Annotated in this window: 46 protein-coding genes (1 of these 46 cut by a window edge); 14 read left to right on the top strand and 32 right to left on the bottom strand. The window is 43.1% G+C overall.

Going from position 1 to position 57,671, the window contains the following annotated elements:
• The 4 genes from NSQ99_RS22060 to NSQ99_RS22045 form a co-directional block, all read right to left on the bottom strand.
• A protein-coding gene (locus NSQ99_RS22060; protein ID WP_340839123.1) for a Tex family protein crosses the window boundary here: on the bottom strand, positions 1-1,850 show its 5' portion. The gene continues 307 nt to the left of window position 1, outside the view; 1,850 of the gene's 2,157 nt are visible here — the first part of the coding sequence; the start codon lies at positions 1,848-1,850; its stop codon lies off the left edge, out of view.
• Positions 1,851-1,950: 100 nt separating this feature from the next.
• Entirely contained in the window at positions 1,951-2,601 is a 651-nt protein-coding gene (locus tag NSQ99_RS22055) for an MBL fold metallo-hydrolase (protein WP_340839122.1), read from the bottom strand.
• A gap of 2 nt (positions 2,602-2,603) precedes the next feature.
• Positions 2,604-3,170 (bottom strand): thioredoxin family protein, encoded by a 567-nt coding sequence (locus NSQ99_RS22050; protein ID WP_251669916.1) that lies wholly within the window; start codon positions 3,168-3,170, stop codon positions 2,604-2,606.
• A 38-nt stretch (positions 3,171-3,208) separates the two neighbouring features.
• Positions 3,209-3,820, bottom strand: a complete 612-nt coding sequence (locus NSQ99_RS22045; RefSeq protein WP_340839121.1) for a DedA family protein — start codon at positions 3,818-3,820, stop codon at positions 3,209-3,211.
• Positions 3,821-3,971: 151 nt separating this feature from the next.
• Between NSQ99_RS22045 and NSQ99_RS22040 the strand changes: the two genes are divergently transcribed.
• Positions 3,972-4,283, top strand: coding sequence for a dehydrogenase (locus tag NSQ99_RS22040; RefSeq protein WP_251669920.1), 312 nt, complete (start codon positions 3,972-3,974; stop codon positions 4,281-4,283).
• Between the two features lie 126 nt (positions 4,284-4,409).
• Here the strand turns inward: NSQ99_RS22040 and NSQ99_RS22035 are convergent, their stop codons facing one another.
• The gene (locus tag NSQ99_RS22035; RefSeq protein ID WP_340839232.1) at positions 4,410-4,598 is read right to left on the bottom strand and encodes a hypothetical protein; all 189 of its coding nucleotides are present in this window, start codon (positions 4,596-4,598) and stop codon (positions 4,410-4,412) included.
• 266 nt (positions 4,599-4,864) lie between these two features.
• On the opposite strand from NSQ99_RS22035, the gene NSQ99_RS22030 reads away from it, so the two are divergent.
• The 3 genes from NSQ99_RS22030 to NSQ99_RS22020 all read left to right on the top strand — a co-directional run bounded on the left by NSQ99_RS22030 (position 4,865) and on the right by NSQ99_RS22020 (position 7,024).
• On the top strand, positions 4,865-5,899 hold the full coding sequence (locus NSQ99_RS22030) for a M23 family metallopeptidase (protein ID WP_340839120.1): 1,035 nt from the start codon (positions 4,865-4,867) through the stop codon (positions 5,897-5,899).
• Positions 5,892-6,329: a bactofilin family protein gene (locus NSQ99_RS22025; RefSeq protein ID WP_340839119.1), complete on the top strand. Its 438-nt coding sequence runs from the start codon at positions 5,892-5,894 to the stop codon at positions 6,327-6,329. Before NSQ99_RS22030 ends, NSQ99_RS22025 begins: the two co-directional genes overlap by 8 nt.
• 509 nt (positions 6,330-6,838) lie before the next feature.
• Positions 6,839-7,024, top strand: a complete 186-nt coding sequence (locus NSQ99_RS22020; protein WP_340839118.1) for a hypothetical protein — start codon at positions 6,839-6,841, stop codon at positions 7,022-7,024.
• A gap of 185 nt (positions 7,025-7,209) precedes the next feature.
• Here the strand turns inward: NSQ99_RS22020 and gltB are convergent, their stop codons facing one another.
• Complete coding sequence (gene gltB / locus NSQ99_RS22015; protein ID WP_340839117.1) at positions 7,210-11,814, bottom strand: glutamate synthase large subunit; 4,605 nt, start codon at positions 11,812-11,814, stop codon at positions 7,210-7,212.
• A 404-nt stretch (positions 11,815-12,218) separates the two neighbouring features.
• Here gltB and NSQ99_RS22010 point away from each other — a divergent pair, with 404 nt between their 5' ends.
• Complete coding sequence (locus NSQ99_RS22010) at positions 12,219-13,457, top strand: stalk domain-containing protein (protein ID WP_340839116.1); 1,239 nt, start codon at positions 12,219-12,221, stop codon at positions 13,455-13,457.
• Positions 13,458-13,991: 534 nt separating this feature from the next.
• Here NSQ99_RS22010 and kapB read toward each other — a convergent pair.
• On the bottom strand, positions 13,992-14,369 hold the full coding sequence (gene kapB, locus NSQ99_RS22005) for a sporulation phosphorelay system protein KapB (protein WP_340839115.1): 378 nt from the start codon (positions 14,367-14,369) through the stop codon (positions 13,992-13,994).
• A gap of 127 nt (positions 14,370-14,496) precedes the next feature.
• Between kapB and NSQ99_RS22000 the strand changes: the two genes are divergently transcribed.
• Both NSQ99_RS22000 and NSQ99_RS21995 read left to right on the top strand, forming a co-directional pair.
• Positions 14,497-15,609 (top strand): MGDG synthase family glycosyltransferase, encoded by a 1,113-nt coding sequence (locus NSQ99_RS22000; protein WP_340839114.1) that lies wholly within the window; start codon positions 14,497-14,499, stop codon positions 15,607-15,609.
• A gap of 161 nt (positions 15,610-15,770) precedes the next feature.
• Positions 15,771-16,382 carry a YqaA family protein gene (locus NSQ99_RS21995; RefSeq protein ID WP_251669935.1) on the top strand — a complete coding sequence of 204 codons (612 nt, stop codon included), beginning with the start codon at positions 15,771-15,773 and terminating at the stop codon, positions 16,380-16,382.
• A gap of 226 nt (positions 16,383-16,608) precedes the next feature.
• On the opposite strand, the gene NSQ99_RS21990 is transcribed toward NSQ99_RS21995, so the two are convergent.
• The 3 genes from NSQ99_RS21990 to NSQ99_RS21980 all read right to left on the bottom strand — a co-directional run bounded on the left by NSQ99_RS21990 (position 16,609) and on the right by NSQ99_RS21980 (position 20,936).
• A complete protein-coding gene (locus NSQ99_RS21990) occupies positions 16,609-17,727 on the bottom strand; it encodes a C40 family peptidase (RefSeq protein ID WP_340839113.1) in 1,119 nt (372 codons plus the stop codon).
• A 407-nt stretch (positions 17,728-18,134) separates the two neighbouring features.
• Positions 18,135-19,064 (bottom strand): cation diffusion facilitator family transporter, encoded by a 930-nt coding sequence (locus tag NSQ99_RS21985; RefSeq protein WP_340839112.1) that lies wholly within the window; start codon positions 19,062-19,064, stop codon positions 18,135-18,137.
• Between the two features lie 240 nt (positions 19,065-19,304).
• Positions 19,305-20,936, bottom strand: a complete 1,632-nt coding sequence (locus tag NSQ99_RS21980; protein ID WP_251669939.1) for an ABC-F family ATP-binding cassette domain-containing protein — start codon at positions 20,934-20,936, stop codon at positions 19,305-19,307.
• A gap of 212 nt (positions 20,937-21,148) precedes the next feature.
• Here NSQ99_RS21980 and NSQ99_RS21975 point away from each other — a divergent pair, with 212 nt between their 5' ends.
• Entirely contained in the window at positions 21,149-22,294 is a 1,146-nt protein-coding gene (locus tag NSQ99_RS21975) for a conserved virulence factor C family protein (RefSeq protein ID WP_340839111.1), read from the top strand.
• A 181-nt stretch (positions 22,295-22,475) separates the two neighbouring features.
• Here NSQ99_RS21975 and NSQ99_RS21970 read toward each other — a convergent pair whose 3' ends face one another.
• From NSQ99_RS21970 to mutY, 4 genes are all read right to left on the bottom strand, one after another.
• Complete coding sequence (locus tag NSQ99_RS21970) at positions 22,476-22,781, bottom strand: ArsR/SmtB family transcription factor (protein WP_340839231.1); 306 nt, start codon at positions 22,779-22,781, stop codon at positions 22,476-22,478.
• A 110-nt stretch (positions 22,782-22,891) separates the two neighbouring features.
• A complete protein-coding gene (locus tag NSQ99_RS21965; protein ID WP_340839110.1) occupies positions 22,892-24,166 on the bottom strand; it encodes a transglutaminase domain-containing protein in 1,275 nt (424 codons plus the stop codon).
• A gap of 121 nt (positions 24,167-24,287) precedes the next feature.
• Positions 24,288-24,917: a bifunctional 4-hydroxy-2-oxoglutarate aldolase/2-dehydro-3-deoxy-phosphogluconate aldolase gene (locus NSQ99_RS21960; RefSeq protein WP_340839109.1), complete on the bottom strand. Its 630-nt coding sequence runs from the start codon at positions 24,915-24,917 to the stop codon at positions 24,288-24,290.
• A gap of 4 nt (positions 24,918-24,921) precedes the next feature.
• Positions 24,922-26,259: an A/G-specific adenine glycosylase gene (gene mutY / locus NSQ99_RS21955; RefSeq protein ID WP_340839108.1), complete on the bottom strand. Its 1,338-nt coding sequence runs from the start codon at positions 26,257-26,259 to the stop codon at positions 24,922-24,924.
• Between the two features lie 109 nt (positions 26,260-26,368).
• Between mutY and NSQ99_RS21950 the strand changes: the two genes are divergently transcribed.
• Entirely contained in the window at positions 26,369-26,704 is a 336-nt protein-coding gene (locus NSQ99_RS21950; RefSeq protein WP_340839230.1) for a c-type cytochrome, read from the top strand.
• Positions 26,705-26,765: 61 nt separating this feature from the next.
• Here the strand turns inward: NSQ99_RS21950 and NSQ99_RS21945 are convergent, their stop codons facing one another.
• The 5 genes from NSQ99_RS21945 to NSQ99_RS21925 all read right to left on the bottom strand — a co-directional run bounded on the left by NSQ99_RS21945 (position 26,766) and on the right by NSQ99_RS21925 (position 33,443).
• Positions 26,766-27,326 (bottom strand): GNAT family N-acetyltransferase, encoded by a 561-nt coding sequence (locus NSQ99_RS21945; RefSeq protein WP_340839107.1) that lies wholly within the window; start codon positions 27,324-27,326, stop codon positions 26,766-26,768.
• 753 nt (positions 27,327-28,079) lie between these two features.
• A complete protein-coding gene (gene acpS, locus NSQ99_RS21940; protein WP_340839106.1) occupies positions 28,080-28,475 on the bottom strand; it encodes a holo-ACP synthase in 396 nt (131 codons plus the stop codon).
• 27 nt (positions 28,476-28,502) lie between these two features.
• Complete coding sequence (locus NSQ99_RS21935) at positions 28,503-31,535, bottom strand: EAL domain-containing protein (protein ID WP_340839105.1); 3,033 nt, start codon at positions 31,533-31,535, stop codon at positions 28,503-28,505.
• Positions 31,536-31,776: 241 nt separating this feature from the next.
• Positions 31,777-32,211, bottom strand: a complete 435-nt coding sequence (locus NSQ99_RS21930; RefSeq protein WP_251669959.1) for a BrxA/BrxB family bacilliredoxin — start codon at positions 32,209-32,211, stop codon at positions 31,777-31,779.
• A 68-nt stretch (positions 32,212-32,279) separates the two neighbouring features.
• Complete coding sequence (locus NSQ99_RS21925) at positions 32,280-33,443, bottom strand: ATP-binding protein (protein WP_340839104.1); 1,164 nt, start codon at positions 33,441-33,443, stop codon at positions 32,280-32,282.
• A 752-nt stretch (positions 33,444-34,195) separates the two neighbouring features.
• Here NSQ99_RS21925 and NSQ99_RS21920 point away from each other — a divergent pair.
• On the top strand, positions 34,196-35,467 hold the full coding sequence (locus tag NSQ99_RS21920; protein ID WP_340839103.1) for a BaiN/RdsA family NAD(P)/FAD-dependent oxidoreductase: 1,272 nt from the start codon (positions 34,196-34,198) through the stop codon (positions 35,465-35,467).
• 91 nt (positions 35,468-35,558) lie between these two features.
• Here the strand turns inward: NSQ99_RS21920 and NSQ99_RS21915 are convergent, their stop codons facing one another.
• From NSQ99_RS21915 to xylA, 3 genes are all read right to left on the bottom strand, one after another.
• Positions 35,559-35,906, bottom strand: coding sequence for a hypothetical protein (locus NSQ99_RS21915; RefSeq protein ID WP_340839102.1), 348 nt, complete (start codon positions 35,904-35,906; stop codon positions 35,559-35,561).
• Positions 35,907-35,995: 89 nt separating this feature from the next.
• Positions 35,996-37,492: a xylulokinase gene (gene xylB, locus NSQ99_RS21910; RefSeq protein WP_340839101.1), complete on the bottom strand. Its 1,497-nt coding sequence runs from the start codon at positions 37,490-37,492 to the stop codon at positions 35,996-35,998.
• Positions 37,493-37,759: 267 nt separating this feature from the next.
• Entirely contained in the window at positions 37,760-39,073 is a 1,314-nt protein-coding gene (xylA, locus tag NSQ99_RS21905; protein ID WP_340839100.1) for a xylose isomerase, read from the bottom strand.
• 436 nt (positions 39,074-39,509) lie between these two features.
• Between xylA and NSQ99_RS21900 the strand changes: the two genes are divergently transcribed.
• Both NSQ99_RS21900 and NSQ99_RS21895 read left to right on the top strand, forming a co-directional pair.
• Positions 39,510-39,992, top strand: a complete 483-nt coding sequence (locus NSQ99_RS21900) for a hypothetical protein (RefSeq protein WP_340839099.1) — start codon at positions 39,510-39,512, stop codon at positions 39,990-39,992.
• A gap of 91 nt (positions 39,993-40,083) precedes the next feature.
• Entirely contained in the window at positions 40,084-41,247 is a 1,164-nt protein-coding gene (locus NSQ99_RS21895) for an ROK family transcriptional regulator (protein WP_340839098.1), read from the top strand.
• A 220-nt stretch (positions 41,248-41,467) separates the two neighbouring features.
• Here the strand turns inward: NSQ99_RS21895 and NSQ99_RS21890 are convergent, their stop codons facing one another.
• The 4 genes from NSQ99_RS21890 to NSQ99_RS21875 all read right to left on the bottom strand — a co-directional run bounded on the left by NSQ99_RS21890 (position 41,468) and on the right by NSQ99_RS21875 (position 51,274).
• A complete protein-coding gene (locus tag NSQ99_RS21890; RefSeq protein WP_340839097.1) occupies positions 41,468-46,675 on the bottom strand; it encodes a hypothetical protein in 5,208 nt (1,735 codons plus the stop codon).
• Positions 46,676-46,688: 13 nt separating this feature from the next.
• Entirely contained in the window at positions 46,689-48,914 is a 2,226-nt protein-coding gene (locus NSQ99_RS21885; RefSeq protein WP_340839096.1) for a PKD domain-containing protein, read from the bottom strand.
• Entirely contained in the window at positions 48,915-49,874 is a 960-nt protein-coding gene (locus NSQ99_RS21880; protein ID WP_340839095.1) for a copper amine oxidase N-terminal domain-containing protein, read from the bottom strand.
• Positions 49,875-49,993: 119 nt separating this feature from the next.
• Positions 49,994-51,274, bottom strand: a complete 1,281-nt coding sequence (locus NSQ99_RS21875) for a mechanosensitive ion channel family protein (RefSeq protein WP_340839094.1) — start codon at positions 51,272-51,274, stop codon at positions 49,994-49,996.
• Between the two features lie 230 nt (positions 51,275-51,504).
• On the opposite strand from NSQ99_RS21875, the gene NSQ99_RS21870 reads away from it, so the two are divergent.
• Positions 51,505-52,152, top strand: coding sequence for a response regulator (locus tag NSQ99_RS21870; RefSeq protein WP_251669982.1), 648 nt, complete (start codon positions 51,505-51,507; stop codon positions 52,150-52,152).
• Positions 52,153-52,172: 20 nt separating this feature from the next.
• Positions 52,173-52,988: a sensor histidine kinase gene (locus NSQ99_RS21865; RefSeq protein WP_340839093.1), complete on the top strand. Its 816-nt coding sequence runs from the start codon at positions 52,173-52,175 to the stop codon at positions 52,986-52,988.
• Positions 52,989-53,091: 103 nt separating this feature from the next.
• On the opposite strand, the gene NSQ99_RS21860 is transcribed toward NSQ99_RS21865, so the two are convergent.
• The 6 genes from NSQ99_RS21860 to NSQ99_RS21835 all read right to left on the bottom strand — a co-directional run bounded on the left by NSQ99_RS21860 (position 53,092) and on the right by NSQ99_RS21835 (position 57,611).
• On the bottom strand, positions 53,092-53,631 hold the full coding sequence (locus tag NSQ99_RS21860; RefSeq protein ID WP_340839092.1) for a TlpA family protein disulfide reductase: 540 nt from the start codon (positions 53,629-53,631) through the stop codon (positions 53,092-53,094).
• Complete coding sequence (locus NSQ99_RS21855) at positions 53,618-54,361, bottom strand: ABC transporter ATP-binding protein (RefSeq protein ID WP_340839091.1); 744 nt, start codon at positions 54,359-54,361, stop codon at positions 53,618-53,620. Before NSQ99_RS21855 ends, NSQ99_RS21860 begins: the two co-directional genes overlap by 14 nt.
• The gene (locus NSQ99_RS21850) at positions 54,354-55,175 is read right to left on the bottom strand and encodes an ABC transporter permease (protein ID WP_340839090.1); all 822 of its coding nucleotides are present in this window, start codon (positions 55,173-55,175) and stop codon (positions 54,354-54,356) included. The genes NSQ99_RS21855 and NSQ99_RS21850 overlap by 8 nt, the downstream gene beginning before the upstream one ends.
• A gap of 113 nt (positions 55,176-55,288) precedes the next feature.
• A complete protein-coding gene (locus NSQ99_RS21845) occupies positions 55,289-55,888 on the bottom strand; it encodes a nitrous oxide reductase accessory protein NosL (RefSeq protein WP_340839089.1) in 600 nt (199 codons plus the stop codon).
• Positions 55,885-57,282 carry a right-handed parallel beta-helix repeat-containing protein gene (locus tag NSQ99_RS21840; RefSeq protein WP_340839088.1) on the bottom strand — a complete coding sequence of 466 codons (1,398 nt, stop codon included), beginning with the start codon at positions 57,280-57,282 and terminating at the stop codon, positions 55,885-55,887. Before NSQ99_RS21840 ends, NSQ99_RS21845 begins: the two co-directional genes overlap by 4 nt.
• Positions 57,283-57,284: 2 nt before the next feature.
• Positions 57,285-57,611, bottom strand: coding sequence for a hypothetical protein (locus NSQ99_RS21835; protein WP_340839087.1), 327 nt, complete (start codon positions 57,609-57,611; stop codon positions 57,285-57,287).
• Between the last annotated feature and the right edge of the window lie 60 nt (positions 57,612-57,671).

Genomic DNA, 57,671 nt, shown 5'->3' with positions numbered 1-57,671 from the left:
AGACTCTCGACGATATCCGTCAGCGTTGGCACACCGACCTCCAGCTTTTGCGCGAGCTCCTCAAGCTGGATTGATTTCAGCGCCTCGTTCAACACATCGGTTCCTACAGCTGCCTCCGACATACCAAGCTCCTTAAGCAGCGCTTTGACAACATTATAGGACTCAGGGTGAATCGGAGTATTGTCCAGCACCTGCTCGCCATCTACAATGCGCAGGAAGCCGATACATTGCTCGTAGGACTTTGCACCGAGGCGTGGCACCTTCTGAAGCTGATTACGCTTCGTAAAGCGACCATTCTCATCACGGTAACGCACGATGTTTTTGGCGATCGTCCCATTGATGCCAGCAACATAAGAAAGCAAGGAAGGTGAAGCTGTATTTACATCAACACCAACGTGGTTAACTGCCGATTCGACTACAGCTCCCAGCGACTCCTCCAAGCGCTTCTGCGTTACGTCATGCTGATATTGTCCTACTCCAATAGCTTTGGGCTCTATTTTAACGAGCTCTGCTAGCGGGTCCTGCAAACGTCGCGCAATCGAAACTGCACTGCGCTCTGCTACATCCAGATCAGGAAACTCGTCAGCTGCGAGCGGTGAAGCAGAGTACACAGATGCCCCCGCTTCATTGACGATGATGTATTTCAGTTCTCCAGCTCGCGAGTGGCGTTTAATGACATCCGCAATAAATTGCTCTGTTTCTCTTGATGCCGTTCCGTTGCCAATGACAATGAGCTCAATGCTGTATTTATCGATTAACCCGCGGATCAGCTTTTCTGCCTCTGCTGTTTTATGATGCGGTGCAGTCGGGTAGCATACACCAACCTCTAGCATTTTCCCAATATCATCAACGACTGCAAGCTTACAGCCCGTACGGAATGCAGGGTCTACGCCAAGCACAATTTTACCGCGAACCGGTGGTTGCAGCAGCAGATTACGCAGATTGGCAGAGAAGATCGTAATCGCATGTGCTTCGGCCTTATCGGTCAATTCGCCGCGCACCTCACGTTCGATTGACGGTGCAATCAAACGCTTGTAGGCATCCTGAATAACATCGTCAAGCAGCACAACGACCTCGGGCTTTGCATAGCTTTTCACAATCCCCTTATGGATGTACTGCTCAATTTTATTAATATCGAGCTCGAGACTAACCTTTAGCAGCTCCTCACGCTCTCCACGATTAATCGCAAGGATGCGATGCGGTGGCAGCTTAGCAATCGGCTCCTGGTAATCATAATACATCTCATACACACTCTCGGCCTCTGCATCCTTTGCCACCGTACGCATAATTCCCTGACTGAAGGTGAAGGTCCGAATCCAAGTGCGTATTTTCGCATCGTCTGCAAGCTGCTCAGCGATGATATCCTTCGCTCCTGCCAGCGCGTCTTCAGCTGTAGCAACCCCTTTTTCCTCATTGACATAACGTGCAGCCTCACCTAGCAAGTCCGTACCCTTTTGCTCCAGCAGCCATAAGGCAAGTGGCTCAAGCCCCTTCTCCTTAGCCACACTTGCTCTTGTTTTACGCTTCTGACGATAAGGACGATACAAATCCTCTACCTCTTGAAGCTTCGCGCTTGCTGTAATCGCTGCTGCAAGCTCGTCTGTAAGCTTGCCTTGCTCCTCAATTAGACGGAGCACCTCTTCCTTTCGTGCTTGCAGATTACGCAAGTACTGCAGCTTTTCCTCAATCGATCTGAGCTGTACTTCATCCAGCTCGCCGGTCATCTCTTTTCGATAGCGCGCGATAAATGGAATCGTATTCCCTTCATCGAGCAGCTCGACTGCAGACTTAATCTTTTTCACAGGAATTGCGAGCTGTTTTGCAATTTCCTCTACCATATTCAATGCCATGTCTATACCCCATCCTTTTCTCCATGCTTACCGCAGCAACACCGTAGCAGCAGGCAACAGAAGCATCCCTCGACTAGTGCAGGAATGCTTCTGAAATGTTCTATGTCAGTCTTACGTATGGATTGTTAGCTTTTTCATAGCCGATCGAAGTCCGCGGACCATGTCCTGGGTAAACGATCGTATCGTCTGCTAGCTTGTACAATTTATTTTGTATGGAATCAAACAGGTCTGCTTCACGTCCGCCGGGAAGGTCCGTACGGCCTACTGAGGAGCGGAACAGCACATCGCCAGAGAAGATATGACCATCACACACAAAGCTTACACTGCCTGGTGAATGTCCTGGCGTATGCAGTACCTTGAACGTATGCCCGATCAGCTTCAGCTCCATCCCTTCATCCAGTGCGTGCTCAGCTGGATCTGTCGCAAGCGGCGGTGTAACATCCTGCCAGCGCATCGATCCATTTTTGCGAGAATCCGTCAGCCAATCGGCTTCCAGATCATGCACATAGACAGGGCAATTTGCCTCCTTGCGCACCTCGTCAACACCACCCATATGATCAAAATGAGCGTGCGTCAGCAGAATCGCTTCAATCTCTACCTGCTCAATGCGATCAAGCAGTCGCTTCGGATTCATGCCGGGATCGATAATAATTCCTTTACGCTTACCTTCTATTTCTCCTTGCACCGTTAGCAGATAACAATTCGTCTGCAATGGTCCTAATGAAAAGCTCTCTACCGAAAAATTGCTCATCGTTAAATGCTCTCCAATACTTCACGTAATTCAGCTACAACATAATTTTGATAGCCATAGCCTTCGCCATATTGTCTCATAATCTCTTCACGAACTTTAGCCATACGGTCAGCATAGTCTGGAGCATTTGGATCTGGATTAGTCGCTTTGAATTCAGCCATTACTGCTTGTACATGCTTTGGTCTAGGCCCCCATTGTCCTAGAACTGCTCCACCCGTATCTGCAATAAGAACGATTGGAATGGATCGACCGCCGAAAGTTAAAAATTGATCCATCGTGTCGGTATGCTCTTCCATAATTAACACATCAATCGGAATGCCGCTGTTTTCCAATACATTAAATACGACCGGAATATTGCGAACAGCGTCGCCACACCAATCTGCCATCAGAATTAAGCAGCGTAAATCATCACGATTGTTTAGTGACTCAAAAAACTCACGATCATCCTCAGAAGGCCAGCTGAACTGCTCCTTATTGTGGATAAATTGCTCTTGATTTTTCGTCATGCCCGCGATAAATTGCTCAGGTGTAAGTCCTTTTCCAAGCTTGTTTGCAACATTTTTACTCATCGTATGTAGACCTCTTTCTATTTAAATTTTTAAGCGAATTAGTTATTCTTTTTGAATCGACGCAAATACAGCACCAGAACAACGACAATCGCAATTGCAATAAGTGCATAAGCGATATTCGAATATACATCCATAAACTCTACAATGTCTTCCCAACGATCACCAAGCGTTGTACCTAGTAGTACAAGCACTGTGTTCCAAATCAGCGTTCCAATCGTCGTATAGAACAAGAAAGGAGTCAGCTTCATCCCTGACATCCCGGCAGGAACCGATATCAAGCTGCGAATTAATGGAATCATGCGACAAAAAAATACAGCTTTATTTCCGTGCTTATCAAACCAAGCATCTGCACGGTGAATATCCTCTTTCTTCACTCGCAGCAGCTTTCCCCAACGATCAATGATCTTCTCCAGACGTTCAACCTCTAAGATACGCCCGATATAATATAGAATAATTGCTCCAATCAATGATCCTAGCGTTGCAGTGATTATAACTCCAAGCGGAGTCAACTCCGTTCTTGTCGTCATAAAGCCGCCAAAAGTAAGAATGATCTCGGATGGTATCGGCGGGAAAACATTTTCAACCGCAATTAAAATTAAAATCCCAAGATACCCAAATTTTTCCATAATTTCAATAATCCAGCTTTCCATCTCCAACCCCCATCATATGTATTACTAAACGATATTCTACCATATGTAAAGACATGCTTCCAATCGAACATCATATGTCCTTGATGCAAAGGCTTTGGTGACCAGCCCAACTCTAGCTGCATATACATAAGTAGAAGGGAGCTGATTCGTGTTGAAGCAACAGAGAGCTAATCATCAGCCTGACCTGCCAACTGCTCGCAGCATTCGCCGAACCTGTAAATCCGAGTTATATCGTACGATTAAACGGATGAAGGTATGGATACCCGAGCATAAAATAAAAGAAGCCGAAAAGGTGTATTTTCAGAAGGTTGCCGCTAATCTTATATGGATACATGAGCACCGCAGCAATCGAAAGAAGCAAGTGGAGTGGTGGGAAGCAAACGTATGCGACGAGCTCGTTAGCATTCTGGAGGTTGACCGTGATCGTTTCGTAGAGGCTTTCAAGGCTGCCTATGGCTGCTGAGCCTGTCATCGCTAATCATAGGTTGTATCACCGCACTCTTTCACCTACAATTACAGGGCTGAATCCGCTGTTACCTAACAGCTGGCATTCAGCCCTGTATTGTGTTTAATCACTATGCAATAGCAGCTATTCAGCAACGCCGTCAGAAACGCCTGTCGTATCTGTCGTTGTTTCGTCGATTAAGCCGTTATGCAGCGTAACAGTCCCGCCGCCAAGACCTTCATTCACCATACGATCAATGTCCATCTCATATTCTCTTCGTCCATCAAAGTAAAGATCGGGTGAATCTTGATTCTTTTTAGATCGATTTTTCATCATTCGTCACCCCTTTCCTGACAGCCCACCACCGACAACATCTATACTGCTGCCCGTAGCTAGCTGACTTCGCTAGTAAATCGATATTATCGTTCCCATCATTTTTCCCCTCATACATCGCACATTTTCGTGCAATTATGCGCAGCCATTCATCATTCTTTTAGACTACTTTTTCAAATTGAATGCATGTTTTATAGCTTTTCAGAATACATAGTGATAGAACGTTCTATTCGAAAGAGATGCACGAAGACGAAAGGAGTATGTGCGTGAAGCAGAAACAGCGCTCCCATTGGTCGTTTTTGTTGATGCGTGGACCTGATCAGTCCGTGAAGCAATTTAACGTATCTAAGCGATCTGTAATTGCTGCACCTGTAGCACTGATGGCGATTTTTAGTGGTGTCGTTGTCGGACTCCAGATTAAGGCTCATTCGGATCTTCATCGAATTCAACAAGAACATAAAGCCTTGCAGCTTCAATATTCCACTATGATTCATGAGCATAGTGATGAATTATTAACGAAGGAGGCTACAATTAGCAATCTAGCTGCTCAATTGTCAGCTTTACAGCAGGAGCAACTATCCATCTCCAGCAAACTGCAAGAGCTTAAAGCGCTAGAAGCTCAGCTACAGGACTTTATTCAAACCTATGGAGAAGATGTGCCGTTGCACATGAATAGAGAACTTACAAAACAGCCATTATCACAGATCATACCTAACCAGGCTGCAAGCTCTGAATTAGCTCGCAGTCAATATCATATTGCAACTATGGCTTATCAAAACGATGCTCCAATTGTTCAAATGAGCCAAACACTGGAGAATCTTAAAGCATCTATGGAGACTACGTTGACACGAGCACAATATGTAAGAGAGCAGGTTGATAGCTATCCTAATTATTGGCCAACGGAGGAGCACTATATTACGTCTGGCTTCGGTTATCGATCAGATCCTTTTACAGGACGTCTTCGCTTCCATGCAGGGATTGATATTGCAGGTAAAAAAGGCGACGGCGTCTTTAGTGCAGCCGATGGTGTTATCGTCGAATCTGGCTTCGATAGAGCTTACGGCAACTTTGTCATCGTGGAACATCTTCACAACCTTCGCACCGTTTACATGCACTTGGATTCTACTGAAGCGAAGGAAGGAGATGAAGTCGTTAGAGGCGAAAAGATCGGTACGATGGGAAGCAGTGGACGAAGCACAGGCACCCATCTTCACTTTCAGGTTTTGCAGCACGAGCAAGCCGTTTCGCCCCTTCCATTTCTACGTAATGAAAAGATCGTTAAGGAGGATCAACATGTTTAAGGATACGAAGAAACTAATTGGAACCGATACATTAATTGGTCAAGGAACAGTAGTGGAAGGCAATATTTTGACAGAGGCCAATTTACGGATCGAAGGTGAATTTCACGGTGAAATTACTACAAAGGGAGATATTATTGTCGGGGAATTCGGAGTGGCGCAAGCCGATATTAACTGTGTTACACTAACGATTGCCGGTCAAGTGCAAGGAAATGTCACGGTAAGCGGTCGTCTTATTATTACACCTTCTGGCCAGCTTAACGGTAATGCACTCGTTCACTCGATTATCGTACAAGAGGGGGGCGCGTTTAACGGTGAATGTCAGATGAACACTGCTATAAAATCTGAGCTTAGCACGATACCAAAATCACAAGAAGATAAACAGGATAAGCACGACAAACAAGAGAAGGCAAAGGCCCGTCAGGCTGGATAATTCCCTCACTTGGTAACAAGAGTTTTGTCTCATAAAAGTTCGTTTCATAATAGGTGGAGTAATTGGTTAGCCTACAGCTGATACCAAATTACTCCGCCTTTTCGTTGTGGTAGCATTGCTAGCATGACTTAATAGTTGGTATTGTGCATAAAAGCATAATGCCGAAGCTGAAACATTGTAATAAGAAATTGCGTCTGGATATTAGTTCCATTTGTAAGGAGTGAGTTCATATAATAAGTATAAAACGTTTAGTTACTAGCAATGTCATCTCATATGCTGCAGCCATCTTATCTGTGTGTGTAGGGCTTTTGTATACACTAAATTTTCAATCAACATTCTCTTTATTCAAAGCTGTTTCTTCGGTTGCAGATGGGCAAGGGCTCGTTGAGCTTTGAGCTACATACACGATCTATAGTGGAATTAGCATTCTAATTCTTATCTTTCTGACAAGCATATTCAAGCACCACGCTATAGTAAAACGGAGTCTGCAAGGAATAATATTGCTTCCTATGCTGATTACGTCTGCCGCTCAATTGCTCCCTTTGTTTTGGTGGATACTCGTTGGTGGAGCAGACTTCACATGGCAAAGTGCACTCGGCTTCTCTCTACATCTTGTATTATTTCTTCTAGCATTTATTAACATACTCTCTATATCCAACAATCTTGTTCCGACCAATCAGCAATCCATAGCGTAGTCTGATTCGTAGCATAGCGTTGCACGTTTATCTTCTTAATGTATACTTCACCATAAAAAAACTGCACCTACCATTGTTATGGAATGTAACGATTGAGGTGCAGTTTTCAAATGAGGTGATGTTAAAGCTTTGGGACTACAATTATGTAGTCCCAAAGCTTTAGCTTGCGATAATCTCATTATGACTTATTTTGCTGTCGTTAATAACGCTTCTTTTTTACTAGACTCGAATGCGATTAGCAGTGCATCCTGCTGATCGTGTCCAGCTTGCTGCGCAGATTTAATATGCTGCAGCATTTTTTTATAATCCTTCGGAATTACTTTAACAAAATTGTCTAGTTCATCAGCAAAGTGCAACAAAATTCGAGATGCCACCGTGCTTCCTGTGTACTGAACATGGTTTTTCAGCATCATTTGCAGCTCATTGATATCCTCTTGCTCTTCCATATGCTCAAGCAGAATCATTTCAAGATTACTACGCTCGATCAGCTTGCGGTCAGGATCGTATACATAAGCGACGCCACCAGACATCCCTGCACCAAAGTTTCTGCCCGTTTCGCCAAGAATAACAACTCGGCCACCTGTCATATACTCACAGCCATGATCGCCTACTCCTTCAACAACGACACGTACGCCCGAGTTTCTCACGGCAAATCGTTCGCCCGCTATACCGCGGATGTAAGCTTCACCGCTCGTTGCTCCGTAGAGCACCGTATTACCCGTAACGACATTGCTTTCAGCGGCAAATGTTGATTTTTCAGAAGGTGCGACGATTAGCTTACCGCCTGATAGTCCTTTACCGAAATAATCGTTCGTATCACCTTCAACAGATAAGGTTATCCCCTGCGGTACAAACGCCCCAAACGATTGACCCGCTGTTCCAACGAAATGATACCAGATCGTATCTTCAGGAAGGCCTTCCCCGCCATAGCGCTTCGTTACCTCGTAGCCTAATGTTGTGCCGACAACACGGTCCGTATTTTTTATCGGATACGTTCCTCTCACCTGCTGCTTGCTCTCTAGTGCTGCTTTAGCGTTAGGGATCAGCTCACGTGCATCAAGTGACAGCTCAAGGCCATGGTTTTGCAGCTTAGATTGATAGCGTGTTGAGCCTTCTGCTGGCTCTTGATTGTACAGGATTGCAGACAGATCGATTCCTTTCGCTTTCAAATGCTCATTAAGCTCTCTCGTCTGCAAACGATCTACCCGGCCTACCATCTCCTCCACGGTGCGGAAGCCTAGCTCAGCCATCCATTCACGCAGCTCTTCAGCAATAAAGGTTAAATAGTTCACAATATGCTGAGGATCTCCGGTAAAGTTTTTGCGTAGCTCTGGATTTTGTGTCGCTACACCAACAGGACAAGTATCCAGCTGACATACACGCATCATGACACAGCCTAACACGATAAGCGGAGCAGTAGAGAAGCCAAACTCCTCTGCACCAAGCAATGCTGCAATCGCAACATCGCGACCGTTCATCAGCTTACCATCCGTCTCCAGCACTACCCGATCTCTCAATTGGTTAAGCATTAGCGTCTGATGTGTTTCAGACAAACCTAGCTCCCATGGCAAGCCTGCGTGTCGAATTGAGCCAATTGGTGAAGCACCTGTTCCTCCATCATAGCCACTAATCGTAATAACATCCGCTCTTGCTTTTGCCACACCAGCAGCAATCGTTCCGACACCTGAACCAGCGACAAGCTTAACACTAATTCGAGCAGCAGGATTCGCATTTTTCAAGTCATGAATAAGCTCAGCCAAATCCTCGATCGAATAAATATCATGATGTGGAGGAGGTGAGATTAGTCCAACGCCTGGCGTTGAGCCACGAACCTCAGCAACCCATGGGTACACCTTCTGACCTGGAAGCTGACCACCTTCACCCGGTTTTGCTCCCTGTGCCATCTTGATTTGGATTTCATCGGCGTTTGTCAAATACTGACTAGTAACACCAAAGCGGCCGGATGCAACCTGCTTAATGGAGCTGCGACGAAGATCGCCATTCTCATCTGGTTGGAAGCGTGATGGATGCTCGCCGCCTTCACCGGTATTGGAACGTCCACCTAGACGATTCATTGCAATCGCTAAGCTTTCATGAGCCTCTTGGCTAATAGAGCCGAAGGACATTGCTCCGGTTTTGAAGCGTTTTACGATAGAGGACACACTCTCAACCTCTTCTAACGGTACAGATGGAGCATCCTTCTTAAAATCAAGCAACGAACGAAGCATTAGATGTTTTTTGTTTTCTCCTTGAATAAGCGTAGAGAATTTTTTGTACAGCTTATAATCATTTTTACGCGCTGCCTGCTGCAACGTATGGATCGTTTGCGGAGTTAGCAAATGCTCCTCGCCTTCACGTCTCCATTGATATTCTCCACCTGAGTCAAGTACTCGATCAGCACCTTCATTGGCAGAGAAGCCGAGATCATGTGCAGCCTGTGCATCCTTCGCGATTTGCGTCAGATGTATACCGCCAATACGAGATGGCGTCCAAGTAAAGTACTTCTCAATTAAGCTTTCCTCAAGTCCTACTGCCTCGAAGATTTGAGCGCCTCGGTACGACTGAATGGTCGATATGCCCATTTTAGATAGAACCTTAACGACACCTTTTGTAGCAGCTTTAATATAGTTATTAACCGCCTTATAGTAGGACAGACCACGAAGAGTCCCTTTATCGATATGTGCTTCCAGCGTCTCGAAAACAAGGTAAGGGTTAATTACATTTGCGCCATATCCAAGCAGCAATGCAAAATGATGTACCTCTCTTGGCTCCCCAGACTCTAACAAGATGGAAACCTTCGTACGATTACCATTGCGAATTAAATGATGATGCAGTGCAGATACCGCAAGCAAAGCTGGGATCGCTGTATTATCTTTATCTAGACCGCGATCAGATAAAATGATTAAGTTATGCCCTTTCGCAATAATACGATCAGCGGCTTCAAACATCTCATCCAGTGCTTGCTCTAGCCCTTTTTCTCCGCTACCAGAAGCAAAGAAGATCGGAAGCGTCATCGCCTTGAAGCCCTCGCGACGAATATGTCTAAGCTTAGCAAATTGCTCGTTCGATAGAATCGGGGTAGCGAGCTTTACATGACGACAGCTTTCTGGCTCCGGCATAAGTAGATTGCGCTCAGGGCCAATCGTCGTTACCGTCGATGTAATCAACTCTTCACGAATCGCATCAATCGGAGGATTCGTCACCTGTGCGAATAACTGTTTAAAGTAGCTGTAAAGTCTCTGTGGTCGCTCGGATAATACTGCAAGCGGTGCATCGTAGCCCATTGAGCTAAGCGGCTCTTGGCCACTAATTGCCATCGGCTCGATAATGCGTTGAATTTCTTCATACGTAAAGCCAAACGCTTGCTGACGCTGCTGCAAGCTCTCTGGGCGAACCTCTGGCAGAAGAGGCGCATCTGGAAGATCATTTAGATCGACTAAATGCTCATTAAGCCACTGGCGATAAGGATGCTCCTCAGCAATCATTGCCTTAATCTCCTCATCTGGAACGATGCAGCCTTTCACTGTATCTATAAGCAGCATGCGACCAGGACGCAGTCGATCCTTGTAGAGCACTTCCTCTGGCTCAATTGGAACAGCACCAGCCTCAGAGCCTAGTATAATGTGCTCATCCTTCGTCACGTAATAGCGAGCAGGTCGCAAGCCGTTACGGTCAAGCATCGCACCAATCTGCAAGCCGTCCGTAAAGCCCATAGCCGCTGGTCCATCCCATGGCTCCATTAACGTACTATGGTACTCATAGAACGCTTTGCGCGAGCTATCCATTTCCTTATGGTTAGACCATGGCTCTGGCACCATCATCATAGCCACATGAGCCAAAGAGCGTCCTGCAAGATGTAAAAACTCAAAGGTGTTGTCAAACATCGCTGTATCTGAACCATCCGGAGCAATAATCGGCATAATTTTTTCCAGATCATCGCCGAACAACTCGCTAGCAAGCAGCGTCTGTCTAGCGTGCATCCAGTTTACATTGCCGCGCAACGTATTAATTTCTCCATTATGAATCATATAGTGGAAAGGATGCGCACGCTCCCAGCTCGGAAATGTGTTTGTACTGAAGCGTGAATGCACCATTGCCATAGCGGACACGACTTCAGGGTTGTTCAATTCAATGTAAAAGGAACGAACCTGTTCGGTTGTCAGCATTCCTTTGTATACGATTTTACGAGAGGACATGCTAGAGAAGTAGAACATCTCTCCTCCGCTCTGTTCCCCGTACCGCACAGCAAGCTCAGCACGTTTGCGAATAACATACAGCTTACGCTCAAAAGCCATTGTGTCTGTTAAATTTGCATTACGTCTAATAAATACTTGCGCGACATATGGCTTAACCGACAGCGCTGATTGTCCTAGCCCATTATCGTTCGTAGGAACCTCACGAAAACCGATTAGCTCCTGTCCTTCTTCTTCTATGATTTGAGCTAGTACTGCTTCGATTTCTTGACGTGAAGCAGCATCTTGCGGCATAAACATCATTCCGACCGCATATTGCTCTGGCTCTGGCAGCTCAATGTTCTGCTTTTTCCACTCACTTGAGTAAAATTGGTGTGGAATTTGAATTAGTATCCCTGCGCCATCGCCTGTATTCGGCTCGCTGCCTTGACCGCCGCGATGCTCCATATTTTCAAGCAAATTTAATGCTTTACTTATAACATCATGCGACTTTACTCCCTTAATGCTAGCGACAAAGCCCATACCACAAGCATCTTTCTCAAATTGCGGGTCATATAGTCCTTGTCTAGATGGTAAATTAACTAATTTTCTGTTCATTATCTATTTCCCCTCTATCATAAAAATTTCCATATCTCTCTTCTGCTTTGGAACAACTTATAATAGAATAGATATAAGAGATTTTAAGAATGTTCTCTTATCCCTAATTGTTCACCTTGTCTAAATTTTTTTCATTTTTCGTATTGCCTGTTTCACAACAAAGCGTCTTAATCACCCGTTTGTTTGGTAATGAAATGATTTTAGCACTTTTTGAACAATAAATATAGAGGGGTATTTGCGAAAAACCTTTATAATAAAGGAATTTAAGGTGAAAGGATTTGTGTTTTATGTACACTAATTTGGAGTATTGTAAGACCGCAACAAATCGCGTTTTTGTAGTATTATTCATTTCAGTACTTATATTTTCTACACTTTTACCCCAGCAAGCAGCAGCTAGCCAGCCAATGGTTAGTAGCGGAAAAGTGCAAACAGAAAAAAAATCTTTAAATATTTTAGTTTTAGGAGATTCTTTAGCTGTTGGCTATGAGCATGAGCATCGCTTGAACAATCAATTCAAGCCTTACGGAATTGGAGAACAGATTTATGAACAAGCGCTATTCCATGGTCATCGTGCAACCTATGCGAACTATGGAGTACTAGGCTTACGTACAGAAGGACTGAAACTATGGCTTGATGCGGCTAAGCAGCAGCAGACGATAAAGCCAGCAGCAGTTCAGCTTGGATTAAAAGACCCGCGTGTGGATACATTAATTGGAGATACTGCACAGTTGCATGACGATATTGTTAATGCTGATCTTATTATGCTATCTATCGGCGGCAATGACTTTCTTCAAATTTTGACCCAGCTTGATTTGAAAAAAACTTGGAGCAGCTGGACGGCAGCGGAGCGAGAGCAGCTGAACAGTCAGCTTGCTGCAACGACGGAAAACTACGCGCAGCAGCTAACCTCTATTCTCTCAATTCTATCTGAGCTGAATCCAGACGTTATGATTGCAACGCAAAATCAATACTTGCCCGTTCCAAAACTAAATATTAATGGCAAGGAGGTCTACTTAGAGGTAGACAGTAATTTAGCGAACGTTTTAATTGATGCGCGCGCGACTATAAACAATAGCTTCTCGGAGATCATTGCAGAATTCAATAAAAAAGGGCTCGCCATTCAATACATCGATGCATCAACTGTTATTGAGGATAACGCGTTAAATCTAACCTCTATCGCTCAAATGGATATCCATCCGAATGAGAAAGGCTACAAAAAATTAGCTGAAGAGTATAGCCGATTAATTTGGGGGGATTATCGTACCGTGGAGCCGCGCAAGGAAGGTATACCTCTATCGGTTGTTGTAAACGGCAAGGAAGTGATTAGCAGCTATCCAACGAAGCTCATTGAAGGCCGAACATATCTTGTCTTGAGTGATATTACACAAGCGATGGGTGCAAAGCTTGGCTGGAGCAACAAGACACAAACAGCTACCGTTACGATAGATGATCGTGTAGTAGAATTGACCATCGACGCAAAAACCTACAAGGTCAACGGACAATCCTACACATTAAACGCTTCTCCAGCATTTCTAGATAAGGAGCTTAATAAGACGTATGTACCAGTAGCTGCTCTATCTGAAGGTCTTGGGTTGTTTGTGGAGTATCATGCTAAGACGAAAACGGTATACGTAAACCGTTAAGAGGAAGTTCAAAAAGCTTGAATTTGATGACGAAGTAGGACAGAGATGATTATTCGGCATCGAATATGTCACGCTACCGAAAGCTACGGTGCTCACGTACTAACTACGTACGATGCGCTCCTCGTTTTCTAGTAGCGTGCCATCTTCTCGGTCCTGAAATCCAAGCCTTTTGAACACACATTGAATTAGAAGTTCAAAAAATCCAGGCTTGATGACGAGGTATGTCTGAGAGTCTTTCGACTTCGAATCTTGAATTCAGCCGGGCTTTCCGATGCTCACGTACCCAATACGTACGCTGTGCTTCTCAATCCCTAGCTTCTTTCAACCTTCTCGGTCCTGAATCCTGAACTTTTTGAACACGTATTAGAATTGAAGTTCATAAAGCTTGAATTTGATGACGAAGTAGGACAGAGATGATTATTCGGCATCGAATATGTCACGCTTCCGAAAGCTACGGTGCTCACGTACTAACTACGTACGATGCGCTCCTCGTTTTCTAGTAGCGTGCATCTTCTCGGTCCTGGTAACTCTGAACTAATAGGACTCCATTAATGCTTTTATATTTTCCATGCTCTTGGCAGTCCAGCGATTAAGCTTGTCTAGTTTTTCAAGCTCTTGCTGGGCTGCATGAAGCAGCGATTCTTTATAATCAGGAATATCGCCCTCATAATGCTCGACATCTCTCGGCAGTACCGTTGTTTTCTCAGTATAGGCCAGCGCTCTCCGTTCATGAAACATCGGTACATCCGGGTTGTATGGATGATGCAGATCTCCTTGCTCAGGATGCTTTACGACCGCTAATACTTGTACAACGAGTCTTGGGTCATAACGCTCGACAATCTCACCTATGTAAACTCCAGTTCTCACCTTTGCAGTAACCCGTTGACCAATGTGGAACTCTAATGAACTCATATACATACCTCCTTCTGTTATAAATTTACTGTAAATGATGATGATTTTTGATGCAACTAGAATAAACTGGACTTGTGTAACGATGAAGTTGCGGGGTAATATGGAAGATAAGAAGAAGGTGAATGTTATGAGCAAGAAAAGAGTATTGCTGCTATCTGAAGGCTTCGGTTCTGGTCATACTCAAGCAGCGCATGCTCTTAGTGAAGGATTAAAACATATCAATCCTGAAATCTCTACAAAAGTCCTAGAGCTAGGCAGCTTTCTTAACCCAGTAATGGCTCCAATCATTATTAATGCGTATCGAAAAACCGTCAGCAAGCAGCCTAAAGTAGTAGGCATGATGTATCGGAGCAATTACCGAAAGCCAACGAACCGTATTACCAAAAATGCACTTTATCGTTTATTCTATACTCAAACAGCAAAGGTTGTAGCGAAGCTCAACCCACAGGTTATTATATGTACGCATCCCGTACCCGGCATGATGATCGGTAAACTGAAGGAAGATGGCTTAAAAACGCCGCTGTTAACCGTTATAACAGATTACGATGCCCATGGCTCATGGGTGAATGATGAGGTCAGTCAATATCTAGTCTCTTCAGATGTTGTGAAGGATCGGCTAATCGAAAAGGGAACACGTCGGGACAGAGTCTCAGTAACAGGCATTCCTATTCACCCGAAGTTTTGGAAGTCCTCACCAAAAGAAGAGCTACGTGCTAAGTTTAACCTGAAGGATATGCCGACGGTACTCATTATGGGTGGCGGATGGGGAATCCTGCACGAGGATAGTGTATTATCCTATATGACCAAATGGCGAGAATCAACTCAGCTCATCTATTGTGTAGGCTCCAATAATGATATGAAGGAAAAATTGGATGCTGATCCGCTATTTAAGCATCCAAATATTCATGTTATTGGCTTTACTCAGCATATTAATGAGTTAATGGAAGTTAGCGATCTACTCGTTACGAAGCCAGGTGGCATGACCTGTACTGAAGGACTAAGCAAAGCACTCCCCATGTTATTCTACGAGCCCATTCCTGGTCAAGAGGAAGAAAACTGCGAGTATTTTATTAATATGGGCTTTGGTGAAATGCTTTCGAGCACAGATACTGTCGATCGTTGGTTCAAGATTATTCATGATCGCACAAAAATTAGTGAGGTTCGAGAACAGCTTGTGCATACGCGTAATACACACTACGACCCTTTACATTGTGTAAAAGCAGTGCTCAAATTTTTGTAGCACTGCTTTTTTTTGAAACCAATTACCTACTCATTACGTAAAAAAATAGACGCAACACCTTTTTATTCTGTGTTAAACTGAAATTACTTGACCAATAAAGTAGCAGATCTGCTTTTTACGTCATAGTTTTTGGAAGATTTCGTTAAAGGAGCAAGCTATTAATGGAAGAATTTGTAGAATTTATGGGGAATTTCGGACCTCTAGGTCTTGCCATCCACTCTTTTCTGGATGCCATTATTTTCCCAATACCTGCTTTCTTTACACAGGTATCGTTAAGCATGCTCAATCCGACTAACGCACTCTGGTTAGCTACATTTGGATTCATCGCTTGTCTCATTGGAACGCCTATCGGCTACTTAATCGGTAAAGTATTCGGAACAGGTATCTTGACTCGCTTTGTAAAGCCTGAGCTTACTGAAAAAGCAACGAACTACTTTAAAAATAAAGGCTCTGTCGCCATACTCATCGGTGCGTTCACGCCGATTCCCTTTAAAGTTTTCACTATTTTATCTGGCGTATTAAAGTACCCACTCTGGCAGCTGATGGCTTATGCCGCGATTGGTAGAGCAACAAAGTTTTATGTTGTAGGTGCATTGTTTTATATGTTTGGTAAAACTGCGGAATCTATGGTTCATAATGTTTCGCTTTATATTTTCATTACGGTTGTGCCGATCATTGTCATCTTCCTACTCGTTAGAAAATGGATGAAAAAACGCAAGGAGCGCAAGCTATTAGCGCTTGAGCAAGGTAATGAACAGCAAGCTGAAATGTAAACTAATATATATACTATATTGAAATGCAATGAAGCCAGTATTGAAAGGTTATTAACTCACAATACTGGCTTCATTCACTTGTAGACATCTACTTGCTCGCTCTCGCCGAAATCCTCCTTCTAGTCATGAAAAGCACAGCATATATACAAAAAGTGGGTGTCTCTAAAGTCATACTATTCTGACTTTAGAGACACCCACTGCTTTTTATTTAGCTATTTGCACAACATTATTTAATCGCACTACCGCCGTACAAGAAGCGATGTTCCCAATGCTTGCCTGTAAATGTATCTACTTTTACGCCACCACTCTCTTTAGAGTACGTGTGTAGAATTTTACCGTCACCCAAGTAAATCCCTACATGCGTAATACGAGCAGTAGATTTATTGATGCCGCTGTAGCTTGATTTGCTTGTACCTTTATAAGACATGAAGAACATAAGGTCACCACGCTCTAGCTGGCTAATGCTTGTTTTCGCATTTCCTAGTTCTTTTACATAAGCACCCTGTTTTCTAGAGTCGCCACCTACATTAATACCAAGCGCATCCATGAAAGCTTGTCTTACAAAGTCAGAGCAGTCAAATGTTGTTGTTGTGTTGCGGTTCGAGCCATATTCGTATGGAGTACCCAAGTATTTCATACCTGCAGCGATCACTTTTTCTACAGCTGCATTCGAATTGGTTACCGTTGAACCAGAATTGCTGCTGGAGCCTGTGTTGTTGCTAGAACCTGTGTTACTGCTGGAACCAGTATTAATGTTAGAGCCTGTCCCATTTACAGAAATATATTTGCTTGAGCTAGATACGTAACCTGTAACACCGTTAGCATCTGTTACTTTGTACCAGCTGCCTGTTTTGCTTATAACAGTAACCTGCTCACCTTTTTTAATATAACGCATGCGAGGATATGATGTACCTGCTCCTTCACGGAAAGATACAGATCTAACAATTGTACCTTTACCAAGATTGCTGCTTGCACTAACTGTGTTACCTGCGCTGTTAGAGCTAGAGCTGCTTGGTGCGCTTGTTGAATTGCCTACAACCTCAGTATATTTGCTACCATTGGAGATGTAACCAGTATTCCCCTTACCGTCTGTTACTTGCAGCCAGCCATTAGCTGCAACACCGATAACTGTTACTTGCTCTCCTTTAGAGATCATACGAATAGCTTTGTTCGCTGTGCTAGGGCCTGTACGAAGATTAACACCCCAAGTTACTTCTGCAACCTGATTAATGGCGCTTACCTCTGCTGCATAAGTGGTCGGTGCTGGTGCTAGCGATAACCCTCCTACAGCTATGCTAATTGCTAATGCTGCTGTTGTTACTTTGTACTTTATAGAATAGTTCATTCTTGCTGTTCTCCTTCCTCTTGCTGCATATTCGCTTCGTTAAGCGTTGTACACATTATAGAATTAGAAGGGAACAACGGGCATCTGCCTTGGTTCCTAAATAACTAAGACCGCTAACGCCCGAAAACTGGGCTCTCTAATGGTGAGAGAAAATTAATAAAGGATGCCTCTATTATGAGAGACATCCTTTATTTTAATAATTGAACCAATAATATCTTGTTTCTGGAGATGAGAAATATGAAAACACTCTCATCTTAGAACGAAGAACACCACTAAGCATATATAGGACTTTTTATTCATTTTCATAGGACCCATCGGGATTTACCAGTATTTACTGCCTATCATAAGTCGTACCATCATCCCGATTTTTATCATTTTCTAGTCATATATGTTCGTTTCTTAACGCTTTATCTTGCTTCGTAAGGCTCGACATGGACGTTCACATTCAATATTTTATGCTTTTTATAAAGCCTTCTTTCAATATCATCACAGATCGTATGGCCTTCAATTAACGTTAATTTAGGGTCAACCAACACGATAACCTCAACAAGCACGTTGTTACCATGCACCCTTGCCTTCAAATCAGATATTTCACGTACACCCTTCGTGTGTGCAACGGTCGCATGAAGCTTTTTTAGCACTTTCTCATCAATACCATCCGTTAGTGCATGGGTTGAGCTAACAAAAATATCCCATGCTGTCTTACAGATAATGATACCGACCACGGTTGCGGCAATAGGATCTAGCCAAGGCATATTTAGCTGAGCCCCGAATATCCCTACTGCTGCTCCAATACTAACGAGTGCATCCGATAAGTTATCCTTTGCCGCTGCTTGAAGAGCAGCATTGTTAATTTTCTTGGAAAGCCGATTGTTATACGTATAGACAAGCAGCATCGCAGCTGCTGAAGCTAAAGCGACCCATGCTGTAACGAGACTCGGTGTCTTAATATCACCTTCAAATAAGGATCTACCAGCCTCTACAATGACCTGTAGGCCTACAGTCGCCATAATAAATGATGCAACTAGTGCGGCGATCGTTTCTGCACGAAAATGTCCATAGGGGTGATCCACGTCTGGCGGCTTTTGTGATATTTTCAAGCCTATCAATACGGCGATTGATGCTATAATATCCGTTAAATTGTTATATCCGTCCGCTACGAGCGCTCCAGATAAAAAGCTATACCCTATCCAGAGCTTAATTGAGGATAGAACAAGGTACGCACCTATACTTAGCCATGCCCCTTTTTCCCCCTGCTTAATTTCTTCATACTGTGTCAGCTTGAAAACCTCCCCAACTACTGCAAGCACCTTAAATTCACTTTCCGTATCATACATGATAACTATCGTGTGAGTCTACAGAAACAGTTTTTACCTAAGTCGCAACTTGTGTACGACTCCAACAATGACGACCCTCTCTAACAAAGTTTCATCAGTGCAAATTAATACAGATGCTACTAACGTATGTATTGTTTTTACATACAGTGTCGACCAGTTTATGAAAAGGAATGCACCTAAAACAAAAAAAGCCTCACTAGGCTCATCTGGTAATACCAGCGGCCTAGCAAGACTTTCATCTTATAGCTTTAGTTCTCCGTCATACATTTTTTCACGAAGAGCTTTGATCTCACTGCTCTCAAGATATTCATCATACGTCATTAAGCGGTCAATGACACCGTTTGGCGTAAACTCAATAATACGGTTCGCTACCGTTTGAACGAATTGATGGTCATGAGATGTAAACAATACAGTACAATCTGTTTCCATCATACCGTTGTTCAATGCCGTAATGGATTCTAGATCCAAGTGGTTCGTAGGCTCATCCATAATAAATACGTTTGCGCCTTCCAGCATCATCTTAGACAGCATACAACGAACCTTTTCTCCCCCTGAAAGCACATTCGCTTTCTTCAGCGCTTCATCACCAGAGAATAGCATACGACCTAAAAATCCGCGAAGGAATGTTTCGTCTGGATCTTTAGAATATTGACGCAGCCATTCCACGAGGTTCATATCAACACCGTCAAAATACTTTGAGTTGTCTTTCGGGAAATAAGAACGTGTCGTTGTAACTCCCCAAGAATATGTTCCTGCATCCGGCTCACGCTCACCAGCAATCGTTTCGAAGAACGCTGTTTTTGGAAGGCCGTTCGGACCAACAAAGGCTATTTTATCACCTTTGTTAATGGTAAGTGTTAAATTATTGATCAACACTTCGCCTTCAACAGAAATCGTTAAGCCTTCTGTAAGCAGCAGTTGCTTACCAGCTTCGCGTTCTCCTTTAAATTGGATAAACGGATATTTACGATTCGAAGGGCGAATGTCATCAAGTGTAATTTTATCAAGAAGCTTTTTACGAGAAGTTGCTTGCTTGGATTTTGATTTATTCGCGCTAAAGCGTTGAACAAACGCTTGAAGCTCTTTAATCTTATCTTCCTTCTTCTTGTTCTCAGCACGCATAAGCTGTAGTGCCAGCTGACTGGACTCGTACCAGAAGTCGTAGTTACCAACATACATCTGAATTTTACCGAAGTCGATATCAGCGATATGCGTACATACCGTGTTCAAGAAATGACGATCATGGCTGACTACGATAACTGTACCTTCATAATCTGCAAGGAAGTTCTCCAACCAACGAATCGATTCGATGTCCAGATGGTTCGTAGGCTCATCGAGTAATAGAATTTGTGGCGAACCGAACAATGCTTGTGCTAGGAGCACACGTACCTTCTCATTGCCGTCAAGCTCAGCCATTTGCTTGTAATGAAGATCTGGTCCGATGCCAAGACCGTTAAGCATTTCTGCTGCCTCAGACTCAGCTTCCCAGCCGTTCATCTCTGCAAATTCTGCTTCAAGCTCGCCCGCACGCATACCATCCTCATCGGTAAAGTCTGCTTTAGCGTAGAGCGCATCCTTTTCCTTCATTACATCATACAGTTTTTTATGACCCATAATGACCGTTTCAAGCACTTGAAACTCATCATACTCATAATGGTTCTGCTTCAATACTGCTAGACGCTCACCTGGTGTAATATGCACTTCACCTTGGGAAGGCTCGATTTCACCAGATAATATTTTAAGGAAAGTAGACTTCCCAGCACCGTTCGCACCGATTAGGCCATAACAGTTACCAGGAGTAAACTTAATATTTACATCTTCAAAAAGCGCACGCTTGCCAAATCGAAGCGTGATGCCATTTGTACTAATCATGAGTAAATCCCGTCCTTCTCTTCATACTTACTACCTCGGACTATTATAGCATAGTCTCTCTTATAAAACTCTCGTTTAACGCTAAATTTTCGAAATCATTGTTCATAATTGGAGCTCACCACTTAAAATCTGCTTGAAATTTTGATATTTTATAAATAACTGTTAAGCTAAATCTATACCAAAATTTTATTAAATCCGGGGAGGATCTATATATGAAGCTGCTATCGATTGAACCAACACCTAGTCCGAACTCTATGAAGCTTAATTTAGACGAGACATTACCGCGTGGCCGTCGTCTTACGTACACCGTCAAGGAGCTAGAGCAGACGCCGGAGCCTTATCGCAGCCTGCTTTCTATTCAAGGTGTAAGAAGCTTATTCCATACAACAGATTTTATTGCACTAGACCGTAAGCCGGGTGCAGACTGGGCTGCAATTCTAGCTGAAGCACGCACCATTCTACAGGCTGATCAGGAGCTGACTACTGGAGTCGGCCAATCTAGCACGAGCTATGGGGAAGCTCAGGTGCTTGTGCAGATGTTCCGCGGTATTCCAATCCAGGTTCGTGTTCGCACCGTTGACGGTGAAACTAGAGCTGCACTTCCACAAAAATTCATTGATGCCGTTTCCAAAGCCGCTGGCTCAACGATGATTCGTGAGCGGAAGCTCGAGGAGTTCGGTGTTCGTTACGGAGCACCTGAAGACATCGCAAGTGAGATCGTACAGGAGCTTGAAGCTAGCTACACTGCCGATCGTCTGGAAGAGCTCATCCATGCATCACTTGCTATAGGCAATGCTGGTGACAGCACGCCGCAGCAGGAGATTGTTCGTCCGGCACCTTTGGATGGACATCACGTGCTTCGTGAATTTGAGCAAGAAGACTGGCAAGCTCGTTATGCTGCGCTTGATCGTTATGCACTGGATGAGCAAGCGCCACAGGTGCTGCAGCTAGCACTAAAGGATAGCAATGCATCCATCCGTAGACTGGCTGTCGTTTTCCTTGGTGATCTTCGCACGCCTGAGGCGATGCCGCTGCTCTATCAAGCATTAGCTGATTCCTCTGCCTCTGTACGTCGTACAGCTGGCGATACGCTTTCAGATCTTGGTGATGCGGGTGCCATCGAACCGATGATTACCGCACTAAGTGACAAGAACAAGCTCGTTCGCTGGAGAGCAGCACGCTTCATGTATGAGGTTGGAGATGAACGCGCATTGCCTGCACTGAAGATTGCTGCGAATGATCCTGAGTTTGAAATTCAGCTGCAAGCAAAAATTGCGATTGAACGCATTGAGCGTGGAGAAGAAGCGGCTGGTTCCGTATGGCAGCAAATGACTGCTGCTCGGCAAAAGCAGCAATAAGTCTATGCTGAACCTAATGCTGTAACGAGCTCCATACCCGACTATAGATTGAGAAAAGCAGTAGAAGTGCGGTCCACGGGCTTGCACAGCTACTGCTTTTTACATGTACATTCATTTTGCTTTACTGCATTTACACTCTTACTGCTTCCACGCTCTCACTGCTTTAACGCTTCTTCACGAATTAATGCTCCGCATGGTCTATCGCTTGCTTCAACAGTGAAATGACATGACTGTCGTCACAGGAGTATATCATCGTCGTTCCTTCCCGGCGATTTTTAACGAGCTTCATCATCCGCAGAAAGCTTAGCTGATGCGATACTGCTGACTGCGACATCTCTAGCACCTCAGTCAAATGCCCCACCGAGCATTCCTCCTGCGATAGCAGATACAATATTTTTATTCGCGTCGGGTCAGACAATGCCTTAAACATTTGTGAGATGTGATCAATCGTCTCCGAGTTTAAAAACGCATGGTCCTTAGCCTCCATCATTATTCCACCTTTATATGCACATATCTTCATTTATTAATATAAATATTCGACTAATTCTGGAGTGTTGTCAAGCAGGCAGGATCCACCACTCCTCCTTAATGCATGTGCTAGGAATACGCGAAGGTAAGCTGTACAGCTGTATCTCCTTGCTCGCTAAGCTCATAGTAGCTCATTTGATAGGATAGTCTTTTGTTTAGTGAACGCAGTGCCTTCTCTACATCCTTCTCGACTTGCTGGCCTTCCACATAACGAAACTCAAGCTCCGTTTGCTTCTGCTCCACAGCTAGCTTCAGGAGCTCGTGCAGCTCAGCGTAGGCTGAAACGGTAAACTCATCATCATGCCAATGGAAGCCAAGCTCCTCTCGCAATGCCTGCAGCTCCTTGTATGCTTCTGACTGAGCATCGAGTACAGCAGCTTTTTCCTTCAGCGTCGTTTTATAGCTAACCGTTGCGACAGGATAATCCCCTTCCCAGATATGATCCTTGCTTAGCTCCTCATCACTAACGAGGTAGTAACGATAGCTCACATCATCTGGCGCTTGACCGACTGGATCATCCCAAGTAAGGTCCAGCTGATACCAACGATCATCTAGCTTAATCATATTCCAGGCATGCTCCTGACCCTTTGCTGTCCCCTCTACAATCCGCACATCGAAGCCCGCTTCACTGTAAAGCATATAACCAAGCATTGCATAGCCTTGGCAAACAGCAAGCCCTTCCGTCAATGCCTCATAGGCCGTATAACGTGTCAATCCCTCATCGTATTGGACATGTGTAATGACCCAGTCATGCAGCAGCTTAATCTGTTTTTCCTTCGTGTATTGTGATAGATTCATCGAGGCGATAAGCTCCTTCACATACTGTTTCACTTGCTCGGTCATTTCCTTGCTTTCACGGAATTCTGTTTTTAGCTCAACCTCTGTATATAGCAGCTTGTTACTAATGGTGTAGCTGTAGGAGGACATCGCATACCGAGAGTATTCATTCATGACGAGCGCTTGATCTAGCCAGTTACTAAGCTCACTAGAAACTTTGTCATAGGAGCCTTCGATTCGGAAGGTAACACTCGGACTCCTCTCGTCTAGCTGCGCTGCTAGAAACTGTACAATGCCATCGACATCGCTTGTGGAGAGCTCTGTATTCGATACTGCTGCCGTTGCTGACGTATTTTCCATAGACAGGTTCTTTTGAAGCGACAGCGATTGCTCTACCTTATCAAGCTCTTCCTTAAGCTTCGTACCCGCCTTCTGTGCGGTTTGCTGCATCGTATCCTGGAACGTTTCTATAATAGCTGGCTTAGACTCCCACGTGATCTCTTTTAGCAAATAATAGGATAGGTACAACGCCGCAATGACAAACAGAATACCTAGTAGTTTCCTCATAACAGCCTCCTTTTCGGCTTATTGATAAACTCTTCATTATTCTATTTTCTACTAAAGTTTCATAGAATATACCTATTGTATTGCAGCTAAAGCGCAAAACAATGCGTTAGAATAGATGCTGCTACAGCTCTGCAACGATCTCTGTGTAGCGCTTAACTGTGGCAGTAATCTCCTCAAAACGCCCAGCCTTCGCAAGCTCAAGATCAACTAGCTTCGTGCCCATCCCAACCGCCTGTGCACCTGCTGCAAAGTATTCCGTAATATTGTCGAGCCTTACACCGCCTGTAGCAATAATCGGAAGGTCTGCAATCGGTCCTCTAATTTCACGTATATAGTTTATTCCTAACGTTCCCATCGGGAACAGTTTAATCGCATCAACGCCTGCCTTTTTTGCGGCTAGTATTTCAGTTGGTGTCATCACACCAGGCCAGATCGGTATGTGCTGCTGCTTCGCATAGTCAATAACCTCTACATCCAAATTCGGAGAGATGAGAAACTGCGCCCCCGCTGCAACTGCACGCTTCGCATGCTCCAGATCGATAACGGTCCCCGCGCCAACATAGGCCTGCTTAGAAAATTCCTTTCTCCACTCGGTAATCATCGATTCTGCTCCTGCTGTATTCATCGTAATCTCCATAAATCGAACACCGCCGTGTATAATCGCTTGACCCGTTTGTAATGAATAATGAGGCTCAACACCACGTAATATCGCAATAATTTTACTATCAATCAGTTCGTTCAGCATTGTCATCACACTATACTCCCTTCGACTTCCAATAGTTTCGCAATATTTTTAAGAATAAATTAGGAAATGGCAAGCTGTTCATATCATCCTTCGATATATAACGCAGCTGAGCCTCATGCTTAAGCTCAGACTGATTATGCTGCTTCTGCTCCGATGATTGCTCCAGCTCCGTTGCCTGCTCCTGCTTAAGAGCAATACTTTGGGTCTGCTCGTAATCTGTCGCTGACTCCGCGATCTTCAAATTGCTTAATCGTTCATCCATGAGCCCCTGCTCTTCGTCGGCTGCCATAATATCTCTATCGTGGGCTGCAGCAATTTCCTGCTGTACTTCCTCCGCGCTATCCGCCACAAAGAATCTCATCTTCCAGTGAATATGACTGAATATATGCTCCTGATCGCATAGCCATGCTGTCGGTCTAATAAGCATGCCATGATTGACGTATAGCTCCTCAGAGATCGCTTGGCCGAGCAATGGCTGCTCCTTCTGCTCTTCTTCATACAGCGCAGCTTGATCCCCCTCAATAAGTACATGAGGCAGCTCCCACATGCCGGCAAGCAGTCCCTCAGCCGGTCGCTGACGCACAAGCACTTTGCCTGCATGCTCACCCTGACCTTCAACGATGACAGCAGCTCTATATTCTACTCTCGCCTTTTTCGCTTTAGTCTTAATAGGCAGCTCCAGCTCTCTTCCTTGCAGCCTAGCCTCACAGTTGTCCATCACTGGGCATATAAGACAATTTGGATTTTTGGGCGTGCACATTAATGCACCAAGCTCCATGAGCGCTTGGTTAAAATATCGTGCCTGTCCCTCTGGAATCATCGTTGCAACAAGCTTTTCTAGCTTCACTCTTGTTGACGCTTTTGCGATATCATCCTCTAATGCAAAAAATCGAGAGATGACCCGCATCACATTGCCATCCACAGCGGGAATAGGCTCATTATAGGCAATGCTCATGATCGCTCCGCACGTATAAGGTCCTACACCCTTTAAGGCAGCTACCTCTTCCTTCGTTGTAGGCATGATCCCATTATGCTGCTCCATGACCATCCTCGCACCAGCCTGTAAATTACGCGCTCTCGAATAATAGCCTAAGCCTTCCCAGCTCTTTAGAACCTCCTCCTCAGGAGCCTCTGCAAGAGCTTTAATGGTAGGGAATTTATTAATAAATGAATTGAAATATGGAATGACCGTATCTACTCTTGTTTGCTGAAGCATGATCTCAGAAACCCATATTCGATATGGATCTTGGTTCTGTCTCCAAGGCAAGTCACGCTGAATATGAAAATACCATTCCAGCAAATCCTTTCCGTATTTCACCTTTTTTTGCTCCAAGCTGCTATGTGTCATCGTAATAAACCGCCTTTATATTTGAAATTACAGTGTAGATCACTATAATGGTAATGAATGATCTCGTTTATTATATCACTTATCTCTAGGAGGTCTAACTGTGAAATCTATGAAACTAGTGATCCTATTCGGATTAGCGGCCATGCTTCTGACAGCTTGCGGACAGTCCGACAACGATAGCGGAAAAGTAACACTTAAACAAGCCCCTGACGAGGTAGCTTCAATCTATAAATCTTCCTGTATTGGCTGCCATGCAACGGATCTATCTGGGAAAATTGGAGACAAAACGGATATACAGCTAGTCTTCGAACGCTTGAGCTACGAGGAGATCGTAGAGGCAATTATGCAAGGTGGAGATACAATGCCATCGTTTAAGGACAGCCTGACAGAAGAAGAAATTAACGGGCTAGCAGCGTGGCTTTCGAAGCAGCAGCAAGTAGAATAAAAGCAAACATCGGCACGATCAACGAGTGTGATCATGCCGATGCTTTAGTTTAAATAAGCTACTACTTATTCAATCGTAATCCATTAGCGAAACGTTGTTTGTTTATATGAAATAGAACATGTTCGCTTAAAGGACTATCTTTCTCTACCTTCGGATGACGGAACATCTTTATCCATTCCATCCCGATTTTTTTCATTACGTTTTTGGATGGGTTATTCACATCGGCAGTAAAGCTATAAACGTCTTTAAAACCCAAGTTGTCGAATCCATACTGCAAGCAGGCTGAGGCTCCCTCAGTTGCATACCCTTTTCCCCAAGCCTCTTTTTTAAGTCGCCAGCCTATTTCGATGCAAGGTGTGAAGTCAGCCTCGAAGGTTGCTCTGTGAAAGCCAATAAATCCTATAAACTCTTTAGTTTCCTTTACCTCCACAGCATACAACCCAAAGCCATATTCCTTAAATTCAGTTACAATCCTTTGATAAAAAGCATTGGTTTCTTCGCTCGTTAAGGTTTTAGGGAAATACCTCATGACCTGTTCATCCGCATTTAATTGACTGAATGGCTCTAAGTCCTCTGCTTCCCAGTCACGCAGTTGCAATCTCGACGTTTCTATATATAGCATGTTACACCTCTCGAACTTTCCAGCTTGTTCGCTTAATAAGAATTAGCAGAAATCCTAAGTTTTGCATTCATTTCGGCACAGTAAGCAGGCATAATTTGATCAACGCAATTATCTTATTCGAAGCAATATTCTCTTATTCCTTGCTGCTATGTAACAATGATGAGCTACAGAACAATCATTAATGCGTATACATCAAGTATCACAGTATCCACAACAGAAATAAAAACACCACTACCCCAGACGGAGTAATGGTGAAAGTATACATCGAAGGTATGCCCACGAGACACCCCAGCGGAGTAATGATGTTGTTTCCTTCGAAGGCACACACACGAGACACCCCAGCGGAGTAATGGTGTTGTGTACATCGAAGCTAAACCCACAAGACACCCCAGCGGAGTAATGGTGGTGTTGTATACATCGCTGATACGCCCACAAGCCCCCCAGCGGAGTAAAGGTGTTGTGTAAAAGCGAAGCGGTTGCCTTTATCCTCTGATTTCTACCATTAAGCTTCTTCAAGAAATCAGAGAGATAACAGCAATTGGAACAACATCTTCTACGGAGCGCTGAAATCTAGGAACAACAGCAATTGGAGCCTCATCATTACGGAGCGCTGAAATCAGTGGGCAACAGCAATTGAAGCCTCATCATTACGGAGCGCTGAAATCTGGGAGCAACAGCAATCGGAACAGCACAATTACGGAGCGCTGAAATCTGGGAGCAACAGCAATTGGAACAGCACCATTACGGAGCGTATTACAGCTCCTCTATCACCGCGAAAGCCGATGCAAGCTCACGCTCATGTGTAATGGACAAATGGATCGCAATCGTTTTATGCGCCAAATTCAGCCGAAGCTTTGCACCCTCACTTAATGTACATAGGGGCTTGCCTGATTCCTGCCTCGTTATGATCATGTCGTGAAAGCCAAGTACACCACCAATGCCGCAGCCCAGTGCTTTACTTATCGCTTCCTTTGCTGCAAATCTTCCCGCAACAAACTCAGCCATACGCGATGTACTTTCAAACTGCTCGATGTCGTGACGCTCGCTTTCAGCAAAAATACGCTGTAAAAAACGGTTACCCGCCTTACCTTCCAATATCGTCGTAAAGCGGGCAATTGCGGCAAGATCATGACCGATGCCTATAATCATTTAATAGTTACCATCCTTTGGTCTATGTTATTCGATAATATGTCGGTGCCGGCGCCGATCACCCTTTCGATGGACGAGAAACTTTTCGATCTCATTTTCATTAACTGGCCTGCTAATATAAAAGCCTTGAATGAACTGACACCCTAATTCATCCAGAAGCTCTAGCTGAGTGCTGTCCTCAACCCCTTCGGCTACGATCTTCATATCTAAGCTTTTTGCGATATTAATGATTGCATTGACAATCTTGTATCCCTTTTCATCTGTAACCATCTCTCGAATGAAGCTTTTATCTATCTTCAATATTTCGATTGGAAAGTTTTTAAGTACTGATAGGGATGAATAACTAATCCCAAAATCATCAATGGCTACGGAAATACCAAGCTTGCGAATTTCCTCAATGACGTGAAGGGCAGCATAGGATTGATCAATAATCGTCGATTCCGTAATCTCAAACGTGAGATTGGCAGGATTCATGCCTGTTTCCTCTATGATCTCTTTTACGGTAGACAAAAATTGTATTGATTTTAGCTGTAAGCCTGAAATATTAATAGAGATCTTGATGGGATCGTAGCCCTGCTTAATCCATTCCATCCCTTGCTCACAGGCTGCACGTATAACCCAAGCACCGATCGGTACAATGAGGCCTACTGATTCTGCAACGGGTATAAATTTGTCTGGCGTAAGGATTTCTCCACTTTCTGTACGCATTCGCAGTAGCACTTCTAAACCATAAAAGCGTTTGTTGCGTGCATATACCTGCGGCTGGAATAAGAGTAAAAACTGTTCCTTAGCAAGGGCATCTCTCAGCATTTTCTCCATTTTACGCTTGTCCTGCTGATAATTAACCATCTGAGAGTTAAACTTTATATAATTGTTCTTTCCGTTATGCTTCACCTGGAACAACGCGATATCCGCTTTTCTTAGCAGCTCTTCATAATCTTGTCCATCGCTCGGATATAAGCTACAGCCGATGCTTACTGATAGATTAATATCACGGTTTATGAAATTCATACGCTGAGAAATTTGCTCTGATAGCTCTAAAGCGAATCGATCAACCTCTTCAACATGGTCGTATTGAAACAGAATAACAAATTCATCCCCACCAAATCGGGACACATAGTCACCTTGTTTAACACTGCGAATGAGCACCTCTGAAATTTGATCAATAATATCATCACCAATATGATGGCCATAAAGATCGTTAATTAGCTTGAAGTTATCAATATCGAGCACGCACAACGCAAACTTTTGTGTTTCCTCATTTATCATAACCTTGATCGCTTCATAGAAGCGTCTTCGATTATAAAAGCCTTGAACCGTGCTTGTCTCCTCTTCTTCAACGCGCTTCTTCGATATGTCTCGAATGGCTCCAATCAGCTTTTGAATATTGCCCATGCGATCTCGAGTGCTTTCAGCGCTTACATTTGCCAAGTAGAAATGACCTCTCGCATCCTTTATGCGGAGCTCCACATAAAATGGCTTGTTGTCTCGGAAGTGGTCATAAAAATGCTTGCGCACCATTGGAATATCATTGGGATGTACAAATACCTCTAAACCAAGTAATGGGGTATCCCTGATTTGAAACTTTAGCTTTCGATTAAGCCATACCTTCTTTTGTGAAAAATCAATTTCAAACAATATATCATCCGTTAATCTGTTATAAACCTCATTGCGCTCCTTAAGCGCTTGGTGCTGCTGGTTCAGACTAGCAGACTCGTCCAATAAGGCGATACGATCAAACGTATTGGAGATAATATCGAATAGATGCACGATTCTCAAATAATCCGTAGAACGTGTTAATGTTTTTTCTGATGATGTTCCGAATGAAAGCAGACTCCAATTATTTTGCGTTAAACGATATGGAAGGATGTACACTACCTCATTGTCGTCACTAGAACCCTCGACTTCAAAGGCAGGTGGATTATTGTGCAGCGTCTCATATCGCAGCTCGTACATATCATGGAACTCGCTACTCCCCTTCTCAAAATGGTAGAAGTCATGTATGGTAAGCTTTGGCTCCTTATTGGTAGTATAACCATGCTGCCGCATGATAGCACCCCAATTAAAATAATTTTCAAGCAGCAATGATAAATCCTGAATTTTTTTGAACTGGTAACCTAATATGTATCGATTAAACTCATAATTAACATTATTTTCAGTACGCAGAGCGTTAATATGGTTAGCGTACTCGCTTACATCTGATTGCTCCTGTAGCTTCTCTTGTTCGTTGTTAGAGCAACCACATGATTGTCTCATGAACATTCGGAAAGGCAATACATCCATCTCAAAGCCTCGCCCAGAATCCTCAATACGCAATAATAGCTTTTCCATCGCGCGCTGGACAATGGTTTCTAAATTTTGCTCAATGCTCGAGATTGGTACGATGGAGTGCCGCGCCGTACTAGAATTATCAAATCCGATCAACGCAAAATGCTCGGGTACACGGTATCCCTTCTCCATTAGCTTCTCGACGATGCCGAAGCCGCACATATCTGTGCATACAACTGCCGCCGTTATTGGAAATCCATCAGCAATGATAAGCTCCGCAGTTTTCTTTCCGCCAAACACAGTCATGTCCCCGACGTCGTATAAGTAGGATGGCTTTACCTCTAAGCCCAGGTCCTTCATCGCTTCTAGATAACCAAGATATCGATAGTGCATATCATCCATGTAGTCGCTGCTGCCGATATAACCGATATTCCGGTGACCATGCTGGTAAAGATGTTTAACGGCCTCGTAAGCTGCACGTTTATTATCCGCACAAACCATTCCGCTGCTCATTTTGAGCTTTCGAATATCTTTAGCAATCGCTATGATTGGTTTTTGGTATCGTTCTTCCATCTGTTTTAGGAAATGATCCTCGACGGCAACATTTATAACGATCCAGCCATCAACACGATTCATAGCAATAGGTACATTGTAGTATTTTCCACCTGTACGAACAATAATGAGGTTAACATTCAGCTGATTAGCTATTTTATGAATATTTTGAATGATTTCAGAATAGTAATTTCCGCCTAGAAAAGGAGTTAAGACGCCTATAGTCTGTTGTCGCTGCATACAAGTTCCTCCTCTTTCCCTCACAACATTCTTATTAGAAAAAATTATAACATACAATATATATACACAGAATATCAAATTACGCTTATTATTGTAAGCGCTCTTATTAAATTGTGCAGCTTTATGTCGTAAAATAGAAGAAACCTGTCGTAACTGAAAGTACGGCAGGTTTCTTACCCTTATGTTCCTTGATAGGAACAGTGCTATGTTTAATTGTTTCTTCTGTAGCTAAAGACTTATATTAGCGACAGAATTTATCGAATGCACTAATCAAATCTGCTGAAATTTCAGATGCAGAGCGATTTTCGATGCTATGACGCTCGATAAAGTAAACGAGCTCTCCGTCCTTCATTAGTGCAATAGAAGGGGAAGATGGCGGATATGGTGCAAAGTACTCACGAGCTTTTGCTGTTGCTTCTTTATCTTGACCCGCAAATACCGTAAACAATTGATCAGGTACTACATCATGCTGCAATGCGTGCGCTACGCCAGGACGGCATTGACCAGCAGCACATCCACACACCGAGTTGATGACAACTAGTGCCGTACCTTTAGCATCTGGCAAATTAGCTTCAACTTCCTCAGGCGTGCGAAGCTCTTTAATTCCGATGCTTGTTAGCTCGTCACGCATAGGTTGAATCATATCCAACATATATCTCTCAAATGACATTGACATTCATAACACTCCCTTGTTGTTTATCTTCTCCATTATACCTTCACGTAAGAAGGCAGTGCAACACAATCCTACGAGCTTAACAGTTGTTCCTCTAGAGGAAAGTGAATCTGAAATATCGTTCCCTGCTGAGAATTATTCAAAACACTAATTTTGCCGTTATGTCGATGCACGATATTTGCACATAAAGGTAATCCTAGGCCTGTACCCATACGCTTAGAGGAATAGAAGGGTTCAAATATTTTTTGCTTTAGCTCATCGGGAATACCAAGTCCTGTATCTGCAATTGATAGGATGATTTGACGATTAACGAACATCGTCTTAATGGTTAGTACCCCGTCCTGCTGCATCGCCTCCATTCCGTTGCGCGAAATATTAAGCAGTAGCTGTTTAATTTCCGATTCATTGATCTGATATGGTGGCAATTGATCGCTGAGCTCTACAACTAGCATCTGTCCTCGCAGGTTAGCATCGGCCTGAAGTAAAGGGACAAGCTCATTAATGACATCATTTAAGCTGTTAGAAAACTTTTGTTCCCGCTTGTTTTGTGCTAACGTTAGGAAGTCACTAATAATTTGATTCGTTCGATCTAGCTCTTCTATTATAATTGAGAAATATTCTCGTTGTGCTACATGAGAGCGTTCCTGTAGTAGCTGGACATAGCCTCGTACTACAGCCATGGGATTGCGAATTTCGTGTGTTATGCTTGCTGCCATCTCACCAACGAGGCTTAAACGATCCATTCGATCTAGCTCTCTACGTAGTTCCTGTAGCTCGGTAACATCTTGCACGAATAATCCGACTGCATGCAAACCGTCCTTGTCGATGGAATAGATTGGAATGGCAGAATACATCAATTCCTGATCTTCGTTCTGCACAGTAGTATGTATAGGGATACTCGTTTCAAACACCTGCTGAATCAGCCTTGACACAACTGGATAGCTCGCATCCGATAATACATGACTGAGCTGTTGCCTGCGCGTGCTTTGCACATCAATTTCAGATAGTCTGTCATAATTCTGATAGGCTTGCTGGTTAGCGTATATGATTTGCTCATCTCGATTGATGTTGAGAACTGCGAATGGTGCATATTGAATGACCTGCACCCATGTTCTCAGCTCATCATGTGACTCCTTTATTGTTTCATATTTCTTTCTATAATGCTGTGCTTGCTCTTGTTTAAGTATTCCACTGTATGATAGAAAAACGATCACAATAAAAACAAAACATTTCACTAATGTCTCAAATGCTTCGTTACTTGACCTTAAAAATATGAACGGTTCTTCAGATATATGTAATGAAAAAAGTATAAGTAGTACGCTAGAAGTGCAGAGGTTGGAAAGCATGAAGAGTATTTTTCGCGTGCCATCAAGCATATGAAATCGTGTGTGACTAAGAATAAACACAAACGTAATGATCGTTATGTATGTAACGTATTGCAAAAATTGTTGCGGAGAAGAAAACTGCAGGTAATCATATAAGATCAATACTGCAGCAATGAAGAGGCCCCATCCTTTTCCCGCATAATATATGGCATAAGAAAAGGTAATGACCGCAACCATATAATGAATATTATATTTATATGTTATGATTTGTGTTAGTACAAATATGCTTATTAGCGATAACGATCCCAGTATAAAGGTACGCACCTTTTGTCTACCACAATAAACTGGAAAATAATATAAATAAACTCCTGGTATGACAGCCAGAAGAATCATTAGCACGAATTTGTAATACACAAAAAGCCTCCTTAGCAAAGTAATTTGCATTAATAGTTCAGTGATGCTGCATCTAATCAACGATTAAAGAACTCTATTCTGGCTGCTTCGTCTATTCACTTACAAAATACATGCTTGTTATGTATTTCACTAATGTTTATGCTAATATCTAGTATACACAAATACAAGTTACTTCGGTAACATTCTTAACGGTATAAATTATTGCTATAATTAATAAAAATCTAACATAGAAGTAAAAGAGGGGCAAAATGACATACGACATTATCATTATTGGAGCAGGCTCAGCAGGTCTAATGGCCGCTGTTGCTGCTAGTCAATCTAGTGCTAGTGTACTACTAATTGATAAAGGTGACAAGCTAGGAAGAAAGCTAGGCATTTCAGGCGGAGGTCGTTGTAACGTAACCAATGCAAAAGAGCTGGACGAGCTCATTAAAAATATACCGGGCAACGGCAGATTTCTGTACAGCTCACTAGCTACTTTCAGTAATTACGACATCATGCAATTTTTCGAATCGCTCGGCATTGCTTTAAAGGAGGAAGACAACGGTAGAATGTTCCCTGTGTCTAACAAGGCGAAGTCTGTTGTCGATGCCCTCGTCGGAAAGGTGAGAGCACAAGGCGTCCACATTAAAGTAAACAGTCCTGTTGCTAAGGTACTCTACGAGAATGGTAAAGTAAAGGGCGTTAAGCTGAAAAGCGGTGACATCTATTACTGTAAGAAGGTAATCGTAGCCGTAGGTGGTAAATCTGTCCCACATACAGGCTCTACAGGTGATGGCTACCCTTGGGCGGAAGAGGCAGGACATACGATTGTTGAACTATTCCCTACTGAGGTTCCATTAACTTCAAGAGAGCATTTTATAAAAGATAAGGAGCTCCAAGGACTATCTCTGCGTGATGTTGAGCTGACAGTATGGAGCTTGAAGAACAAAAAACTCATTACCCATCGCGGGGACATGCTCTTTACACACTTCGGGATATCAGGACCAATCGTGCTGCGCTGCAGCCAGTTTGTTGTAAAAGAGCTAAAGAAAAGCACTGGCACACCGATTATGCTCACGGCAGATCTTAAGCCTGATCTATCGCAGCAAAACGTATATGATGAGACCTACTTATTATGCCAGCAAGAGCCTAAAAAGCTAATCCGGAACGTGTTGAAAAGCTATGTACCAGAGCGAATTCTACCTATATTGATGAGAAAAGCTGAGCTGAGCGAGGATTTAACGTTCGATCATATTCCGAAGGATAAGTGGCAGGAACTTGCTCGCTTAATAAAAGCATTTCCTATTCGTATTCATGGCTCTCAAAGCATCGAGGAGGCTTTTGTTACAGGTGGAGGCGTTAACCTTAAAGAGATTAACCCGAGTACACTGGAATCTAAGCTAATGAGCGGACTATATTTTTGTGGAGAAGTATTAGATATACACGGATACACTGGTGGATATAACATTACAGCCGCTTTTTCCACAGGCTATAATGCTGGCCGAGATGCGGCGGAAAGCCTTGCATATGACGACTAATCTCATCTTCAAGTGAGCATTTAAAATGAACAGGACCTCCGTACACCATCTACGGAGGTCCTTTGTTATACCTGCATGCCCAATGCTAATCTTACTCACGACCGCCTGAAAAAGAAGACATATCGCCGATGTCTGGCAGTAGTTCTTCATCATCTACCAAATCCTCATTGACGAGATGAGCAGGTATCGTGATCGCATCTAGACCATAAGCAGTAGACGCGATAAGCTCCTCTTGAATAGTAGACTGTTCGACTAAAGTACCGCCGTGTGCTTGACAGATTTCCAAGGCAGACGTAAGATCCTCGCCAATAACGTGAATATGTAAACGTGTTGGGTTATGCATCGCTGGGTCATAGCCTAGCTCCTGCAGCAAGGAAAATGCCTGATCTGCATTATCCGAATCAACAAAATCGAATAAGATCGCCATAGGCATATTCATAAAAACAGCTCCTTCATGTTCCATAGTGGGTTAACTAATCAAGTTCATACCCACTTAGTATGTGAACATAAAGGAGCTTTATATACATATTAGCCGCGGAAAGCAACCAGTTGATCGTTCATCTCTTTCGTTTGAGCGTAAACTTGCTGATATACGCGGAATAGCGATTCATATGTTGCAACAGCTTCTGGGTTAGGCTCGTAGCTATCTGCATGCTTCACGAATTGATCAGCACATGCCTCTAAGCTTTCAAACCAACCGCAGCCATATGCAGCAAGCATAGCGGCACCAAGGCCAGGACCTTGCTCATTTTCAAGCGAAACAACCGTCGCATTGAAAATATCAGCCTGCATTTGCAGCCATGTTGGGTTCTGTGCACCACCACCGATGGACACAACTTTATCAACCGTTTTACCAGCTTGGCGGAACATATCAACCGACTCGTTCAAGCTGAATGTGATGCCCTCCATTACTGCACGAGCAAAATGAATGCGCTCATGTGTACCGTCAACACCGATAAAGCTAGCACGAATATTTGGATCAGCATGTGGTGTACGCTCACCAACAAGGTAAGGCGTGAACAGCAAGCCGTTAGAACCAGGCTTCACATTTTCAATTCCAGCTAGCATCTCATCGAATGATTCGTTAGGAGCAAATGTTTTCTTGAACCAGCTTAGCGAGTAACCAGCTGCAAGCGTTACCCCCATCGCGTAGAAGGAATCTTCTTTACCATGGTTGAAGAAATGAACCTTGCCACCAAAATCCTTCGTTTTATCATTTTCATAGGAAAGAATAACACCTGACGTACCGATACTGCTTAGCGTTAAGCCTTCTGACAGAATGCCTGCTCCAATCGCTCCGCACGCGTTATCTGCACCACCTGCAAATACTTTCGTCTCTGCAGATAGTCCTGTTTGAGAAGCAACCTCTGGCAGCAATGTGCCAACCAAGCCATGAGATTCAACAAGCGGTGGGCAGAAGCTTTCAGGCAAGTTGAATGCGCTTAATACTTCCTTGCTCCATTTTTTATTAGCAACATCAAGCATTAATGTACCTGCTGCATCGGAATAATCCATATGAAGCTCGCCAGTTAAGCGGTAACGTACATAATCCTTCGGAAGCAAAAAGATTGTTGCTTGATCGAACAATTCCTTCTCGTGCTGACGCACCCATAAAATCTTCGGCAGCGTAAAGCCTTCAAGCGCCGGGTTACGTGTCACGCTTAATAGCGTATCACCAAGCACTTGCTCGATTTCGCGGCATTGCTCAGTCGTGCGCGTGTCATTCCATAGAATTGCAGGACGAACAACCTCGCCGTTAGCGTTTAATAGAACAAGACCGTGCATTTGACCAGAGAAGCTAATGCCTTCAATCGAAGAAGCATCGATTCCTGCAGCAGAAGCTACTTCCTTCATTGCTTCAATCGTAGCAGTCACCCAATCCTCTGGCTTTTGCTCACTCCAGCTTGGACGGTCATGAAATAAAGGATAGCTGCGCGTAGCTTCAGCAGCAATTTTCCCATTGCGATCCATAAGAAGCGTCTTAACCGCACTTGTCCCAAGATCGACACCGATAACATAGCTCATTAAAAACCCTCCTAAAGCGTTTCGCTTCTTCTATGAATATGCTTCCTTGCAGCGAAACGCTGCTTCGAAAGCATTTACTTTGCGTTTTGCTCTATCTTTGAATATGCTTCCTGGCAGCAAAACGCCGCTTCGAAAGCATTTACTTTGCGTTTTGCTCTATCTTTAAAATGCTTCCTAGCAGCAAAACGCTGCGTGAGTTCAAATACAGCTCGTCACAAGGACGAGCTGTATTGGTATAACCTATGAATGTTTTAATCGTTATGCGTATTAAACGCTGAAGATAACTTCGCTTAGACGTAGACGTAGGTTTTCGATACGTCCAGATTTGTTGCGAGGTACAGGATTAGTTAAAGCATATGCTTCTAGATCTTTAAGCGTTGTTTTACCTGCAACAACATCAGCACCAAGACCTTCTTTGAACGTTGCATATTTATCTTCGATTACGCTATCAAGTACTTTTTCGTCGATAAGTTTTGCAGCAGCTTTCAAGCCCCATGCAAAGCTATCCATACCAGCGATATGAGCTAGTGCTAGATCGTCCATTTGGAAGGAAGAACGACGAACTTTAGCGTCAAAGTTAACGCCACCGCGGCCAAGACCGCCAGCTTTTAGTACTTCGTACATTGTTAGAGTAGTAGAGTATAGATCTGTTGGGAACTCATCTGTATCCCAGCCAAGTAGCATATTACCTTGGTTAGCATCTAGAGAACCAAGCATGCCGTTAATAGCAGCTACACGGATTTCATGCTCAAATGTATGGCCAGCAAGCGTTGCATGGTTAGCTTCAAGGTTTAGCTTGAATTTGTCTTCTAGGCCGTAAGTTTTAAGGAATGAAATTGTTGTTGCAGCGTCAAAGTCATATTGATGGCTAGTTGGCTCTTTTGGTTTAGGCTCGATTAGGAATTGTGCATCAAAGCCAATTTCTTGTGCATAATCAACTGCCATATGGTAGAAGCGTGCCAAGTTATCAAGCTCTAGCTTCATGTCTGTGTTTAGTAGAGACTCGTAACCTTCACGACCGCCCCAGAATACATAGTTTTCAGCGCCAAGCTCTTTACCGATCTCAAGACCTTTTTTAACTTGAGCTGCTGCATAAGCGTAAGAATCGATGTTAGCTGCAGTAGCTGCACCGTGTACATAACGTGGGTTTGTAAAGTTGTTAGCTGTGTTCCATAGAAGCTTTTTGCCAGTAGATTTTTGGTAGTCCTTCAGCATGGCAACGATTACATCAAGGTTCTTGAAAGACTCTTGAAGTGTTGCGCCTTCTGGAGCGATATCTACATCATGGAAGCAGTAGAATGGAATGTTTAGCTTTTCCATAAATTCAAAGTTTGCTTCTACGCGAGCTTTTGAACGATCAAGACCGTCGAATTTATCCCAAGTACGAACCATTGTGCCAGCACCGAACGGATCTGTACCGTTAGCATTAAAAGTATGCCAGTATGCTACTGCAAAACGAAGATGCTCTTCCATTGTTTTACCGAATACAACCTCAGATGGATTGTAATGTTTGAATGCAAATGGGTTTTTAGATGTTTTACCTTCAAATTGAACTTTATTAAGATCATTGAAATAAGTCATGGAAGTAACTCCTCCTTAAATTGAGTAATTAACCTTGGACTAAGAATAACACAACTACACTTAGTTTGTCTATTAAACAAAGTAAGATTTATCAAAAAAATTTTTATCCTAGTTTTAGCTGGTAGATTTCCCTCTATAGCAAGGCTTTAAAACTTTACTTATCTCGTTGCCGTCTAATGTTTATGTAAATAAATTACAATTCGTTCACATCTATTGAATGTGCATAGATTACAAAATGAGATTGGAGGCTATCGCTATGAGAAGTAAACGGGTACAGCCTATACTTGTCCTCTTGTTCATAACTACGTTAAGTGTCGTAACAGCCTGTCAGACTTCACCCCCACCATCTACAGTCACTTCTATAGGCAGCCCTCCAGGGAGTCATCCCAACTTTAGTCAAACTCTGGGAGAAACGAAATGTGCTATCTATGCTGATATGTTGGTTTTACCTTTCGAGGAGGCGATACTGGAAGCAGACCTTGTCGTAAAGCTAAGTATTGAGCAAGCCCTTGAAGAGCTCGACTCGCCAACCCATAAAACGCTTTATGAGGCTAGTGTGCTGAATGTAGTGAAGGGTGACAAGGAGCTTACAACGATCCATGTGTTACAAGCAGGAAACAGTAAATGCTCATTTAATGACAACCCATTATTTATGCCAGTCGAGCAGTACTATCTCATTCTCAATAAAGCTTCGGGGAACAATCCAGTAGAAAGATTTTATATTCAAGGTGAAGAAACAGGTATGTATAAAGTGCTAGAGGATGGCTATATCGTAAAACTCGCCCATAGGGACAGTTATCTATCTGATATTATCGATACTACCCTCACATCCGAGCTGCAAGCTAACTATGATGAACCGATTATGGTATTTACTGAACAGCAGTTTATGGATAAAGTTATCCAACTGCTTGATGAATAGCCTATTATGTCCTAAACTTAATTTATCTGTTAAACTAAGTTATTTATATGCTATACTGTTTTTACATTAAGTTTAGGACGGGGGAAGTTCGTTGAAGTCGAAAGCAACAGGAGATCTTGCATTAGTAAAGAAAATGAATTCCTATATTGTATTCCACTGTATTCGCAAGCATTCACCTGTTTCTAGGGCACAAATTTCCGAGCTTACAGGCTTGAACAAAGCGACCGTATCAAGTCTCGTTAATGAGCTTCTTGAGAACAATCTAGTGATAGAGATCGGTCCTGGTGAATCCAGCGGAGGACGCAAGCCCGTGCTCTTACTGTTCAATGAACGGGCCGGTTATGCCATTGGTGTCGATTTGGGAGTTAACTATATTCGTAGTGTCCTTGTCGATCTGAACGGAAACATTATTGAAGAACGCTATGAGAAGCTTAAGCAAAAGCAGCGTGAGCTCGCTTTCGATACATTGACTGCTAATATTGATGCATTGATCAAACAAGTACCAGATAGCACTTACGGCATTGTCGGCATAGGAGTTGGAGCACCCGGCATTGTTGATCAGGATGGCAATATACTATTTGCTCCAAATATGAAATGGCGCGAGGTTCCGCTGCAAAGCATGCTATCAGAACGGTATCAGCTGCCTGTCATCATTGATAATGAAGCGAATGCGGGCGCGCAGGGCGAGCAAAAGTATGGTGCTGGTCAAGGCATTCGCAATCTAGTTTATCTCAGTGTCGGCTATGGTATTGGTTCAGGCATGATCCTTGATAAGGAGCTGTATAAAGGTACATCCGGCTTTTCAGGTGAATTGGGTCATCTTTCGATATCATTTGATGGCAAGGAATGCAGCTGTGGAAACTTAGGCTGCTGGGAGCTTTATGCTTCGGAGAAGGCTTTGCTTGAAGAAGCTTCTCATCTAGGCTATGAAGGCTTGGATGAGCTTATTGCCGCAGCACAGCTAGGTAATGAAGATGTGCTGAAGCTTTTCGATCATATAGGCCGTTTTCTTGGCATCGGCATAGCCAACATTATTAATACCCTTAACCCAGATTGCGTAATGATCGGTAACCGCATGAGCAGTGCAGAACAGTGGATCATGCCTGCTATTCAACAAACGGTACAGCAGCGTGCCCTCTCCTTTCATAGCGAAGCGCTCAAAATTCTGTTTGCCGAGCTGAAGGAGCATTCCGCTGTGCGCGGGGCGGCACATTATGCTATCGATCGTTTTTATGAGCAGTTCAAAGCGATATAGTCAGCTGTATAACGAATGATGTCATTGCGATTACCAAGCGTATAGTTAAATTATTTAAGTAGGTTTTCAAAGATAAGAGCGAAAAAAAATCCCGAGAGATGTTAAGCACATAGCTTCTCTCGGGATTTTTGTTGTTCTGTTCGAATACTCAGAGTTAGTCGTTTTATTTTCCTTCTTGTCTTGTTGTCTTATTTACTGGCTTATTTACTGTATTATTTCCTCATTTCCAGCGATGCACTCCGGCTAGCTCACTCGCTTTACCGATAATCTCGATGTCGACATCGTGCTGCTTGATAACGCCATTTGAGTAGTACACATTAAACGTAAACGTATGCTTGCCACGAGCCAGGTTGCTAAAAGCTTCCTCCCACATGCTGCCAGTCCATCGTAAATCCTTCTCATAGGAGAGTTCTACTGAGGTTCCTGTTGTTTGAAGTAGTACGGACACATTCACTGCATAGGTTGTACTGCCCGCTTCAGCGTGATCGGCTAATGTTGTATCGGCAGAAAGCATGAAACGTTCTCCGCTGTAAAACTGCAGTGGCAGCCACTGCTTAGAGCTATCTGCTGGTAAAGATTCATTATACTTATTTCTATGGCTTTCCCATGTTTCAGTATGAGCGACCTGTCCGACAATGCCAAGCTGTCCAACTTGAATCGTTCGTGTTAGCTTGACAGGCTCAGACTTTGAATCCGTAACCACCTGTTCAATATGATAGCTCCCCGGCAAAAGCTGCGATAGCGTGAACGCATCACTATTATATTTGCTGCTTGGGACGATATAATAACTGGATGCGTTGGGATAATAGCTTTTCTGACCATCGGGTGCAGTAACCGTATACCGAATGGACAGTGTATCAAGGTCCAGATCGTCAACCGCATGCCTGATTTTTAGTTGATCTCCTTCATAAATGACGACTGGTGAATGCGTAAAGCCTGCAGTTGGTGGGCGATTAAGCTGTAAATAAAAGTACTTGTCCGCTGAATAGTCACTCCACTCATAGCCATCGTAAACACGCACCGCTACGCGATATATTGGCCCTTCTGATAGCCAACCATTCGGAATCGTAAAGTATTTATTAACAGTTGTTGTGGCTGCTGTTGCGCGCAGCACCGTTCCCGCTTGATTTTTCAGCTGTAGCTGATATTGTACCTGTGAGTCATTATCAGCATCCGTCATCGTCCAGCGAATAGTCGGATTCAGCGTATTAAACTCTGTTGCCGTTGCTGCACTTGTACCGCTTGGTTGCGTCACTTCTGCTTTTGGCGCGCGGTTGACAATGTAAATCTTCTTCACGATGGAATCTGAAGCACCGTCATTGTCCGTCACCGTATGACGAATATCGAATGTGCCAATGGAGCTGAATGAACGAATAAAGTCTGCGTCCGTACTTAGTGTTAAGGGTGATAATCCGTCTCTAAGCAGCTCATAACGATAAGCTTCGATCCAGCCATCATAATCTGTTCCTAGGCTCTTAAAGTCAATGTTAACGTTGCGATAGGTCGTAATTGGAGTTCGAGTAAAATCAGCGACTGGTCGCTTGTTGAGTATTGAAAATTCAATTTTATCTACTTCGCTCTCAGCGCCTAACTGATCCTGTACCCAATGTTCCATGGTATGAGTGCCTTTTTCGTCAAGCTTGATATTGGATAGATTCTTATCATAGTAAGAAATTACTTTGCCACTAGGTGTAGTCAGCTTCCAAAAATATTTCAAACTGCTTCGATCCTCGCTATCAGGATCATCACTATTTGCTGTAAAGTTATAGGGTTCGTCAACATAACCATAGACAGGATAGCTTATTATTTCAGCTGTAGGGATTTGGTTCAGTACCTGGAAGCTATGCGTCATATAACTTTCAGCCCCTAGCGGATCAGCTGCTCGTAGCTCTAAGGACCATGTACCAACAGCATCTTTACCTAGACCACGATCACGTATGCGGAATGAAACATCCTTTGTTGTTCCAAGACTATACGTTTTATCCCCTTTCATTAATCTCCACCTGTAGGTGACCGCATCACCATCAAGATCGGGATTTTCCGTTAGATTCAATACGGTATTCATCGTATCTCGATACGTAGTCGTTAATGGCTCAAATTGAGCAATCGGTGCATGGTTCACAACATCAGCATAATCTTGATGCCAAGACGACCATAAACCTTCACTATCTTGTACTCGCAATCGAATCTGATACGTGCCTAGCTGATGTAGTCCTGCATTAATAGCTGCGTTTTTAATCTCATTACCTGTTGGTGTGCTGCCTTTTGTAAGCAGCTGTTTTCCCTCTTTTGAAACTATCCACTCTCTTTTAATAATAGGATCACCGTCGGGATCATAGGATTGGTCAGTGAGCGTAAAGTTTTTGCTCCATGAAACCGATTTGGGATTTACGGTGAAACGTGCTATCGGCGGTTGGTTGCTATCCTTCGTTGTCACGAATTTGATGACCTCATTGGACCAGGCACCGTCTCTATCCTTAACCTTCAGCGACACAAGATAGTCCGTATTAGCTGCCAGTGTCGTTGGTGGTGATCCCATCGTCCAATCTGTATCATCAGCCTTTTTCCACTTCCAGACTGCCGTTACGATTCCTTTATTGCGCTCAGAATAACGATCTAAATCGTAAGATAGATCAACAATCGTTAACTTTCTACTTGTATTAACCGTAGCTGTAAAATCCGCTACAGGCGCTCTATGAACAAACAGTACTAGCCTCGACAGTGAATCTAAGCTCCACTCTCGATAGTTAGCAAACGCTGCATTCGTGCTTGGATTATCCTGAACTTGGACAACCAATTCATACTTACCTACTTTTGTGAATTTCGTAGTTGGTGTAGGTTGATATTGTCCTGTTCCAGCCATGACACCCGTGTGATTTTCATAAACTGTAGGGTCATGCGTTGTTTTGAAGCGTTCGTTAAATTTCGGATCATTCTCAGCATCTTCATAATACGTATTAAGTAGCAGTTCAGAGCTATAGGAGCCTGTTTCCTGATCGTAGTTGAGCACTAAGGTATCTGTCACTCGTTTAGGGTTCTTAACAGCGGTGTCCTTGATATGCTTTGCGATGACGGTTTTAATTGCACTCATAGATGTGCTGCTCGTAAAAACACCACCACTTTTATTACTAGCTATTAAGCTTTCATTACGCAATTTATTGGCAGCTGTACCAATCGCAATATAACTGGCATATTGACCACCTAACTCCGTAGCAAGATCTACCTCATACTCTGTGCTACTTAGCTCAGATAGGCTTCCACGATTAAACATAATGACATAGTTATTACGATCATCACGCCAGTTAATTCCACTTACTAGATCAAATACTTTTGACGTAGAAGTGCCTTGTATATAATGGATCGAGGAAATAATATTTTCCGCTTGTAATTCGGTTTGCAGCTGCTTTAATCCATCTTTAATCGTAGTAAGTGATATCGTTTCATTAGCGATTAGCACATGAAGATCCGCTTCTTTCCTGTTTGTAATCATGCCGGCCACTTCTTGAAGTGCGACATTCATATCTGTATTAGTTATAAATCTACCTCTATTATCTATTGTGGTTAGAAGTTTTTTATGCTGTTCCTCATTTTTATTCGTACCAAGCGCAAGATAGGTAACTTGTTGTTTGGTCATTTCAGCAGCTAAGTCTGCAAGATTACGGCTATTATTAAGCTGCATTAATGAGCTATCATCTATCCTTACATAGTACAATTCTGCATTACTTCGAGTGATCCCCTCTTGTAAAATATCTTCCATATAACGTCTCTCACTAGAGAGAAAATCAGGGTAATAAATAAGGCCCATTTCATAAGCTTGACTTCCTCCTGGTGACATATGAGGAATAGCAACAGACCATTCACCAGTATCCACATTTAATTTGTATAGAAAAGCATTATTAAGGTTAGAAGTAAAAAACAAATAATCTCCTAAGCTTCCTGCAAGTGTTATACTAGATGGTGCATCTTCAGGTATATCAACCGTTTGTGGTTCTGCATCGATATCATCTAATAAGACCACTTTTCTATTATAATAATTAAGGGTACTTTGTCCTTGATAAGTTGCAATTCTCCCATCCCCCATAACTAACCAGTTATTGAATACGATTTGATTTCTTTTTTCAGCAACAGTTCTTAGATTTGTATTTATAGTTCCTTGGACTACTTTTTTAGAAGTGCTATCAATTTTTGATAATGTAAACAAATCATTGGTGTTTATGTACTCTAAAAATAATAAATCTCCTGTTGCGGGGTTTATTTTATAAAGAAATTGAGTATTAAAACTATTTCTTCTACCATGTTCAAAATACCACATATATCTGCGATCAAAGCCCCCATTATGGGAATACTCGATTGTAGGTTGCACCAATCCTTCTGATTTTATATATTCGTTTGCAGATTCATAATATCGGACAGTATGTGCTCCTAAGGTTATATATAATCCACCATTTGGCGTAAGAAATACCTTAGAATGATCTTTTGTGTGCCATGATGTTGTTGTTAATTCGGTATTCGTATAAGCTGGATCTAAATTATATCTGAATGGAAATCCTTTAAATTTCCTTATCTCTATGGGATAAGGATAACCCCAAGGCAAATCCCATCCTGTATGCACATTATTTTGCCATTCTGCATGTACAGCTTCAGCCCCACTGATTACTTCATCAATATCTTCGATAAGCACAAAAGAATATGCAGCTCTACCACAGTCTAAATTTGATGTGAATTGTGTTGGTATCATAACGATTTGATTGTTTGGGCCAATGGTGAAATCACCTCTAGTCTCCCCGTAACTATAACCACTAACTGAGTTATATGGAGTCCTCGTACTAGGGTCTGCCCATGATCCATCCGTTGGGCATACCCCATGACGAGTTGGTGTAATCGTGCCATACTTTACTTTGTTTGGATCAAATTCTGCAATCCGTGTAATTCTGACAGGTTGCATTGTGTCTGAGTAGATAATCGTTCGTTCATCCTCAAGCATATAAGCATGTCCTGAATATGCAGATGCACCATCTAGCGCTGTATCTGATACTTTAACCACTTCACCTGTATTAATATCAAAATAATAAAGGGGGCCTGAATAAGAAAACGAAGGATGATCAACATGATATGATCTTAGTCCAAAATATTGACGGGTCTTCCCTTCATTAGACTTTTCTACATGGATCTTATAATCTAATCCGTCAGCCTGTAATTTTGGTCTTAGCTGTAAATTAATAAAGCTATTTACTTCATCCAACGTTTTACTCGTATTGCCAACATCGATAATCACGTCTACTTTACGCTTCTCTTTTACTTCAAAATCAACAAAAGGAGGCAAGTTTAGAACCTGCCCCACATCATCTCCCTTTTGTATGGCATAGCCAGTAGGTATTGAAGTAAGCAAAAGCAGTAATGTAAGAATGAATAAACTAATTCTTTTCATCACTACGTCTCCTCTATTGCCACGTATTAGATTTCTTTCTGTCACTTGCCGTTACAAAGGCTTCAATGGTCGGTTGACCAAATTCCTCTTGAACTTCAAGCATGAAGCGATATTCTCCGACATGTGTTGTTTCATAGCTCACTTCGGTTTCATTGCCTGTAGCGAATAATTGTTTTGTTTCATTAAACACGCCGTCATTATTCGCATCAAAGACCACATACCAATTTCGTTTGGCTATCGTGTCACCGTCAAATGAATAGGATCGATCTTTAAGCGTAAAGGTTGCGATATTCCCTTTTTCAGGATCACGATAAATTTTCTTCTGAAATTCAAAATTTGCATATGGCTCTTCATCAGGCTTAATCTTGTAGACCTGCGTTGCTGTACTCGTATAGCCAGCGGTATTTTCAACGGATACAGTTACTCGATAATCTCCTGCTTTTTTGAATAGTACATCAATTGATTTTTTTCCCTTTAATGCACCTTCGTATTTAATTTGATTATTAAGATTTTCGTTTATAGATTCGATTTTCCATGTGGTTTTAGTATCGATGGTTGGATATTTTAGAGGGGTATTAGAGGATTCAGTGAAGGTTACTTTTCTATTTTCTTTAAGTGTTCCTGTTTGCGTAATAGCTGCTTCTACCGTAGGTTCTACAACAACGAGAGAATGAATCGTACTATGCTGCAAGTCGTCATTATCCTTAACATGTAGCTGTAATCTTTGTGGACCGAGTTGATCATACCAAGCTGTAGCGGTTTCTCCAGCTGGATTCCACTCACTAGGTGGTGCATCTTTCGCATTCGGCATTGTCCAGCGATACTCCACAATATAGCCATCGGGATCATACGACTCTAAACCATGAAACACAGCATAATCGCCTTTCTTGACCTCTTGATCACCGTTGATGATTGCTACAGGACTTTTTAGCTCGGGTTTTATAACGGGTGGTGGTGGATCAGCTTTCTTATACACATAGGTGTTAGCGGTTAATAAGCCCGTATCTAGTTCTCCCTTGTACATGCCTGATTTAAAATCTACCTTTGCTCGTCCATTAAATATTTGTGTTAAATCTTCTTTCCCCGCCAAAGCTGTCTTTGGTATCGTAAATTCATAGGTTCCTGTAACCTTTGTCTTTCCATTTGCAGTTATCTTGATTAACGGTGCACTTTGACTGTTATTCTCTGTCCTCAGATAGATTCTGTAGTCCCGTAATGCACCAGGATCTTTCATATTAATTACTTCTGCGTTCAGTGTAACATTTACTTTAATGTCTTTATCAGCAAACTTAATGCTGTTTGGATCTGCAATAAGCTCACCGACCAACATTGGATCTTCTGATTTAATGTACTTAAACGTTATTGTTCCGTCATACTTATAAGTCTCTACTTCTGCTTTTGCTACAAGTATGTACTCAATGGTCACAGGGTACATTTTGCAAGCCGCATGTCCTGTTAAAAACGCTGGATTGTTAGAGTTGATATCTCGTAAAAGACCAAAAGTTTTTTCAGTTGGTGAATATTGTGTACCAATCGTAGGCTTGTATGGATCATACTTTTGATTTGCAACAAATGCAGGATTACCTAATGTCGGTTTAATATGATCGTTATCTTTAGGTAGATGTACAGTGTTATGTATTACTTTATTACTTGGAATAACAGTATCTCCATTTAACCAAGTTGTGCCAGCAATATTAAACGTGGGATCTACAAAGGTCGTAATATCATGTACTTTTCCGTATGGAATATCTGTCGGTGGTGTAGGTTTATCTGGTAAAGCTCTATTACTTGTATAACGTTTATAATATTCCCTTCCATCGGAGAGGTTATATGTGTTTGCTTGCCAATCATAGCCATCACTATATCGACAAAAAACATTGCCTGGGGTAGATGATAGTTTGAGTTTTTCACTATCTCTATATCCTTCAACATCTATCGTTCCAGTTACTTTTTCACCTATAATCGTTACTTCAATAAATCCTTCTGCACGGTTCGGTGAAAATTTTACAATTCTATCGGTACCTTTATCGTAGGAATACGTGCCGGATTGATATAACACCGAAGCAGCGTCTTTAGGGTATGGAATTTTATATTCTTTTCTAGATTCGCTTAGTCCTTCTTCTGGTTCAACATTATAATATTCCTCGACTTCTATACTTACTTTTGCTTGAGCTTGCTGATTAGGTATTAACCCAATCAGCAAACCTAGTATAAGAAAAGATAAATATAATCGCTTCAATTAATTCACCTTCTCTGCAATTCTTTGATACTGACTTCCTTGTTTAAAGATAGTACCTATTCCTATAAGATCAATATCTTTACCGTTAACATTGAGGAACGCTATATTACTTGTGATTTTTTCTCCATCTTCTAATCTATAGTCTCTAATATACGTTGTGTCATTTTCATTCGTATTATAGATACTAGAAACTGCTGGTGCCATCGATACTCCTTCCTTCATTGCTACATAAAATTTAGCATTCATATCATGATAATTCTCTTGCACCACTCTACCGGTATTGTTTTCAAGGGTAAAGTTCATGATCAGAATATCTTTTGCTTGATCGAACTCATAGAATTTATACTTCTCTTGCAATGCCTTACCTTCTACAGAAGAAGTCTTATACAAATACGCACTATGCACCGTTAGCTTTAAACCGTCACTTGTTTCTTGGGTAAATGGTATCTTCACTAAACGATTAAAGCCCATATCCGTAAAGTTATCGTAGGAGATCTCGCTTTCTTTTTTCGTAATGAACAGAACACTATTCGTTGTACTATCAAACTTCACTGTCACGCCTAGCCCTTCGCCAATATAACGAGCCGGAATAAACACACGCCCCTGCTTCATCTCAGCCACGGTATCCATTGTTACGTTCTTACCATTAACCGTAATGACCTTCTTGCCTACACTGACCGATACCGTATTTTCCCCTCTAGTCAACGTAGCCGTTTGCTTCGCATTATCCCACTTAATATTTTTACTTTCTACTCCAAGCGCTGTAGCGATTAAGCGTAGCGATCCCATTGTGCGGTTATCCTTGTTAATATATGGCTGTGGCTCGCCAGCTGGAGTGACGAACAGCTTGCCATCCACCTTGAATGTAGGGACGTTGTTGTTTGCTGGCGCTGCAGAGACAGCGCTTACGAAAGTCATCAACATTACTACTACTGCTAGAATCGATATACTCTTTTTCATTTCAGTGCTCACTCTCCATATAATTTTGATAACAAAAAAAGCACTCCCTCTTATGGAAGTGCTTCTTCGCTAAAAACAATATAGCATATTCATCCAAATATTTCTATATCTAAAATCTATTAACCGAACTCTTTTTCCGCGTCCTCCTGCTGTAGGCCGCTTTTCAGGTCATAGCCTGTTGGCTTTTGGAAGATTCTTAGGCCAAACTCCGGCGCCACGGCGAAGATATGGTCAAATATATCCGACTGTATTCCCTCATAAATCGCCCAAGCCGTACTATTAGCAAATGCGTAAATCTCCAGTGGAAGTCCAGATTCCTCCGGCTGCAGCTGTCTTACCATGCAGGTCATCTCTTTATGAATTTTAGGATGCTTTTCGATATATTGCTGAATATACACTCTAAATATACCGATATTGGTAAGCCCTCTTCCGTTTACTTTTACGGAGCGATCTACATTATGCTCTGTATTATATGCTTCGATCTCCTGCTCCTTGGTCTCGATGTACTCTCGCAAATAATGAATTTTTTTGAAGCGCTTAAGCATTTCAGGCGTGCAGAACGTAATACTGCTTGTATCAATATTAATCGAGCGCTTAATGCGTCGACCACCGGATGTTTGCATCCCTCTCCAGTTCTTGAATGAGTCTGAGATTAGTGCGTAGGTCGGTATCGACGTAATCGTCTTATCCCAATTTTGCACCTTTACGGTATTTAGTGATATATCGATAACATCTCCGTCTGCTCCATACTTAGTCATTTCAATCCAATCGCCTACACGGACCATATCGTTCGTCGTAAGCTGTACTCCTGCTGTTAATCCAAGGATCGAATCTTTGAATACAAGCATCGTCACAGCGGATAACGCACCTAGCCCGCTAAGCAGAATAAGTGGACTTACTCCGAACAAGCTGGATAGAAGCAAGATTCCCCCCATAATGAAGAGAATAATTTTAGCGACTTGAATGTAGCCTCGTATTGGACGTGTTTTTGATATTTCAAGTGTAATATAGTAATCATGAATGGCATTAAGAAACGAGTTAATAACGAGTAAAATCACGACGATCAAGTATATCGTAACGCCTTTTTCGATTAAACTCGCGTATTCTGTAAACAAGTAGGTCGACAAATATATAATAATTGCGGGAACGATGTGAGACAGTCTATGAAACACCTTTCGCTCCAGCATATAGTTATCCCACTTTATTTTATTGTTATTGATATAGAAAGTAATGAACTTAAGTACGACCTTCTTCGTAATATAATTTGCTATAACACTTAACAAGGCGATGCCAATCATTAAAATAATCGTGCTTAATCCCTCGGCCGAATTCTCAGCCACACCTACATCGACAAGCCAGGTCTGCAGCCAATCCTGTTGAGTATTTACTACATTCTCCATATGCCCCTCCTAAACTGTCATAATCCGTCCCTCATCTCCTTTAGCATGTTCCAATTGAACAATGTCGTTGATAAAGAAGGATTAGCTTAAAGTCTTGACCTATATTTTAGCATAATCATGAGCGATACCCAACGCCTGATCCTACATATAGCTCCTTGGAGTCATTCTACTAATGTGAACGCGTGCTATAATGAAGTCTAATATGATGCAAGTTCGGAAAGGAGAATTCCATGTCTAGCTGTCGAATATTAATTATTGACGATCATGAATATGCTCGTGAAGGCATCCGAACGATTATTGGACAGGACCCACATTTTATTATCGTTGCAGAAGGTGCGTCTGGAGAAGAAGCGATTACCTTAACGGAGCAATATATGCCTGACCTGATTCTGATGGACATTCAGATGCCGGGAATCGGTGGTCTAGAGGCTACTAAGCAGTTAAAAAACAACTTTCCCTATATAAAAATTATTATCGTTACCGTCTCAGATGATATCACCCATCTATTTGAAGCGATAAAATACGGAGCCCAAGGCTATCTATTAAAGAACCTGCAGCCCAGCACTTGGCTAGATTATTTGCATGCTGTCGCCTTAGATGAAGCGCCTGTAACGAAGGAGCTCGCGTTTCGCATGCTGAAGGAATTTACGGCTAAGCCAAGCTCTGATTCAGAGAGTCACCCGTTAACGGCTAGAGAGCAGGAGATTTTAAGATTAGTTGCCAAAGGATTTGTTAATCGCGAGATCGCTGTCCAGCTCGAAATCTCTGAGCACACGGTCAAAAATCATTTGAAGAATATATTGCAGAAGCTGCATCTGAGCAATCGTGTACAGCTTACTCGCTATGCATATGAAAAGGGCTGGGTACAGGATCAATAAGTTGCGAATAGGAGCGAACAATGAACTACAAATTGAATAAATGGCTAATTCTAATAATCCCGACACTAACCATTGGTTTATGGGAGTACATCCGACACGAGTTTTTGCTGTCCTATATATCGATGGATCTTGGGAATTTACTATCCCCTGTCATCGTATTTATTGTTACCATCGTATTTTTAACGAGACTGTTTACTATAATGGAGCGAAGCCAGCAGGAGCTAGCTGAAGCGAAGGCGATGCAGGAGGTATTGCTTGAACGGGAGCATATTGCAGCCGAGCTGCATGACGGGATCGCACAATCACTGTTTCTGCTGAATGTCCAGCTAGAGCAAGCGCACGGCGAGCAATCGGAGGAGCATTATCGGAAGCTGAAAGCACAAATTCATCATACGAATGCGTATGTTCGCGAAGCAATCGCCAGCCTGCGCTCGCCAATAAAAGTACAGGGCTTGCGCATGCAAGAGCAGCTGAAGCAATTTCTAAGTGAGCTGGAGATGCTCATGGATGTCAGCATTCACGTGAACTGGAGGCTGGAGGATGAGCTGCTCTCGCTGAAGGAACGAATTGATCTGCTGCTGTCCATTCGAGAAGCGCTGCACAACATTAGAAAGCATGCGAAGGCAAATAACATCTGGATCGACGCATTCCCTACGGAAGGTGGTTGGTACTGTTGTGTTAAAGATGATGGAGTGGGCATAACTGAGCAGTTATTATCTCACAGCGAGCAGTTCGGCCTATCGATGGTTCAGGAACGAGCTGAAACGTGGAGCTGGAGCTTTACGATCGAGCGTCAGCAGGATCATACTCGCTTCCAAATACAAAGCAACGCTTAAAATACAATAGACAATAGACAGTAGATAGCACAGCCCGCTAGGGTTAGGAACGTCCTAACCCTAGCGGGCTGCTTATATTAGCGCCTGATTCACGCTAGTTTATCTAAGATGAGATGTCCGCGATCTGCTTCAATATCTCATCTATTTCTGTATATGCTCCATGGTGAATTCGTTGAATGGTCCCCTCTGCATCAATAAGTACGCTCACCGGATATCCCTGAACACCAAGTGCTCTCTTCCAGGCGAGCTCTTCATCTCGAAGCACCTCCATCGTTAAGTCGTAGCGCTCGATCATCGGCGTGATCTTATCAAAATCTTCCTTCATGTTGATCGCTACAAAAGCAACCTCTGGAGCAAATGCTTGTGCTTCATTCAGCAATGGAAGCTCATTGATGCAAGGCTTGCACCAGCTTGCCCACAAATTAATTAGCATCGGTCCATCCTGTGCTTTTAGCGTTCTCTTTTCGTCCTCTAAGCTAAGCAGCTCAATCTGTGGAAGTGAATCACCAACGGTAACGATCTTGCTTCCTTTTGGCTGCAGCGTCATATACAAGATGACCGCAAGGATACTCATCGCTGCCACCATGAGAATAGCAAGCTGCACTCGCTTACGCAGCTTTGATTGCTGTTTAGCTTCGTACACGTTTCATCGGCCCTTCCTCGCCCCAAAATAACTGCTCGTAGGCTTTCTGTATTCCTTCTTCCCCATATTGCTGCTTTATGTTACTGTAGCTGGACGACAGCTTTATCTGCCCTTGATCAAGAAGAACAATATGATCAGCTGCTGCTTCAGCTACCTGCAGCTGATGCGTGGAGAACAACACAAGCGTGCCTTGCCTTGCTGTCTCATCGATAATCGATACAAACTGCTTCATCCAGTATGGATCTAAGCCATTCGTAGGCTCATCTAACAGCAGCAGTGCCGGCTTGCTAAGCAATGCCTGTGCTAGCAGCAGCCGCTGCCTCATCCCCTTTGAAAACTGATGCACCTTTTTCTTCCCTGTATCCTGTAAGCCAACGAGCGCTAGCAGCTCTCGAACTCGCTCTGTTGACTGTTGCTTAAGCTCTCCCCAGAATTTCAATGATTCGTATGCTGTAAAGCTGCCGGTAAACTGATAATCATCAGGCATGTAGCCTATAGCCGCTAAATACTGCTCCGGCTGTGCTTCAATCGTCAGCTCGTTCAGCGTTATAGAGCCGGTTGATGGTTTGCTTAAGCCAGCAATCATGCGAATAATACTGCTTTTTCCTGCGCCATTCCCACCACAGAGGGCGATAATTTGACCAGCAGTAAAAGAAAGCGAGAATGGCGCAACGAGCTGCTTCTGAGCAATGCTTTTTGACACATCAGTTAGCCGCAGAATGTTATCCACGATATCGCCCCCTTTTCCATAGCCAGCCTGCTAGCGCTAAGCTTCCAAGCACATAAACAATCGTCAGTAAAGTAAACGCTATATGACCAGAAGGATGCGTGATCCAAGTAATCCATTGGTAATACTCAGGTCCAACGATCGTGCCACCACCTAATGTAGCAATGATATAAACTCTAATCCATTCTGCCGGGTTGAAGAAGGTCATAATCGTGAGAAGCGGCTTTATCCACAAATATGGCAGCTGTCCGAGCAAGGCAATCATAATCGGTGACCAGCCAATAATAAAGAAGAACCATATTCCGATTACATAGGTTAACGCCTGCCAGCGCGTTGAGGCGATAGCACCAATAACCATAGCAATCGCTAGAAACGCAGCAATCAGCAGCACCGCGAATATAAAGAGCAAAGCGTACACAGATGCGGTAAAACCGCTCGCTGTAAAGCTGCTAATGATACCTGTTACGCTGTAGCCAATTGTTACAATCGAGATCAGGACAAGCAGCAGCCCGATATATTTACCACCTAACCAGCTCGTCATGCTTAATCGATACGTATATAGCAATGCAGCGCTGCCATCCTCTTTCTCACCAGTTATGGAGAATGCTCCTAGCATTAGAGTAATAAGCGGTAGCAAATATAACGTTAAATTCATAAGCATTCCTGTAACACCAGAGTAGCCAGAGCTGTAGCCCTGCTGATGGATAAGGAGCATGCTCAGCATAAAGATAACAAATAATGCGAGAAAGGAATATGCCCACGGATTGCGGAAGCCTATCCTCAGCTCCCGCTTCATAATCGTTGTAAAGTGATTCATAATAATCTCCTTCTAAGCAAACCGTGATGATGAGGGAGGAGCTTTTAGCTGCCTAATATAAGCCAGCATGAGCTCTGTTATGGTCGTCTGCTTCACCAAGTGTGACTACCTCACTATGCGGCATCATCATGCACTGCTGCTTCGTTATGAGCATCCGCTTCACCATGTGCCTCTTCTTCATCATGCGCATCTGCATCATCATGCGCATCTGAATGGTCATGACCGTGACTATGGCCGTGATCGTGAGAACCCATCATCTCTTTATTCACTTCCCATGAATGAGCAGCTAATGCTTCTGCATCCATTAACATTCCAACCCCATGCTCGTTCATATAGCTATTAGCAGCTGCTTCTGTCTCGAATGAAATGACACCGTAAGCCATAGGTGTTTGGATCGATGCATCGTACACATAGTAGGCTTTATCGTATTTAATCCATTCCAAGCTGTTATGATCGCGTACATACGTAGCTGCAATGCTGTCTGCACTATGCTCATTACGCCATTCCACTAAGCAGCCAAGATCATCGAATTTAAGAGAGCGACCTTCCTTCGTAATAATTTGCGTTGCATATGCATCATCCTTAATTGCCATATTGCATACTTCACAACGATCAATTTCTTCATTGATTGCTACCGGAGGATAGTCATCCTTTCCACATGCCGCAGTAAACAGCATAAATGTTAACAGTACAACGCCTAATATTTTTTTCATTGTTCTCTTCTCCTTAGCTTTAACATCATATAGGTGCTAGCTGCACCGAGCAGCGTCCACACGAGAAGCATTCCCCATTGAATCCGCTTCTCCCCAGCACGTTCTAGCAAGTGAACCGACATACTGGGTGATTGGTCAGCAATCCACTGGTCACGCTGTGCCGCATAGAGCTGCTCAATAAATGAGATGCCCGGTGTGCCGAACAGCAGCTGAAAGCTTGGTCTACGTTCAATAAGCGATAAAAAGAACGGTGAGCTGGCATAGGTTAAGTCACTATAGCCATCACCATTGCTATCTAAGCCTTGATGTGTGTCCCAATAATTGTGCTGGATTATAGGCTTGCTGCTTCCGTCATCCCATATATTTGTTACGTTACCGATAAAATCATTGTTCTCCAGCTTTATTTGCTCGCCCTTTTGCAGCTGAAGTGCGACGAAATTGTGCAGCAACCGATTATGCTGCACTTGTATAGCTTCGCTGCGCTCAATATTTATACCAATGCGATTCTCGATAATCTCATTGTTAAACACCGTCGCATCCACTACGTCATAGATTAGAATGCCCCCCGCATTGGCATTGTCCTGCTGCTTTAGCAGCTTGTTGCCTTGCAGCGTAATATGATCGGACGTCATAATCATCAGACCGATAATATTGCCCTCACTCGTATTGTCCAGCAGCTCCACCTGCTCGGCATACATCATATGATAGGCGTACCTCGAATCCCTTACCTCGTTATGCTGGATCAGCAGCCGTTCGCTGCCTTCTGTATAAATGCCATCGTACATGCCACTTACAGTATTGCCGAGCACAGCAATATCGCTGCTGTTGAATAGATATATCCCATTGCCTCTGCTGCTCAGCTTGGCAGATGATTTCCCCTTCCATTCAATCGTATTATCGATCAGCGTACTATGCTGAAGCTCAGTCCCTTTAATCGCGGTTGCCATTGATTTCAGCTGCAAGCCCTCTAACGTAATGTCTCGCTGCTGCTTGACGACGATGACTGGCTCATCAGGGTTCTCCCGCTTATCATCAATCACTAGATCCTTTAGCGTAATCTGATCATTCGCTAGTATTATCGTTGCTGACTCAGCTTCAATATGAACCGTTGTAGCAGCACCTTGACCGATGATTTCCATCGGCTTAGTAATCGTTACAGGCCCAGTATAATCTCCAGCTTCAAGTGTTAATTGTCCATAAGCGGGAGTATCATCCACGAGCTCCTGTAGGCTTATGTAGCTCGGTGACTTCTTGTACAAGTTTGATTGAGGCAGCTCGCGGTACCCACTTGCCCCAGGTTCACTAGCCTTTGCTACAGCTGCCGAGTCAAGCTGAATAGAGAACAGGCATAGCAGGCTTAATACTGAGCCTAATGCCAGCACTAATTTTCTCATGATCACTTCACCTCAACCGTATGGCTAGTCATGATGTGTACGCTACCCAAATTAAAGTGAAGGGTAATTAAATTTTCACCACTGTTCTCAAAAATTGCCTCGATCTCATAATAGAGCTGACCATCCTGCTCGATCACTGCTGCATCATATAATCTCGTTTCTCTTGCATTGTCCCTTAGCTCAATGCGCATGCCATCTCTCGGCTTCTGCTCATCTATCAGTCTTACTCTAATAAGGGTAAGCTCCCCCGACTGGGGCTCCTGAGGATTTGTAATGATCTCTGTATCAACCTCCTGTGGCACAATAAGCTCAGGAGGTCCATTAGACATTGATTCACTACTGCCACAGCCAGTTAAAAGCACAATCACAAGCATCAAAAGCAAGCAGGA

Origin of the sequence: Paenibacillus sp. FSL W7-1287 (assembly GCF_038004245.1) — a bacterium.
In the GTDB taxonomy this organism is placed as follows: Bacteria; Bacillota; Bacilli; order Paenibacillales; family Paenibacillaceae; genus Pristimantibacillus; species Pristimantibacillus camelliae.
This window is presented reverse-complemented; position numbering and strand designations above follow the sequence as displayed.

What these genes read in the sequence shown, in the direction of transcription:
- NSQ99_RS22045 (WP_340839121.1), bottom strand. Translation starts at nt 3,820, where the DNA reads ATGGAAAGCTGGATTATTGAAATTATGGAAAAATTTGGGTATCTTGGG.
- NSQ99_RS21930 (WP_251669959.1), bottom strand. Translation starts at nt 32,211, where the DNA reads ATGTCAATGTCATTTGAGAGATATATGTTGGATATGATTCAACCTATG.
- mutY (WP_340839108.1), bottom strand. Translation starts at nt 26,259, where the DNA reads ATGACACATAGCAGCTTGGAGCAAAAAAAGGTGAAATACGGAAAGGAT.
- xylB (WP_340839101.1), bottom strand. Translation starts at nt 37,492, where the DNA reads ATGAGCTATGTTATCGGTGTCGATCTTGGGACAAGTGCGGTTAAGACG.
- NSQ99_RS22010 (WP_340839116.1), top strand. Translation starts at nt 12,219, where the DNA reads ATGGTTAGTAGCGGAAAAGTGCAAACAGAAAAAAAATCTTTAAATATT.
- NSQ99_RS21890 (WP_340839097.1), bottom strand. Translation starts at nt 46,675, where the DNA reads ATGAAAAGAATTAGTTTATTCATTCTTACATTACTGCTTTTGCTTACT.
- NSQ99_RS21935 (WP_340839105.1), bottom strand. Translation starts at nt 31,535, where the DNA reads ATGCAGCGACAACAGACTATAGGCGTCTTAACTCCTTTTCTAGGCGGA.
- NSQ99_RS22050 (WP_251669916.1), bottom strand. Translation starts at nt 3,170, where the DNA reads ATGAGTAAAAATGTTGCAAACAAGCTTGGAAAAGGACTTACACCTGAG.
- NSQ99_RS21870 (WP_251669982.1), top strand. Translation starts at nt 51,505, where the DNA reads ATGTCTAGCTGTCGAATATTAATTATTGACGATCATGAATATGCTCGT.
- NSQ99_RS21875 (WP_340839094.1), bottom strand. Translation starts at nt 51,274, where the DNA reads ATGGAGAATGTAGTAAATACTCAACAGGATTGGCTGCAGACCTGGCTT.
- NSQ99_RS21985 (WP_340839112.1), bottom strand. Translation starts at nt 19,064, where the DNA reads ATGTATGATACGGAAAGTGAATTTAAGGTGCTTGCAGTAGTTGGGGAG.
- NSQ99_RS22020 (WP_340839118.1), top strand. Translation starts at nt 6,839, where the DNA reads ATGCTGATTACGTCTGCCGCTCAATTGCTCCCTTTGTTTTGGTGGATA.
- xylA (WP_340839100.1), bottom strand. Translation starts at nt 39,073, where the DNA reads ATGACTTATTTCAATGATCTTAATAAAGTTCAATTTGAAGGTAAAACA.
- NSQ99_RS21980 (WP_251669939.1), bottom strand. Translation starts at nt 20,936, where the DNA reads ATGATTAGTACAAATGGCATCACGCTTCGATTTGGCAAGCGTGCGCTT.
- NSQ99_RS21950 (WP_340839230.1), top strand. Translation starts at nt 26,369, where the DNA reads ATGAAACTAGTGATCCTATTCGGATTAGCGGCCATGCTTCTGACAGCT.
- NSQ99_RS21840 (WP_340839088.1), bottom strand. Translation starts at nt 57,282, where the DNA reads ATGAGAAAATTAGTGCTGGCATTAGGCTCAGTATTAAGCCTGCTATGC.
- NSQ99_RS21865 (WP_340839093.1), top strand. Translation starts at nt 52,173, where the DNA reads ATGAACTACAAATTGAATAAATGGCTAATTCTAATAATCCCGACACTA.
- NSQ99_RS21920 (WP_340839103.1), top strand. Translation starts at nt 34,196, where the DNA reads ATGACATACGACATTATCATTATTGGAGCAGGCTCAGCAGGTCTAATG.
- NSQ99_RS21880 (WP_340839095.1), bottom strand. Translation starts at nt 49,874, where the DNA reads ATGAAAAAGAGTATATCGATTCTAGCAGTAGTAGTAATGTTGATGACT.
- NSQ99_RS21850 (WP_340839090.1), bottom strand. Translation starts at nt 55,175, where the DNA reads ATGAATCACTTTACAACGATTATGAAGCGGGAGCTGAGGATAGGCTTC.
- NSQ99_RS21835 (WP_340839087.1), bottom strand. Translation starts at nt 57,611, where the DNA reads ATGTCTAATGGACCTCCTGAGCTTATTGTGCCACAGGAGGTTGATACA.
- NSQ99_RS21975 (WP_340839111.1), top strand. Translation starts at nt 21,149, where the DNA reads ATGAAGCTGCTATCGATTGAACCAACACCTAGTCCGAACTCTATGAAG.
- acpS (WP_340839106.1), bottom strand. Translation starts at nt 28,475, where the DNA reads ATGATTATAGGCATCGGTCATGATCTTGCCGCAATTGCCCGCTTTACG.
- NSQ99_RS21960 (WP_340839109.1), bottom strand. Translation starts at nt 24,917, where the DNA reads ATGACAATGCTGAACGAACTGATTGATAGTAAAATTATTGCGATATTA.
- NSQ99_RS21845 (WP_340839089.1), bottom strand. Translation starts at nt 55,888, where the DNA reads ATGAAAAAAATATTAGGCGTTGTACTGTTAACATTTATGCTGTTTACT.
- NSQ99_RS22000 (WP_340839114.1), top strand. Translation starts at nt 14,497, where the DNA reads ATGAGCAAGAAAAGAGTATTGCTGCTATCTGAAGGCTTCGGTTCTGGT.
- NSQ99_RS21915 (WP_340839102.1), bottom strand. Translation starts at nt 35,906, where the DNA reads ATGAATATGCCTATGGCGATCTTATTCGATTTTGTTGATTCGGATAAT.
- NSQ99_RS21970 (WP_340839231.1), bottom strand. Translation starts at nt 22,781, where the DNA reads ATGGAGGCTAAGGACCATGCGTTTTTAAACTCGGAGACGATTGATCAC.
- NSQ99_RS21990 (WP_340839113.1), bottom strand. Translation starts at nt 17,727, where the DNA reads ATGAACTATTCTATAAAGTACAAAGTAACAACAGCAGCATTAGCAATT.
- NSQ99_RS22035 (WP_340839232.1), bottom strand. Translation starts at nt 4,598, where the DNA reads ATGAAAAATCGATCTAAAAAGAATCAAGATTCACCCGATCTTTACTTT.
- gltB (WP_340839117.1), bottom strand. Translation starts at nt 11,814, where the DNA reads ATGAACAGAAAATTAGTTAATTTACCATCTAGACAAGGACTATATGAC.
- NSQ99_RS21900 (WP_340839099.1), top strand. Translation starts at nt 39,510, where the DNA reads ATGTTGGTTTTACCTTTCGAGGAGGCGATACTGGAAGCAGACCTTGTC.
- NSQ99_RS21965 (WP_340839110.1), bottom strand. Translation starts at nt 24,166, where the DNA reads ATGAGGAAACTACTAGGTATTCTGTTTGTCATTGCGGCGTTGTACCTA.
- NSQ99_RS22025 (WP_340839119.1), top strand. Translation starts at nt 5,892, where the DNA reads ATGTTTAAGGATACGAAGAAACTAATTGGAACCGATACATTAATTGGT.
- NSQ99_RS21995 (WP_251669935.1), top strand. Translation starts at nt 15,771, where the DNA reads ATGGAAGAATTTGTAGAATTTATGGGGAATTTCGGACCTCTAGGTCTT.
- NSQ99_RS22055 (WP_340839122.1), bottom strand. Translation starts at nt 2,601, where the DNA reads ATGAGCAATTTTTCGGTAGAGAGCTTTTCATTAGGACCATTGCAGACG.
- kapB (WP_340839115.1), bottom strand. Translation starts at nt 14,369, where the DNA reads ATGAGTTCATTAGAGTTCCACATTGGTCAACGGGTTACTGCAAAGGTG.
- NSQ99_RS21945 (WP_340839107.1), bottom strand. Translation starts at nt 27,326, where the DNA reads ATGCTATATATAGAAACGTCGAGATTGCAACTGCGTGACTGGGAAGCA.